Origin of the sequence: Microcystis sp. BLCC-F209 (assembly GCF_041928595.1) — a bacterium.
In the GTDB taxonomy this organism is placed as follows: Bacteria; Cyanobacteriota; Cyanobacteriia; order Cyanobacteriales; family Microcystaceae; genus Microcystis.
Window position 1 is genome coordinate 1 of the sequence record NZ_JBHFLL010000294.1, and the last position, 43,908, is coordinate 43,908.

Consider the following 43,908-nt stretch of genomic DNA (forward strand, 5'->3'; position numbering starts at 1 on the left):
GCTCTTTTGGATTTGGTGGGTAAAATGTATTCTGAGATACAGTCCTGCTGGCGAGGGAGTGGAGGGAACCACTCCAGACACAGAGGACACAAAGATCGATCCTATGTAAGTTAAACTTATCACACAGAACCTAGAAGAGCCACCCGCTTTCTTATCAACTCAGAAACCCGTTTTCTGAGAATATAATGTGCTTAAATTAGATAATTTCTAAGCCATGAGAACGAAACCAGATAAAGATTTACCCCAAGGGACTAAAATCGGCAACAATGCGCGGTTAGAGGCTTGCATAACAGCAGAGCAAAAGCAACTGATGGAGATGGCTGCCTTTTTACGGGGACAGAACTTGACTGAGTTTATGGTGTCAGTTTTGGCTGAGGCAGCTATGCAAACGATCAAAGATAGCCAATTGGTAGAATTAACCGAACGCGATCAATTCACTTTTGTCGAGGCCTTGTTAAATCCCCCCGCTCCCTCCGAGCAAGCTCAAGCAGACGCTCAATGGTACGAGCAAATGATGAATAAATAGTTGCTAGATTTGTGTTAAATTCGGAATCTGTTGATTTTTGTCTAGAAACTCTCGAAAGCCATCACAATCGGGCAGCTTTTAGCTGTGGTAACGAACAACTGGATCGCTACTTGCACGATCTCGCTACCCAAGATAAGAAGCGAAATATTGCCATTCCCTACGTTCTCGTTGACCGAGAACGCGAAAAAATCATGGGCTACTATACTTTATCCATGAGTAGCATCAATCTCGAATCGCTACCCCAAAGTCTTGGTAAAAAGTCGCCTAAATATCCGCTAGTTGGCGTGACTTTAATTGGTAGATTAGCAGTGGATCTTGATTGTCGGGGATCTGGTTGGGGGAAATTGTTGATTATGGATGCTTTATATAGAAGTCTGAGAGTCAGTCAAACAACGGGGTGTTTTGCGGTAGTGGTAGAGGCGGTTGACGATCAAGCAGTGAGATTTTACCAAAGGTTTGACTTTCAAACTTTTCCTGACCAGTCTTATAAGCTGTTCCGTACCATGAAAAACCTTGCTCAGACTTTTAGTTTACCCTGAGATATTGACCAGAAACCCGCTTTCTTAAAGAAAGCGGGTTTCTTAGAAAACGGGTTTCTTTAAGAAACCCGTTTTCTAATCTCTTAAGCCGCTAAACTGAGAATAGCTGCTTGTCTTGACTCTCATTTCTCAGCAAGCTAAAATTGATCAGCCCCCAGGTAACCCGCCCAAGGCTGGTTCTAATCTTAAACTGCGGCTAAATCAGGACAAGGAGAAAAAATCAAAATTCTTAGGTGGGAAATGTGGCCGCATCTGATAACCCAGTGATTATCTATTCCCTCTTTTGCCTCTTCCCTGTTCTAACTGATAACTGGTAACTGAATATGGCTTATTCTCGCATTAAAAAACTAGCAAATTATCTACGTCCCCATTGGCAAATGGTAACTGGGGGGGTAGTTGCTTTGCTTATTGTTAATCTTTTGGGTGTTTACATACCGCTTTTAATCCGGGATAGCATCGATGATTTGAGTAAATCCTTTGACTTCCAAAAAATCATTTATTATGTGATTTTAATTGTCGCTTTAGCCTCGATTATGTGGTTTATCCGCATGATTTCCAGAGTGTTATTATTCGGGATCGGTCGTCAGGTAGAGTTCGATCTTAAACAAAAAATCTTTCAGCATTTATTAACCCTTGAACCAGCCTACTTTTCTCGGCAAACTTCAGGAGATTTAATCAACCGTGCCACTAGCGATGTAGATAATGTGCGTCGTCTGCTGGGTTTTGCTTTGCTCAGTTTGGCTAATACTTTTTTTGCCTATGGGTTAACTTTGCCCGTAATGTTAGCGATTCATATTCCCCTTTCAGTCGCCGCTATTTCTGTCTATCCTTTGATGTTAATTGCCGTGCAGTTATTTAGTGGTCGTCTGCAGCAGCAACAGCAAAAAGTACAGGAAAAACTCTCGCATCTGAGCGATTTAATTCAAGAGGATATGAGTGGTATTACTCTAATTAAAATCTATGCCCAAGAAGCTAACGAGCGCCTAGCATTTAAACAAAGAAATGGCGAATTATTAAAGGCTAATTTAGATTTAGCCCAGACTCGTAATTTTCTTTTTCCCCTGGTCGAAGCTTTAGCCTATGTGAGTTTGTTGGCCTTGCTTTCCCTCGGTACTAGACAAATTATAGCGGGCAATATCACGATTGGGGACTTTATTGCTCTGTTAATTTTGGCCGAAAGATTAGTTTTTCCTACTACTTTATTAGGTTTCACTATTACGGCCTACCAACAGGGAGAAGTGAGTATCGATCGCCTAGAAACTATCCTGTTAGCTGAGGCTAAAATTAAAGACAATGCCGATTGTATTCACTTAAAAAATATTCAAGGAAAAATTACCGCCAAAGCCTTGACTTTTTTCTATCCTGATGCTAAGGAACCCGCATTAAAATCTCTTTCTTTTACCATTAATCCGGGGGAAACGGTAGCGGTCGTCGGTGCGATCGGATCGGGAAAATCTACCCTTGCTAACGCTATTCCCCGTCTTTTAGATATTGCCGAGGGACAGTTATTTATTGATCATCAAGATGTCACTCAAATTGCCCTGGAAGAGCTGCGAAAAGCGATCGCTTATGTTCCCCAAGAAAGTTTTTTATTTAGTACCAGCATCGAAGATAATATCCGTTACGGCGATCCGCTGCTGAATTTTCTGGCAGTGAAATCGGCAGCCAAACAAGCGAGAATTGAGGAGGAAATCGAGAATTTCCCGCAAAAATACAGCACTTTAGTGGGAGAACGTGGGATTACTCTTTCCGGGGGTCAACGTCAACGGGTCTCTTTAGCGCGTGCTTTAGCCATCCAAGCGCCAATTTTAATCCTCGATGATGCTCTATCTAGCGTCGATAATCAAACGGCCACGGCTATTTTGGAAAATCTCAGCCAAGAAAGCCAAAAAACCGTGATTTTTATCTCCCATCAATTATCGGCCGCTGCCACTGCCGATCGCATTTTTGTCATGGATCGCGGAGAAATTGTCCAGATGGGAACCCACGAGGAGTTAATCGCAGTCCCCGGAGTCTATCAAAATCTCTGGCAACAGCAGCAGTTAGAGTCTAAGGTTTTACATTAGCCGATAAAATAGGGAATCTGCTAATTATTACCAGTTAAGTTCTGGACTATCTCAATTACTCCTTAGAACTGTTTAAATGCAGTACAGCAGTTATCTTTTAGCGACAATGAACAAGGATCAACTTTTAACCGAACCTTTTTTACAATTACCCACCGAAACATCAATACAAGTGATTTGGTTTACGGAATTTTTTGGCACTGGTCATCAGGTGCGCTACGGGGAAAAACTAGAGAAAATGTCCCTCGCTCGTACTAGCAAATTAACTAGAGTTAGAGAAGATGCCAAATCGAGAACCCTTGAAGCTTATCAATCTTTAAGCGAGCGAGAAATCTGGCGACATCAGGCCGAAATTACTGATTTAAATCCAGGGGAAAGGATTCCCTATCAAGTCACCAGTTTTCAGGAAAATACAGCGATTAGAAGTGATATTTATACCCTTACCCCAAGACCCAAAAAAGGAACTAATCTCAAAATTCTGCTCACTTCCGATCATCAATTAATGCCCATGACTGCCGCTAATTTACAAAAAGTTAGCGAAACTATTGGACAGGTAGATGCAGTTTTTTTAGCGGGAGATTTAGTTAATATACCCGATCGAGCTTCCGAATGGTTTGATGATAGTCGCGGTGGGGCATTCTTTCCCTGTTTACAAGGTCGTGCTAATTATACTCTTACCAAGAATGGTATTCAGACTCTTTATAAAGGGGGAGAAATTATTCAAAATGCCCCCTTATTTCCTGCTATTGGTAATCATGAAGTTATGGGCAGAATTTCTAATTCCAGAGGTTTAAATGAACAGTTTGAAGATGCTATTCCTCAGTTTATTGCTAAACAACTAGCAGAGGACACAGCAGCAATTAATGAAAAATGGTTAAAAAATAATGCTTTTAACACAGAAACCTACGAAGAAATTTTTTCTTTGCCTCAAAATAAATATTATTCTCTGACCTTTGGTGATATTCGTTTAGTGGTTTTATATGTTACTAATATCTGGAGAAATCCCAATTTAGAACCCAGTACAAGGGGAAGATATTACGAAAATCAAAGAGATTTAGATAGACCAGAACTCTGGGGTTACGGTCAGCATATTTTTGAGCCAATTGCTCAGGGTAGTCCTCAATATCAATGGTTAGAAAAAGAGTTAAATAGTCGAGAATTTCAAGAGGCTAAATATAAGGTAGTTATGTTTCATCATCCTCCCCATACCCTAGGAGGAAATATCGTGCCACCCTACACCGATCCCGTGCCGACCATTGAACAGGATGCCACGGGAAAAGTTAGATCAGTACGTTATGATTATCCCCAAGAAAATGATTATATTATTCGTGATCTAATTCCTTTATTAGAATCAGCCAAGGTTAATTTGGTTTTTTATGGTCATTCTCATTTATGGAATCGTTTTCTTAGTCCTAACGGGATGAATTTTCTCGAATCTTCTAACGTTGGTAATAGTTATGGTGCTTATTTAGGTGATAAAAAACGTCCTGTACCTCTCGATAGAAATTATGCGGCTATCGGTAATCCCAATGGATTACCACCAATTATCCCGAATATTGCCCCTCTAGTGGATTGGGTTAATCAACCTTTACCCTATATTGCCAGTAATGATGTAACGGTTTTTAGCATTTTAGATACAGAAAAAGGAACCGTGAGCAGTTATCGTTTTGATACTCGTTATCCTGACTCCGAGGTAATTAAATTTGATGAATTTGACCTTTTTAGCGTAGGTGAAATATAATAAAATCAAAGAGTGCCGGTTAAATAGATTCTCTTGGGGTTAATTCTATGACTACTGTTACTAGCAATGATATTCAAGAATTGAAAGACTTACTCTCGGCAATGCGACAGGAAAACCGCGAGCAGATGATTTCCCTGCGAGAGGAAAACCGCGAGCAAATAACTTCCCTGCGAGAAGAAACTCGCGAGCAAATAACTTCCCTGCGAGAAGAAAACCGCGAGCAAATAAGTTCCCTGCGAGAAGAAACCTGCGAGCAAATTGATACGCTAAAGGAAGATAATCGCCAACAAATAGAAACCCTGAGAGAAGAAAATAACAAGCAATTTATTAATCTACACAAAGAAATCACGGAAGTGAAAATTATCACGGCTAAAATTGAAGGAACAATTCAATCCCAAGCAGTATTAACCCAAAAAATTCCCGATTTAATCGAGAAAGTTGGGGAATTTAAAAACTGGAAACAAATAGCTATTGTCGCTATCACTGCTTTTACCAGTGCCACAATTACTTGGTTTATTCGAGAAGGAAATTTAAAACCTTAAAGTCTGGTATTTTTCTCAATTCCTAATTGGTGCGGCGCATTTGCAGAATAATCGGTTTCAGGCTTTCTCCGAAAGCGGTTAAAGAATATGCAACTTTAGCAGGCATTTCTGGATAAACTTTTCGGTGAATCAGTCCATCTAATCCTAAATCCGGTTATTAAAGACTGATTATCTATTGCCGCTTTTGCCTCTCCTGATATGTAGCCTATACTCAACAGATTAATTTTAGACGGTGAACGATAAGGGCGCAAACCTTACGCCCTTTACAGAATGATTTTAAACCGATTCCTCTAGCAAAATTGTCTGTTTACCCGACGTTAATAATAACTGGGTTTGCTTAATTTCTCCCTTGTGGTTACGCCATTGAATGTCAACGGGTAAAGCGGTATTAGGGTCAATTTTGCCTAAACCAAAGTGTAATACTGGACTTCTCACACCAGAATGACCATTGCCCCCATCTACCTGCGCCACCAGGTGATTGCCATCAGGTAGAGACACCTTAACCGCTGCGCCAATTGCGGGGATACCCATTTTCCCTTTTTCTGAAGAAGCATTAGGGGAGAGCGCAGGGGTTAAAAGCTCTAATTCCAGAGATTGACTGATATTTGGACTATCATTACGATAAAAATAAGAGGTTTCCCACTGATTTGCTACTACAAAGTCTAAATCCCCATCTCCATCCACATCGGCGGTGGCAATTCCTCTGGTGACAGAGGGATCATCTAAGCTTAATTGCGATGCCAAATCATAGTAACGTCCATCTTTACCCCGCACAAAAAAGGGATTATGTTGATGACCACTTAAATCGTCTCCATCTTGGAAATGAAACCAACTATTGGGGATTTTCAGGACTTGATCATTACTCATGGCTAACTCATGTAATTCCGGCCAACGATTGATGTCACCCTTACGAAATCCCGTAGCTTGCAACGCTTCTAACTCCCCATCATTATCAAAATCGCCGAATTTTGTTTCCCAACTCCAGCCACTACGAGAGACTCCCAAGGGTTCGCTTTTATCGACATAAGGGGCGATTCCTCGGGACATTTTCTCCGTTTCTCCCGTACTGGTAAAGAGAAAATGACTTTCCTCTAGGGCGTATTCCGAAGCAATATTACTCACATAGATGTCTAAGAGTCCATCATGGTTAATATCCCCGAAATCTACCCCCATTCCCTTAAAGCCATCATGACCGAGTACCTTAGAATTAGGTGTCGTTAACCCTTTTTGCCCTTCCAGTAAGGCAAATTGGAGATGTCCTCTGGTAGAACGATTATGTAAGAGGCGATCGGGTCCGAAATCATTGGCAAAATAAATCTCTGGCAATAAATCCCCGTCTAAATCGGCTGTTCCGACGGCCAATGTCCAACCATGAGCAATTTTCTCCTCAAAAGCATCTTGGACTTCCTGATAAGTCACTCCAGTGGTAGAGGCATCGGACCACAAGAAAACTCGATTTTTACCGCCATTATAAGCACGGGTCATCGAATCTTGCATTTTTTCGATTTTCTGAGAATTTATATCCAAAATCTCGGCATTATCTGGGAAGTAATTGCCAATGATTAAGTCTGGGTGTCCGTCCCCATCTAAATCCGAGAAGGTTGCCGCATTGGTGTACCATTTTTCCCTTTTTTGGCTGATTTGCTGCTGGAGATAACCTTGATCTTGCTTGATAAAAGCGATCGGTGTTCGTCCCCAATAATACACCAATAAATCCCTGAGTCCATCTTCATTGAGATCACTGGGAATACATCCCATCGGGGCCATGGTTTGGTCGTTATAGTCAAAATCGGTGACATTCAGGGTGAAGGGCTGATAACGATTGCCCGTACCCGGAACAGGGGAGATAATCACCTGATTGCTTTGGGTTTCTACATGACAGAGATCATTATCCAAGCCATCTCCATCGAGATCCCCCAGGGCAACTGCCGCCCCAACTGCCGAAATCCAGGCCGAATGACGGCTTAAACTGGGATTTGTCGGTCTTTCTACTTGATAGGGTTGATTTTCTAATTCGGGTAAGGGAAAACGAGTAAAGGCAAAGCGAGAAGCGATCGCATCTCTTTCGGCCATTGATAGGGCGGGGAGACGGGAAACAAAGAATAAGACTAAAATTAGCCCCAATGCCAAGATAGACTTGCTATGGCGTCGGATGAATTTTTCCAAACGATTCATGGTTTCAAAGAAGTAACTACATTCAATCTAAGCTTAAGACAGTTTAGGGGATTAAGTGCGAAAATGACTTTGGATGGCTTGTCGCCATTGTTCATAGGCAGGGATTTGGTCGTGGTAATCTAAGCCAATGAGGGTATCATCAGTGATCTTGGCTGTTTCAGTAATAGCCATTCCACACAAAATTTGACAGGCTATTTCGGTATTTTCCGAACAGTTTTCGGCTAGTAAACGTGCTTTTGCCGCAAAAGCTGCTCCCTGGGCTAATTCTGCCCTATAAGGTTCAGCCAGCTGTTTTAGATGTTGAATTTCTTCGGGAGAAACTCCCCCCGCGTAAGTGCAAGCCAAGCCGATCCCACTCCATAAATGGGGTTGAAGCAGCGGGTCGAATTTTTGGATCTGATCGGCAATTTCGGGAATATTTGCCCCTTTCACAAACCAAAGACTGCGCCCTAACCCTTGAGCAAAGACAAGACGCGCATAACCCGATAATTCTTGAGGAGACTTTCTCTCTCGGATATACTTAGGCCAGGCAAAGTATCCCTGATGAAATCCATAGCCGTCAAGGGCTAACCAACCTAATAGAGAATCTGGAAAATGTTGGGCAGAATCTGCTAATTTTTGGAGATAAAAGCGCAAAGAAAAGGGAATACGGGCTAATTGCCATCCTTTCCCTACATAGGCCATGTAAATATGCTTTTTCCCCTCGTTTGCTAAAAAATGCTCAAAGCGATTGCGCTTCCTCAGGGTTAAACAATCTAGCAAAGATAAAGCCATCGCTGCCCCTTCATAAGCAAATCCTCTCAGATTGAGCGTGACACCTTCAAGAAGAGGAAACAAGTCCGTGAGAGAATGAGCCATAATTGCTGCATTATAGCCATAGATAAAAGTTTGCCCGATCGTTTCCAAATATATCTGTTTTTGAGGCTGAACAGCCAGGCCGCCGCTTTGCGGATCACAGATGAATCCACGCTGATTAAAGGTTGCCGCTTGGGGTGAAAGGAGCAACAATCGTTGTGGAAAACGATTTACCTGCCTAGGAGAAAATTTGTGATCAAAATTGACAGCAGGATGCTCGAAGGGTGTGCCTGAGAAATTAGATGCCATTGTTAAAAAAAGTTGACAAAGTTGACAAAGTTGACAACCCTTGATGGGAGGTCTAAGATATGACCTCATGTTACCTTAAACAAAATTGATTTGATATTATAGCAGTTATCTTAATAATGAGGTACGAAGTGGTCGTTTTGGCGAGCCAGTCGATAAAATTAGGTTACACTTCATCCTGAGCAGAAACACTGTAATCTTAAGAATTAATCAATTTTAGGCCGATGAATCCTTATCCCTGTCAACAACCATGGCTAACTTTCGCCTTCAAAATTCCCATTCTTTAAAATATTGGTTTTGGGGTCTTTTAGGAGCTTTTATGGGATTTAGCTTGGGAACAACCGTTATTATCGTCTATTTTAGACCAGAATCATCCTTGAAAGCTTCCCAGTTATCGATTTCCCCGACGGTTTCTCCTGATACTCCCGAAGCTGTTGCTGCCCTTGGTTATCTTGAACCCCAAGGTGGAATTACTCAAATATCAGCCACTGCCTTTTTGGAAGGAAGTAGAGTGGATAAAATACTGGTAAAACAGGGAGAAAAAGTTGAAAAAGGCGAAATTATTGCTATTTTAGATAATAATGCCCGTTTGCGAGCAGCCCTGAAACAAGCTCAAGCAAATCTGGGTTTAGCAGCATCTAAACTCGAAAAAGTGAGAGAAGGGGCAAAAAAAGGCGAAATTATGGCTCAAGATTCCCGTATGCGTCAAAGCAAAGCGGAATTAGAGGGACAAATAATGAGGCAAAAAGCAGCGATCTCTAGTTTGGAATCGGAACTTGAAGGGGAAAAACTAGGACAAAAAGCTACCGTTGAAAGAATTAAAGCAGAATTGAATAATTCTCTCACAGATTGTCAACGTTATCAATCTTTATACCGTAATGGTGCAGTTTCTCAAGGGGAAAAAGAGCGATTTTGTTTAGAGGCGACAACTACAGAAAAAAGACTCCAAGAAGCTGAGGCTAACTTGCAACGCATTACGAATACTTTAGAACAAAAAATTCAGGAAGCTAGAGCCAATCTACAACGAACTCTTAAGACTTTAGAACAACAAATTCAAGAAAACCAAGCTATGCTAAGTGCAGTGACGGAAATTCGTCCTGTTGATCTTCAAATTGCTCAAGATGAAGTAATGACAGCTAAGGCTAATGTAGAACGCGCTCAGGCAGAATTAGAATTATCCTATGTGCGTGCGCCCCATGCAGGAAGAATTTTAAAAATTCATACTTTCCCTGGAGAATTAGTGAAAAATGAAGGGATTTTAGATTTGGGAAACATTCAAAAAATGTATGTGACATCAGAAGTGTATGAAACCGATATTAGTCGAGTTAAATTAGGTCAATCTGTAACGATAAAAACTGATAAAATGCTCGGAGATTTAAAGGGAACCGTGGAAGAAATAGGTTGGAAAGTGGGACGACAAGATGTTTTAGGAACCGATCCTGTTGTCGATACAGATGCTAGAGTCGTAGAGGTAAAAATTAGCTTAGATCATCTCTCTAGTGCTAAAGTTAATCGGTTAACTAACTTAAAAGTTAATGTTATCATTCACCCTAACTAAATAAGTCATTCATAAGATGAATATTCCCACCGCTTGGTTACAATTAGCTCATAAAAAAACTCGTTTAATTGTTGCACTGTCTGGTATTATTTTTTCGACTGTAATTATTTTTATGCAGTTGGGAATTCGAGATGCTTTATTTGAGAGTGCTGTTCATTTACATAATAGTTTAGAAGGTGATGCTTTCCTGATTAGTCCTCGTTCTACATCCTTAATTGCCATGGAAAGTTTTAGTGAGCGAAGACTATTACAAACCTTATCCTTTAATGAAGTGGAATTAGTCAGTCCAATCTATGTAGGCTATGCTCAATGGAAAAATCCTGATACAAAAAACTATTGGCGTAATATTTTTGTAATTGGAATTGATTTAAGATATCAAGCATTTAAGGCAGTGGGAATCAAAGAAAATTGGCAAAAATTAAAGCTAAAATATACCACCTTATTTGACCAAAATTCTCGTAGTGAGTTTGGAAATATTGCCGAAGATTTCCAGAAGGGTAAAACTATTATTACCGAGGTGGGAAATTCTGGTAATAATCGAAAAATAGAAGTGGTTGGTCTCTTTGAATTAGGTACATCTTTTGGTTCAGATGGTAACTTATTAATGAGCTACCCTAACTTTTTAAGAATATTTCAGAATCGTTCATCTCGGTTCATTGATATTGGCTTAATTAAGTTTCAACCAGATATTGATCGGCAATCCTTACTCAAAAAGTTAAAGAAATATTTGCCGAAAGATGTCAAAATATTAAGCAAGCAAGAGTTTATTAACTTTGAAAAAAATTATTGGGCAACCAGTACAGCTATTGGTTTTATTTTTAATTTGGGGGTATTTTTAGGATTAGTGGTGGGGATTGTGGTTGTTTATCAAATTCTTTATACCAATGTTACAGAACACTTAGCAGAATATGCAACTCTAAAAGCAATGGGATATCACAATCGTTATCTTCTGTGGCTTGTCTTGCAGCAAGCTCTGATTATTGCAGTATTGGGTTATATTCCTGGCTTTTTATTAGGGATGATTCAGTATTATTTTACCCAAAAATCTACTTTACTTCCCATTGAAATGACCCCTACTAGAGCAATATTCGTCTTTGGCTTAACCTTGCTCATGTCCTTGATTGCTGGAGCCACGGCTATTAATAAGCTCCAATATGCCGATCCTGCCGATATTTTTTAGAGGATGTTTGAAAAGGTTTACGGGTACTGTGGTCATCTAGGCAAGCCGCCTCAACAGGAGTCGGCTCATACTGGGATAAATGAAAGCTACGGAAGTTTCGGGTTAAGCTCATTTAAACCACTAATTGTCTATAACCAGTCTAGGAGAGTCATTTTTTATCGGTTATTTTTATCTCACATTCCTAGAATTATCCTTTAGCTCGCGATGTGATATTTCTCTAAAGCTAATTTCAGTTGAGCGGGAATTGGAGTGGGTCTGGTTTCACCATCCTCTCGTCGCATACAGGCCGTCTGTTGTTCCCCTTTTGCCACTAATTCTTCACCTTCATCAGTCACTCGCCAATATTCAAATAACATGGTAATTCGGTTTTGTTTAATCTCTCCTAAACGCATCCGAATAATAACATGATCAAAGGCAAATAATTCGGACAGATACTCACAGGATACTCGAACCGTTACTAAGGCTAATCCTTGGCATAATTCTGTGATAATATCTGGGGCATTATCTTTGAGAAACATTTCTCGACAACGACCTTGCCATTGCACATAATTGGCATAATAAACATTACCGACTAAGTTAGTTTCTTGAAAACTGACAATGTGATGATATTCGTAGGCTTTCATCATGATTATTTAGCGATTTTTCGAGATTAACAACGGTTTTAAAAGAACGCTATTGACAATTGACCAATTTTGTCAGCTGCTTGTCCTCTACACATTTGCAATCATACCAGTCAATCAGAATAGTTATGCTCTCAACTGCGATGGCAAATTCTACTCAAATATGTCTGAACCGCGCTCTGGGTAGGCAAACCATATAAAGTTCATTTTGTCAAGGATTGTTAAGATGCGCTTACCCTGAGGGGCATAAAGTAGGAATTTTAAGATGATCATAGGTTATCCTGATAATGGTAAACTAAACACAAGTTTTTTATTTTCTGATTATACCTCATGAATCAACCGTTAACTCGTTTTTCTCAAGAATGGTGGTCTGCCTATCAAACGACATGGAACGAACAAGAAAACTTAGGTAAAAAGTTCACTAAATTGGGAAAAGTAATTCTTTGGTTTAGTGATCATCAGGGAGTTTCTGTTTGTTCAGAATGGGATGATCAGGGTCAGATTGTTAGTTTAGAACTGATTGAGGAAATGGATGAATCTTTACCGATTTTTTCAGCGACTAGAGAGAATTGGGAACGATTTGTTAATCAAGAAATTGGTGCAGTTAAAGCGGTAATGACAGGGTTAATTGATTATCGAGGATCGATGACGATTATTGTTAAATATGGTCGTCACTTTGATTGTTTAGCAGAAGTAGCTCAAAAAGTCAATTAATTATTTTATTTTGACTTTGTATTCCAGTCTGTATTATTTGCCAAAATCCTAGTCACTAATGAATGAAGAAAAGGTAAATCTTGCTTAACAGTATCCCAAACCACGTCTAATTTAACAGAAAAATATTGATGAGTTACTTTATCTCTCATTTTGGCGATATCTTGCCAAGGAACTTGAGGATATTGTTGTCTAATATCCTCAGGAATTTTCTTAACAGCTTCGCCGATAATTTGAATGGCTCTGGTAACGGCAAAAATCGTCTTTTTATCTTGACAAAAATCATCAAAATCCATTCCCTCTGTGAATGCAATCGCTAAACCAATTGCTTCTTCCATATCTCTTAAATAATCTTCACTATATCGCTCAATCATAAATAAATAACCTCTGAGAGAATTTGCTCGCCAATTTTCGGTTTAAGACTATCTTTCATGACTAAATCAACTTGAACGCCTAACAAATCACTAAGATAGTTTTCTAGGCGACAAAAGGTCAATAAACCAAAGTGATATCCTGATTCAAATTCCACTAATATATCAAGGTCGCTGTCTGGTGTTGCTTCTCCCCTAACATAAGAGCCAAAGATTCCTAGTGTTTGAATATGGTACTGTTTCTTTAAATAGGAATTTTGCTTTTTTAAGCAAGTTTTAATATTTTCTAGGTTAGTCATTTTAAGAATTAGGTAATTTTTAAGCACTCACTATTAGAATAACCTTTATTATACAAGAATTGTTGATATAATTAGTGAACTTCTGGCAGAACGTAGGTTGGGTTGAAGCATGAAACCCAACGCCTATTAAAATAACCTTTATTATACAAAAATTGTTGATATAATTAATGAACTTCTGGCAGTTTCGAGAGAAATTTTTTGATCAGTTTACCAAGTTTGGTCATGTTTCGATTATAGCCATCCCTTAAGGAAATAGGGTGAGCAGAACCCACCCTAAGTTAAGTTTATTGGCGTTTCCTGCAAAGTTGGGTTAATCCCAGTCCACCAATAGCAAAAAGTCCTAAGGAAGAAGTATCACTATTTTCGCAGGGGATAGGAGTAGGGTTAGAATTGTCCATTGTTTTTAAAAGATTAGGATATTATTTATTATATAGCAATTAGGTGGGAAAGGCATGGCTGAGGTGACAGCTAATTACGACAAAACATGGAAAGAAGCGATTAGCACTTATTTGGCAGAGTTTTTAAGCTTCTTTTATCCCAATATTTATCAAGAAATTGACTGGAATCAAACCCCTATTTCCCTTGATAAAGAATTAGAACAAATTACGGCAGCTGCGGAAACTGAGCAACGCTATGCTGATAAATTATTGAAAGTTTGGTTATTAGATAATCAGGAAATCTGGCTTTTAATTCATATTGAAGTCCAAAGTCAATATGATCTAAAATTCCCTCAACGAATGTTTATTTATAATTATCGAGCCTTTGATTTGTACCATAAACCTGTTATTAGTTTAGCTATTTTAGGGGATGAAAGTAGGTCTTGGCGACCTGATTTTTATCAATATGGGTTAGGGGGAAGTCAAGTGAGAGTCGATTTTTTAATGGTCAAATTATTGGATTATCAATGGGAAGACTTAGAACAAAGTGAGAATATTTGGGCTATAATAGTCATGGCACACCTAAAAACTAAGGCTACGACTAATAATCTCAGGGAGCGTGAACAATGGAAGTGGAACTTAGTCAGAGGTTTATATCAAAGGGGATTAACCAAGTTTGAGATTATCAATCTAGGGAAATTCATTGATAAAATGATGACCTTACCCCCGCAACTTCAACTTAACTTTAAAACAAAACTCAGTCAATACGAGGAGGAAAACAAAATGCCTTTTTTAAGCACCATAGAAGAAATGGCTCTCGAAGAAGGAGCTAAATTAACTAACCAAAAACATATCATTTTGGTTTTACAAAGTCGTTTTGGGGAGATTCCTAATTCCCTGATTGAAACGATTAACCAAATTGAGGATGTGTCTGTCTTAGAGGGTCTTTTTGTCCCCAGTATTACTATTAATTCATTGGAGGAATTTCAACATTTAGTTAATGACTCTTTATCTTAATTAATACGAGGAGGAGAGCAATCATGCCTTTTTTAAGGACTAGAGACAACTTTTCAGCACAATTAACTAGAAGAATAGGGTAAATACTCATTTACCCCCATTTTCTTAATACTTTCTTTGACTTGGACTCAAATTTAAACTAATCTCCCCTCATTCATAGGTGGAAAACGATGATAATACATGGCAATCATCATGGGAATTAGAACCATTAAGTTATAGAAAAGATGTAGTTCTAACCGAGGAAACCAAATTTGTCCAATACTAATAGGAACGCGAGAATCCCATAAGTTTTGACCAATAATTGCCTGTCCTAAGAGTAAAGCGTGTTCAAAATGATGATAGAATTGTAATCCTAAAGCCAAATCCCACCAAAGACGAGCTTTTCCATGAAAAGAAGGACGAAAAATAGCTAACCCTAATAACATAAAAAGAGCGTGTCCATAGTGTAGCCATTCCGAGCGCATTAACCAAGGTTTCCAGAGTCCTAATAACCCTAAACATTCTGGTCTCGGCCATCCTAAACCCCACAATTGATAAGCTTGAATAATATGTTCTGAGATGTGGGCAATAGTCACTATCATAAAGATTTGCATCCCCAATTTATGCCAGCGTCCATTCATCGTATAAACGAAAGAACGGATGATATTTGAAATCAGTTGAATAGGGTTTCTTTGGTTGGGAATTTGTCGAACTGTAGTCATGATTTGGTTCTCCTGTGGTTTAAAAAAGGGTAAAACTGGATAAGTTTTATCAGAAAACCTTTGCTGGTTCTGTCTGAAGTAAGTCCGATTTTTTCTGAACTGTTTGGACAAATATTGCCAAGATGAAAGCTGTCTTGATTTCTCGGAAAGAAACAGGTAAAGTGATGATTAAATCCTTTCCTGAAGATAACCACAAAATAGGGGATAAAGGGGTTAATTGTTGAGAGAAAGACGATAAAGTTAACGGGATATCGAGACTCAAACCCGCTTTCTTAATACTTTCTTTAGCAGACCAAATGCGAGTCGCTGCCATATTAAAATCCTCATGATTCTCTTGACTAATTACCTCCGCTAAATTAAAGGAATTTTCCCCCAATAAATCGCGCCACATCTGCACATCACGGGGGATAATCGGTTCCAGATCGCATCCTGACGCACCCTTAAGCACAAGGGTTAAATCTTCCGCATGAGACACCGAAACCGCCTCGTTATCGCTTAATTCGGGCTTGCCATCCCCCCGACGCTGAATTACACTAGGGGATGAGGTTAACATCCCTAAACTGCGATCGCTTCTGACTCGTCTTTCTACCGTTGCATCCCGATCGAGAATTAAAGTTAAATCGACATTAGGCATCACCTCCTTAATCTTTCGTTCTAAATAACAGGGTAAAAGGGCTGGAATCCAGGGATCTTGAGGATTTCTGTGTTTAATCACCTTTAATTCCAATCCTTGCCACACTTCTAAGAGATTGCCATCGTCATCCAATACCTCAAGATCATAGACAAAGGTATCTCCTTGATGCAGTCTTTCTTTGGCTGAAACAAACTGATTTTCGCCTAAATTGACAGAATATACCGTTAAGCGTTCTATGCCAGTGGGTAAAATAGTGGCATGGGGAACACAAGCTTGTAAAGCATGGATAACGGCATCTCTTGCCCCTGCATCGCCTAAAATCAGGGATTGAGGTAAATAACGACTAAACCAAGCAGTTTTTGGCTCAATCTTAATTTCTGCAATACATTCGGTTGCTTTGAGATGAGAATAACCCTTAATTCGTTGAAATCTTGCTTTATGGAACAATAAATGACCATATAAGTCCTTATCTGGATTAATTTGAGGGTTATTTTTTCCTTCTTTAAGGGGGACAGGGGGAATCAATGGGCGACAGTCTGGCGCCCCCACAGAAGAATGGCTGATGATGGCTTCAAAATGATCGATACTAAACCCTGTATTGGCACAGCGAATAACGGCCTTAACCTTTCCAGAATCGGTGATTAAGGTAGCAATTTGTATCTTTAAGGGTTGATCGGCAGAAACCACGATCGGACGGTTAAATTTAACCGATTCAAACCTTAATCCTCCAGTTTCCCCCTTGTTAAGGGGGACGGAAGGGGTATCTTGGTTTTCCCCCTTGTTAAGGGTTTGATCCTCCTTCCTTGCTAAGGTGGGGAGTAATGCAGTGGCTACTTGCGCGATCGCTTCTAACCCCAGGACACCGGGGAAAATGTATTCTCCTTGATAAACATGATCTTGTAAATAAGGATCATTGTCTAAGGATAATTCTGCTTCAGTAATCAGTTCAATTCCCGTGTAATGAACTTTCTTTGTCTCTAAAAAGCGTAAAAAAGATAATTCTTGCGGTTTTAAGCTTAAAGTCGGCGGTTCACCAAAACGCCCGGCGATGATGACAGAGGCAGTGGGTAGGGATTGATTTAAAAGTAAATGTAAGTATTTAATGCCAATATCGGGAGAAATAGGGGTAATACCTTCATTTCTTAGCTTTTCAACTGTTCCTAAACGTTCTCCCATGCCAATACCGGACCAAACCGACCATTCTAGGTTTAAACAGCGACAATTAGGGTATTTTCGACTAAATTCCCCTACAATATTCCCTAACCATTCATTGGCTAACCCATAGTCTGCTTCTCCTTTCAATCCAGTTTCGGCAATAATTGAACCGAAGGTGATTAAATAGTTGAGAGAATCGGGGTTAATTCCCGTTAAGATATGTTGCAAACCCTTGACTTTTGGGGCTAAAGTTGCTATAAAATCTTCTGGTTCGAGATGTTGAATTAATTTCGGTGTATTAACCCCTGCACCGTGTAAAATTCCCGTAATTTCTCCTAAATTTGTCTTAATTTCGGCGATAGTTTGCTGAACTGACTCAGCATCACTGACATCACAAGAATAATAATGAACTTGGATGTTTGCAGACTTCATTCTTGCTAAATTTTCGGCTAATTCTCGGTTATCTTCAGGTTGAGAACGTCCTAAAATCGCTAAGGTGGCTTTATTTTCTTTAGCTAAGGATAAGGCACATTCTGAGGCAATACCTCTCCCTCCCCCCGTCACCAAAAGAAGCTCCTTGATTTTGCTTTTATTTGACCTTTTTAGGGCTTTTTTCTGCTTAGGGTTATCGGTATCTTTTTCTAACCCTAACAAGTTTAATTGACGAACAAACCGTTTTCCGTTTTCATCATAATAAACTTCTGTATAGCTATCGGTTGCAGTGATTTCTGAGAGAATGATATTAACTGCATTGGGATGATGAAAAGGAATATCAATCACACAGGTGGGAATTTGACGATTTTCTAGATAAAAAGTTCTCGCAAAGGACGCATATCCTCCTCCTTGTTGAATCAAAATCAAGGGTTTTTTCTCTTTTATAGATAATTTTGCTCCTTTTAAAAGCAAACCAATTTCTGATTCATCAGGATAGGGTTTTAAACAAATAATGATCCCTTTTTCCTGCTCATGCTTTAAGGTGGGTTGTAAAACAGATAAGTTAGGCAATAAAGGATGATCAGCATGGGCGATAATATGCCAATTTCCTGCTTTTTCTCGATTTATTTGCTTTTTATCTGATTTAATTAACGGTTTTTCGATTAATTCAACCGTAAACGCACGCACCCAATTATCAACACCCATCGGGATTGATTCTTGAGGAATTTGGGGATTATTTTTGCCTAATTCTTCTAAAGCTGCTGCTAGATCCTGAATAGTTGCATTGGCATAATCTGTCGGTGAATGGGGAGGAGATAAGTCTAACTGACGCGCTGCTTCGATCACTAATTGACTGACACTGATAGAATTAAGGTGCAGATCCGCCAACAAGCGATGATGATTTTCAATGGTTTCTAGGGGTAATTCTGTTTTTTGTGCCAGCAATTGACGAATAACTTCAATTTTTGAGGTTTCAGGTTTGAGGTTTGAGGTTTCAGGTTTGAGTTTTTGGCTATGATTAGGTAATAAAAGATCAATATTCTCTACTTTTGCCTGTTGACTTTTGCCTTTTGCCTTAATCTCACATGGATTGGCAATAAAATGGGGTTGATAGTCTAAATTAAAGGGACGACTAAATCTATCTTCAAATAACCCTTGATAGTTAACCTTGACACCATTAACAAACATCACTGCAACCGTTTTCAATAACCCTTGTAAAGACTCACTGCTGCTATCGAGAGAAATTACGGGAATATCCGTTATATCTGCCACTAAACGGCTTAATATCGAACCGGAACCCACTTCAATGAATAAATCAACCTCTTTCTCTGCTGACTTGACTGCATCGATGAAGCGCACCGGTGAGGTGATTTGTTCTAACAAAAGCGAGCGCCAGTCGGTATTTAATGGCAATTTTTCGCCCGTTACGGTAGAAATAACCGTTTTTTCCAGGGAATTTAAGGGATAAGTTTGTAAATAATCTTCTAAGGGTTGCACGGCCGGGGCCACTAGGGGAGAATGGAAAGCGTGGGAGACAGGCAAATAAACGGTTTTAATGCCTTTATTTTGGGCTTTTTCAACAACATCTTTAATCCCTAAGGCCTCTCCTGAGATTATTGTCTGATAGGGTGAATTTAATCCCGCAATCTCAACGATACGTCCATTTAATAAACTTTTAACCGTTTCTGCATCGGCGTTAATGCTGGCCATTCTACCTGTTGGGTGGCCCAGTTGTGCCATTGCTTGACCGCGAATTTTAGCTAGATTAATTAATTGAGTCTTATCATAGGCATTTGCCCAAAATAAAGCGCATAATTCCCCTAAACTGTGTCCTATGGCTAAATCTGCTTTAATATTTAAGTTTTCTAAGAGTTGTAACCCCCCTAGGCAAGCCGTAATGATCGCCGGTTGAGCAATATTCGTGACCGTGTTATCCTTACCCTTGGCTAACTGAGCCTTGTTATATAATTGTTTAATCACAGGAAAACGTCTTTCCCAGAGTCCCCCATGAAGATAAACTGGTGCGGATTGCCCCGGAAAGAGAAAACCTATTTTATTGATCTGTTTTTCGTTATTGGTAAAGATATTATCTAAATTTTGACCGGGGGGGATCAACGAGTGCAAGCCTTGCGCTCCTACAAGGTGATTGGTTAAGCTATCGGGGGAAGATGCAATAATGGCCAGACGATAGGGTAAATGAGGATTTACCTTTTTCGCTAATTCAACGGCAAGATCCGTCATTTCTGACTGGGATATGCGAGGAACAATATTTAATAACCGATTAACCTGTGCTTGTAAGTCTTCTTGACTATTTGCACTCAATAGGAATAACTCCACATCTTGGGGAGAATGGATTAATTTTTGTTCCTGTGGCGTTAAAGTGTGACGACGAATCTGACTTAATCCCTCGATGATAATATGACTGTTAATGCCCCCAAAACCCATGGCACTCACTGCTGCCCGTAAAGGTAAGGAATTTGGCCAGATTTGCCCCTCTTTTAATACCTGTAACCTTGCCTTGTCTTCGGTTAACCGAGCCTGAGGGCGATCGCATCCCGTCACCGGTGGTAAAATTTGACGATGAACCGCCATAGTCGCCTTAATTAACCCTGCTATCCCTGCCGCCGCCTTAGTATGGCCAATATTCGCTTTAATTGAACCAATAACGGCTTTATTTACCGTATCTGGATGAATACGAGATAAGACTTCTAATTCGGTTCCATCACCCACCGCCGTTCCCGTACCATGGCCTTCAAAATAAGCTATAGTATCTCCCGTAAATTCAGCCCGTTTATAGGCGCGATTTAAAGCCAATAACTGTCCTTCCACTTCTGGGCGAGTAATTCCCCCTTTGCCATCGGAAGAAATCCCCCAACCCTGAATAACAGCATAAATCCGTTTATTTTGGGCTAGGGCATCCTCATGACGCATTAACACCAGAAAACCGCATCCTTCCCCCGGAATAAACCCATTAGACCCTTGATCATACACTTTCATCTCCCCAGAGGCTAAGGCCCCCGTTTTGGCAAAACCCACCAACTCAAAAGGGTCCATACTAATATCCACACCCCCGACTAAAGCGATATCTAAATCTTCAGCTACTAAAGCCGAACAACCATTCGCTACTGCCAGTAAAGAGGAACTACAAGCCCCATCGACGATATATCCGCCCCCTTTTAAGTCAAAATAATTACAAATTCTCCCCGCTATCGTATTCGCAAGATTTCCCGCTAAAGACTCCTCTCCAATCGGTTCAAAGGGTTCTTTAAAGCGATTTTCTAATTCATTTAAGAAAATTTGCCGTTCTTTGTCCGATAATCCTTGTTTTAATAATTGTTCTTCTACCCTATGACGCACATAGGGCCAACGCAATCTTAGGGTATTAGCCCGCGATAACTCGCCTGTGAGGGTATTTCCCAGTAAAACCCCGGTTGTTTCTTTATTTAACCCCTTTCCGCCGGGAAATCCCGCATCATTCAACGCCTGAGACGCAATATCTAACGCTAACCAGTGGGCTAAATCAGCCGAACGAAAGGTACTCCCCACCACTTTATAAGCAATGCGATCGAATTCATAGCCCTCAATAACGGCAGCTTGAGTCGAATAAATGACATCGGGGGCGCTTTTATCGGGAGAATAGTAGTCACTTAACGATAATCGCTCTGAGGGAAAGCGACGAAATGCCCGACGCTGAGACAGGACATTTTCCCATAATTCCTGTGGAGAATCGGCATCAGGATAAAGACAAGCCATGCCAACAATAGCAATTTGAGGAGAAGCTTTCATAGTCAATGACCAGGAGAATGTTACTGTAGGGGCGTAAGACTTACGCCCTTTTCATTTGTAGTTTGTAGCTAAAAGCTGTAGGGTGGGCTTTGCCCACAAAAACCGCATGATATATTGGTTAGGGACTTGATAAAATGCCGGAAGCCTGTACTAGGGGTAATTTTGCTTTCAGGGGTTCAACCGCTAATATCAACCCTCTGAAACAACACACCAGCGTCAATCCGAAAAACATCCCAAAAACAACATGAAAGGACATCAAAATGCCATAAGCAACGGCTACAGATGCCCCGAAAATTATCTGCTCACGGGGGTTAATTGGTGTTGTTCCCGGATCCGTTACCATATAGAAGGTAAAGAGGACAAAAGCCACCCCTGTCATGGGTAATAGGGCGGGGATTAACGGTGTCTGAAAGATAGCACTTCTAAGGATTGCTTGTAAGATAAAAGCCCCTAACCATCCCGCAATTAAAGGCAATTTACGAGTAAAACGGGCATTTAAAAACGTTCCCGTACAAACAATTAAGACGGGTAAAATCCAATCTGCCCAACCGCTTAAATTCTCGGTAAACTGATAGGGGGGCGCGATGCCAATCCAGGGAAATAAGAGTAAGGTAACGCTAATACCAAAATTAGAAGGATTGAGAAAATGACGGGTTTTATCTGCCACTTGTAACCGAAAAATTGCTTTAGATCCGATAGCTACCGCTACTGCAAACATAATCGGAAATAAACGCTCATTAGCATAGAGTAACATAGCGATCGCTAATGAGGTAATATGGGCAGAAAGCAGAAAATCGACAAACTGACCGATACTTCCTAAATATCTAGGTTTAAAGCCATTTACCCTAGCATCAACGCTTTCTAATAATAATTCTACGCTGTAACCTGTTGCTAAAGCCACCAGAGGTTGCGCCCAAGATTGTTCAAATCCGAGGACAGTATGACCTAAAATATTGAGAAAGGTAATCGCTATGGCAAAGCGTCGTAATCCTGCTAAACGGTTGGGTTGATAGGAAACAGTAGAACGCTCTACTGAAGAGCTAAAATAGGGAAGATTAAATAATTGAGTGGTTGTCATGGTTATTGTTGAAGATGCGTTAAAGGAAATTATCTTTCCCAAAAGTGATTTACTGAGTGATGAACCCCCTATGGAAACAGAGTTACATCTGCGTCAATTGATGCTTTTGATCCAATCACTAGAGTTATTATGGAAAGACCGCCAAGATTTCTATGCTTTTGGTAATCTGACTATTTATTACAGCCCTAATCAACGTAAATCAGAATATTTTAGGGGTCCTGATTTTTTTGTGGTTTTGGGAGTAGCAAGAAAACCGCGTAAAAGTTGGGTAGTGTGGGAAGAAGAGGGGAAATATCCCCATGTCATCATCGAGATTTTGTCTGATTCAACGGCAGAAACTGATCGAGGTCTCAAGAAAGAAATTTATCAGGAAACTTTCCGGACTCCTAACTATTTTTGGTTTGATCCCAATAGTTTAGAATTTAAGGGTTTTCAGTTGATGGTAGGAAAATACGAAGAAATTGCAGCGAATGAACAGGGCTGGTTATGGAGTCAACAGTTAGAATTATTTTTAGGGATTCATGACAGCCAATTACGCTTTTTTACCCCTGAAGGTAAACTTGTTCCCACCCCTGAAGAAGTGGCAGAAAAGATGGCTCGGAAGTTACAAGATTTAGGGATAGATTGGCGAGATTTGACTTAAGTTTGACCTGAAATCTCGCTCAAGCCAGCTGAACTGCAACTTATGAAGTAATCTGCCCAAATGCTACAGTTAGGCGTTTTTACCGCAACAATAAACAAAAATCGAGCTATATTTGCCAATTCTCGACATGATTTGCTATACTCCAACAAGTAACTACATTCTTCCTCAGCCCCCAATTGGGGGCTTTTTCTTGGTAAAAAAGAAGCGATCGAAGGCTTATTTTTGCTCTTTTTTGCCTTTAAATCCGACTATTGAGCTTAAACCTACCGCAATTAAGCCTAATACAGTTGAAGGTTCAGGTACAGTGGTAATAATTGTTCCATGTCCATTAGGATATAGTGGACTACCCTTTTGATGAAGAACAAGGTCTGGCTCGTCGGGAAGGGACAGGTCGCTTGGGAAGAAATCATCATCAGCACAATCTCCTTTTAAAGTGTGACAATTCGCACTTTGAGAAGCAGCATCGCTCCGAACAAGTAGAGCATTAGGTGGGGGTGTATGACTCCAAGGCGCAGGAGCGAGTCCCTGACCTGGTTGTGTAAGTAGCAAATTATCGAAGAAATTACCGATAGCGGGACCTCCATTTATAGGAGTAAACTCAACTTGGTAATGAACGTCTAGGAAAGAGGTAAAAGTCCCCTGAGAAGTTCCACTATCGTCAAAAGGTTGACCTACTTGGCCCTGATGAGTAATTGTCATCTCTCCCAGGGTTGGGGTATTAGGATCGAGAGTAGCCAGTAAATTGTACTGAAACCCATTAATATTTACGGGAGCTACATTTATTAAGGAAAGAGCGACCATCTCAATAGGGATGGTGACAGTAGCTATATCTAAGATGCCATCATCATCAGTATCGAAAATGGCATCCTGTTGGCGTTCCACAATGGTATCAGTTGCTCCCGGTCCAACTGGTAGCCCTTTGAGAGCAATTGGAAGTTCCAGTCCTGGAGGAAGACCTAGACCTAATTGTGTATTTAGTTCATCAGTATTAAAAACAAAGGTAGAGAATCCTGCCGGGGATATAAAATAGTCAGATCCAGCCTGAATATTTGAAGCTTTCACCGCTTCTGGCATCCCTAATAAAGCAACCCCCAAACCTACAGCACCAATGAGACCCGTAGTGACGGGTTTTAACCGAGTATTAATCATTTGACTGAAACTCCTTCGAGTAACTACATTCTTTCCTGCAATTTTACAGTAATAATTTTTCTTGTCAAGTCATCAATCAGGATAATTTATTAAGTTTTATTACACTATTTACCTGGGTAAGCGCAGCTCAAACGCTGTCGATAATTGGCTAATTTTGTCAGCCGCTTGCTGTCTAGGCATTTCAAATGATAGCAGTCAATCAGAATAGTTACAAACTTGACCTATTTGGTCGATTGTTGCTTAACAATTGAGAGGGCAAATTCTACCCAAATATACCCAAATCGCCCTCTAGGTTGATTTTGTCAAAAATTGTTAAGATGCGCTTACCTTGACTATCTACACTTTCTATCCCTACTCTGACAGAAAAGGGATAACAAAACCCATCAGCTATCCTTAGTTGATCTAGCAAAAAGCCTTGAGAATATAATAGAGATAAAAAAGAGGAAAACTGATGATTACTATACGCAAAGCGGAGGAAAGAGGCCACGCTAACTATGGTTGGTTGGATACCTATCATACTTTTTCTTTTGCCCAATATTATGATCCCCAACAGATTAATTTTAGGAGTCTCAGAGTTATTAACGAGGATAAAGTCCTTGGAGGAAAAGGATTTCACACCCACGGACACCAGGATATGGAGATTTTAACCTATGTTTTGGCGGGAGAACTAGAACACCAAGACAGTCTCGGCACGGGTTCCCTGATTCGACACGGTGAAATTCAACGGATGAGCGCAGGAACAGGGATAAAGCACAGTGAATTTAATCATTCTGCCACTAATCCCCTCCATCTTCTGCAAATTTGGATTATTCCTGATCAAAAAAATCTAGAACCCAGTTATCAACAAAAAGCGATCGAATTTTCTCCCCATACCTTACAGTTAATCGCCTCTCCCACCGGTGCCGGCAACGCGGTTAAAGTCCATCAAGACGTTAATCTCTACGCGGGAATTTTGCCCCCAGGCCAGTCCCTCACCCATTCCTTAGCTCCCAGTCGTTATGGCTGGTTACAGGTGGCTAGAGGGCAAATAACCGTGAATGGCGTGCATTTACGAGCGGGGGATGGAGCGGCAATTAGCGACGAAACCTCTTTGGCTATTCAATCCCTAGAAGACTCGGAAATTTTGCTTTTTGACCTAGGGTAGTGGGGTTGAGTGTTAGGAACCCTAGGGGCTAAGTTTTGCCGCCAATTCCCCGGCCGACTTTCAGCCATCAATACTGTCCACCACGCTGAGAAAATCGTTGTGGATTAGCTCGGCGATAAAATTCTCCGGATCGGTGATAGGAACGGTAACGCCTTGGCTGGCCACCATCTTCTTGGCCATCCGAGTCATGAAGTCCTGTCTTGTTTCCGTCATTGTACCCTGACATTGTTGTAATTTTTCCACCAATTCCAGTGGGGAATCGGCCACCAGTTTATATCCCTCGCGGGTGACATAAATTGTCATCTTTCCTACCTCCTAAATGATCGGGAACGAGAATTCGGCACTACTAAACTACTTCTTTTCTCGCTATCATTATTGCCAGTTAGTTAGTCCCAGCCTCGTCCGTCTTTCCCTATTTCCATTATTTTTTCGGGCTTGTCGCCGGGTAATTATTATTATCGCCAAAATAAAAGCATAAATTTGTCAATCTTTGTAACGAAAAATCAAGAAAAACTGTTCTCACCGTATCGCCCTGAACCTTTGCGGAGAAATTTGTTACAATAAATACAAAGGGACTCCCTGCGCTGGCTTCCATACCTAGTAAAAAATTGGCCAGGTGGAGAGCGGAAGCCAATAGTTCCGATCGGGACGGCATTTGTCAGAGTTTCCCGCTTCCTTTAGTTTTAGGGGGAAAAGCCATGAAATCTGGAATATTATTATCGCCCGATCGACCGCTGCCAGAATTTCTCCGGTCAGCTATCCAAGACCGCTTTCCGGGGAAAGTGATCGACGATCTCAGCATCCGCTACTATGAAAGCGTCGAGGATGTGGGGTGGGAGTATTTTAACGATCGGGTATTGCCAGCCTGTAGTGATGAGCCTGTTGTCCGCTATCTTGGCCCATTTATATCCTACGTCCGTCTAGGAGAGGCCTTGGTTTTGGATCGGCAAGATGGTCTTGTGGTTTACGACACCGATCGAGATGTTCCCTGCACGGAAACTGGACCTTTCTGGTTGGTGACTCCTAAATCACGCTGAAAAAGCCCAACCTAGGTAAGATTTGACGGGTGGAGTCGGTAAGCGACAAAACCCGTCGCGTTTTTATAACGCTTGCGATCGCAACCAAGCCACGGGTAGATAGAGTATTTTCTTGGGTAAAGGCACGAAGGCACGACGGGCGAAGACATCATAATTATTTGCTTCAATTACGTCTAAAATGCCTTGATAAAGCAGTAAAGCCGCCCAAACCGGCCAACGGGAATCGGGATTAAGGGCGCGGATCCCCCTTTCGGCGGAATCGTAGTAATAACGGGCCCGCTCAATTTGGAAGCGCATTAACGCCTTCCAACGGTCATCATTAACCCCTTTGAGTAAATCGTCTTCGCTGTAGTGAAAACGCTCTAAATCCTCTAAAGGTAGATAAATCCGGCCACGATGGACATCTTCCCCCACATCCCGCAAAATATTGGTTAATTGATTGGCAATACCGAGATCGATCGCTTCTTCTTGGGGAATATAGACGCTTTGATGGCGTCGCCAAGGAGCAGAGCGATCGCCATCCTCCAATCCTAAGACTGCGCTGGACATTAACCCCACCGTTCCCGCCACCCGATAGCAGTACAGTTTTAGTTCATCAAAGGTTTGATAACGACTGCGATAGAGATCCATCTGTTGCCCGGCGATCATATCCCGAAAGGGTTGGATATCCATGGGGAACTTTTCTAGAGTATCCACGAGAGCAACATCGGCATCCTCAAGGGCAACCCCAGAAAAGACGGTTTCTAGCTGTTTTTCCCATAAATCAAGGGTTTCAGGGGTAGTTAACCGGGCTTGGGGTCCATCGACCAGTTCATCGGTACGACGACACCAGACATAAATTGCCCAGATCGCTTGACGTTTTGCTTTCGGCATCAGGAGAGTACCGAGATAAAACGTTTTGGAATACTTCTCTGTAATCCGGCGACAGAGTTCGTAGGACTCCGCAAGGGAGACGAGGGGTTTGGTGGGGTGGGTCGGTTTTGGCAATTGGAGCATTCTGCTGGGGCGGAATGATTGACTTAGATTAACGGCGAACTGTGGCTAATGATATAGCATTGTCTCACTCAAGGCCATTTTCGTCATTAGTCCCTAGCCAGAGAATTAACGAGCGCTGGACACTGGTGTGGATTGGGTTTTATTCGGGTTTAGCGGTGCTGCGGGGTGATCTTTGCTGATCACTGCTGCCGCTAATTTTCCTGATAAAACCGCTCCTTCCATGCTTCCTAAATATTTTTGCATGGTATAGTCACCGGCGAGATAAAAATTCTCGATCGGAGTTTTCTGGGAAGGTCGATAAGCTTGTCGGCCAGGGGTGGCTTTATAAACTGATCGAGGAGTTTTCACCAGATGATATTTTAACAATTGACTGGGATTATCGCCAGTAAAATGTTGGGGAAAGAGTTTTTCTAATTCTTTCATCGTCGCGGCGATAATTTCTTGATCGGATTTAGTAATCCAATCCTGAGCGGGAGCGAGAACTAATTCTAACATCGAGCGATCGGGGTTAGCGTATTCTTTACAGGTGTTGCTCATGTCAGCATAAACACTGAGTAAAGGCGAACGGGAGAATAATAAATGATCGATGTCGGTTAGTTTGCGATCAAACCAGAGGTGTAAATTGATGACGGGAACTCCTTCTAATCCTTCTAATTTTTGAAAGAATTTATCTTCTTGCCATCGCTTAGGCATCAAAACTTTTAAAGGATCTACAGGCATCGCCGAAACGTAAAGATCGGCGGCAAAAAGATAATCTTCCCCACCGTCTAAACCGCGCATTAAGAAGGCTTTAACTGTGCCATCTTCATTTAACAGAATTTCTTTTAAAGGGGCATTCAAGCGCACTTCGCCACCTCTAGCGGTGATGTAATCGACTAAAGGTTGGCAGAGTCTTTCCGGGGGTGAACCGTCGAGAAAAGCCATTTTTGAGCCGTTTTTCTCCTGTAAAAAGCGGTTGAGGGCTGTTAGTAGAATCGTGGCGGAAATCTCGTTAGGATCGATAAAGTTTAGGGCTTTCGACATAGCGATAAACACTTCTTTTTCTACCCTAGGGGGGATGTTTTGTTTCTCTAACCATTCCGACCAAGAATATTTATCCATCTCCTCAACGTAACTTTGGCCTTTAACAATGGCAGGGATTAAACCGAGTCCAAATTTAATTTTTTCCTCCCAAGTTAACATATCGTTATTGCGGAGAATGGCAACAATACCGTTAATTGGGGCGGGAATATCAGGGAAGTCAAACCGCGAATAGGTCCCCGGTTTTTCCGGCTGATTGAAGATCATCGAGTGTTCTTTCCACTGTAGGCGATCTTCTATGCCCAATTCTTTGAATAATTGCAGCATATTGGGATAAGCACCAAAGAAGATATGTAAACCGGTTTCGTACCAGTCCCCATCGGCATCTTTCCAAGCGGCAATTTTTCCCCCTAATACATCGCGACGTTCCAGTACGATGGGCGTATGTCCCGCATCGACCAGGTATTTCGCACAAGATAATCCGGCTAGTCCCGCACCAGCGATCGCAACTCGCATCGTTTCCTATCTACTCTCTAATGTCTTGTCTTTATCACATTCGCTATTATACTTCACATTTCGTTACATTTTTTTTCAGATTGTCGAGAAGGCAGGGGGCAGGAGGCAAAAGGTAGGAGACAGGAGATTATTTTTATTTATTCTCCCCATTTCCCCACACCCGTTCGGACCTCGGCCTGAGTTCAGCGTTCGACAAAAGCTCACGGGCGAAGCCCACACCCCACTTCATAATTCATAATTCATAATTCATAATTACCCCTCCCCACTTCCTTGATAACTGCTGACTGCTTACTGGTCACTGATAACTGATAACTGGTCACTGATAACTGATAACTGGTCACTGATAACTGATAACTGATATTGTGATATGTAATTAGCTTAATTCGCTTACCTTTTTAGTTCACGCGTACACCCTCTTCAATCGATCGCTATGACTTTTCCCACTACGTCACCTCAAGTCTCGGAAATAGAGAATAATCGTGCTTGGCATAATTTAACTGGGGAACAAACCCTAGAAATACTGAGAACCAATGGGGAAACCGGCTTAATCGAGGCGGAAATTGTTAAAAGAAAAGATATTTACGGGTTAAATGAACTAAAAGAAACGGGGGGACGTAGCCCGTTAATGATTTTATGGGAACAGTTTACTAACATTATGTTAGTGATGCTGATTGGCGTGGCGGTGGTTTCAGCAGTTTTGGACCTGAAAAAAGGGGAATTTCCCAAAGACGCAATCGCTATTTTTACAATTGTTATTTTAAACGGTATTTTAGGATATTTACAGGAAAGTCGGGCAGAAAAGGCATTAGCGGCCCTTAAGCAGTTATCCTCGCCGAAAGTCCGGGTTATTCGTAATGGTAGCACCTTTGAAGTGGCGGCCAAGGAACTTGTCCCCGGGGATATCATGTTACTGGAAGCGGGGGTACAAATTGCCGCCGATGGCAGATTATTAGAAGCACAAAACCTGCAAATCCGCGAAGCTGCCCTCACGGGGGAAGCGGAATCGGTGAATAAACAAGCACAGAAGGTTTTACCAGAAGATGCCTCTTTGGGCGATCGCATTAACCTCGTCTATCAGGGTACGGAAGTAGTACAGGGGCGCGGGAAAGTGGCGATTACCAAGACGGGAATGGATACGGAAATCGGTAAAATCGCCGCCATGTTGCAAGGAGTAGAAAGTGAACCAACTCCCCTACAACAGCGAATGTCGCAGTTAGGTAACGTTTTAGTGAGTGGTTCCCTAGCTTTAGTGGCTGTAGTCGTGCTTGGGGGCGTAATTCGCTTCGGTTGGCAGTTTTTTGAATCATTCCTCGAAACCTCCCTCAGTATGGCTGTGGCTGTTGTCCCCGAAGGTTTACCGGCAGTGGTAACGGTGACATTGGCAATTGGAACCCAAAGAATGGTGAGAAGACAAGCTTTAATCCGTAAATTGCCGGCAGTGGAAACCTTAGGCTCGGTAACGACGATTTGCTCCGATAAAACTGGAACTTTAACTCAAAATAAAATGGTGGTGCAGAAAGTCAATACCTCCGAGCAGACAATTACTGTCACGGGGGAAGGTTACGCGCCCATCGGTGAGTTTAATGGTGCTAGTGAAAGTGATCCCGAACTACAGGCAATTTTAACGGCTTGTGTGCTGTGTAATGATGCACTTTTGCAAAATAAAGAGCAAGAATGGTTAATTTTAGGCGATCCCACCGAGGGAGCTTTACTGACGTTAGCGGGTAAAGGAGGACTATATCGGGAAGCATTGGCACCAAAAAGCCCTCGTTTAGGCGAATTTCCCTTTTCTTCCGAACGAAAGAGAATGTCAGTAATCTGTGAGAATGCCCAGTTAGGTTTGGGGGATTCTGCCTATTTAATGTTTACCAAAGGATCACCGGAATTAATTCTCGAACGTTGTTCTCTGATCCAAGTTGGGGCGGAAAGTCAACCCTTAACATCTGAACAAAGAAGCCGTATTTTGGCACAAAATGACGAAATGGCGGGTAATGGCCTACGAGTCTTAGGTTTTTCCTATAAACCGATGACAGAAGTGCCAGAAGCGGAAAGAGAAGATAGTGAGGAACAATCCCTGGTTTGGTTGGGATTGGTGGGAATGCTCGATGCACCCCGCAAAGAAGTTAAAGAAGCGGTTGCTCTCTGTCGTCAAGCGGGAATTCGTCCGATTATGATTACTGGAGATCACCAATTAACGGCTAAGGCGATCGCCAGTGAATTGGGCATTGCTGCTGCCGGGGAGCGAGTAATCACGGGGAAAGAATTAGAAAAAATGTCTCAGAATGACCTAGAGGGAGAGGTAGATGGTGTGAGCGTCTATGCTCGCGTTTCTCCTGAACATAAGCTGAGAATCGTACAAGCCCTGCAAAAACAGGGTAAATTCGTCGCCATGACGGGGGACGGAGTCAATGATGCTCCGGCACTAAAACAAGCGGATATCGGCATCGCCATGGGCATTACCGGAACCGATGTCAGCAAAGAAGCCAGCGATATGATTTTGCTGGATGATAATTTTGCCACCATCGTCGCCGCCACCGAAGAGGGGCGCGTGGTTTACAGTAACATTCGGCGCTTTATCAAATACATTCTCGGCAGTAATATTGGCGAGGTTTTAACGATTGCTGCGGCTCCTTTAATCGGTATGGGCGGTGTACCCCTTTCTCCCTTGCAAATCCTCTGGATGAACCTTGTTACTGACGGTTTACCGGCTCTGGCTCTGGCAATGGAACCCGCTGAACCTAATGTGATGAAACGTCCACCTTTTAGCCCCCGGGAAAGCATTTTCGCTCGCGGTTTGGGTTGGTATATGATTCGCATCGGTGTGGTGTTTGCGATTCTGACCATTATTATGATGGCTTGGGCTTACCAATATACTCAGGCAACCCCCGAAATCGGAGATCCTGGACGCTGGAAAACCATGGTATTTACTACCCTCTGTTTAGCACAAATGGGTCATGCTTTAGCGGTGCGTTCCCATACCCAGTTAGCTGTGCAAATGAATCCCTTCTCTAATCCTTACATTATTGCCGCCGTGGGCTTGACAACGATCCTACAATTGTTGTTAATTTATGCTCCTCCTCTACAAAGCTTCTTCGGTACTCAATGGATTAGTGGCACGGAATTGTTAATCTGTTTTGGATTTAGTGCCTTAATGTTTGTTTGGATCGAGTTGGAGAAGTTATTTATTCGCTGGTTCATGACGAAAAAATAAATCAATGCCAACACCAATTATTCTGACTTTAACGGTTTTAGTCGTTGCTTTAGTCGCTTTCGTGGCGGAATGGCTACCGGTAGATTTAACCGCTTTATGCGTGGCGATTGTCCTGATTCTTTTGGGTTTAGTTACTCCCGAAGAAGGTATCGCCGGATTTAGTAATTCTGCCACGGTGACAGTGATGGCGATGTTTGTGCTTAGTGCCGGAATTACCCGCACGGGAGTGATTCAAGTAATTCGCGATCGCTTGCTGGTTTGGGGGGGCAAAAGTCCCCACCAACAGGTATTTGTCCTAGGGGCATTAGTGGGGCCGATTAGTGCTTTTATTAATAACACGGCAGTGGTGGCGATCTTTTTACCTATCGTTGAAGATTGGTGTAAAAAACAAAAAATTTCCCCTTCTAAGTTATTAATTCCCCTTTCCTACGCCACGGTTTTAGCGGGGATGATTACCGTGGTGGGAACTTCGACTAACATTCTCGCTAGTGGTATTTCTGCCAAGCTGGGTTATGGGGAATTTAGTTTATTTCAGTTCACTGCTTTAGGATTAGTAACTTTTTTAGCAGGTTTGATTTATCTAACAATTTTTGCCCCGAAATTATTACCAGATCGCAAATCTTCCACGGGGGAATTTTTAGACGATGATTACGGTTCTAAAGTATATCTGAGTGAGGTAATTATTAGCCCTCGTTCTAATCTTATCGGTCAAACTTTATCCGAAAGTGGACTACAAAGAAAGTTTGATTTTGATGTGTTGGAATTAATCAGAAATAAGGTACATTTACCCCAACCTTTAGCCGATAAAGTTCTCAATGCTGGCGATATTTTAATCGTTCACAGTAGTCGGGAAGAACTATTAAAAATCAAAGATGAACGGGGCTTAGAAATCTTTGCCGATGTCAAATTTCACCAAGGAGATATTGAATCGGTAATTACTACAGGTGAGGAAAAATTAGCGGAGGTTTTGATTCTCTCTAATTCCCGTTTAATTGGGACAACTTTAAAAGATTTAAAATTCCGTCAGCGTTATAACGCAACGGTTTTGGCGATTCGGCGTGGTTCGGAATTACTGCAAGGAAGATTAGGTAAAATTCCTTTAAAGTTTGGCGATTTGCTCTTAGTTCAGGGACCAAAACAGAGTTTTATTGGTTTACAGACCACGCGAGAATTATTAGTCTTAGAAGAAAAAGATATCGAATCCCTGCGAAAGGATAAGGGGATTATTGCAATAATAATTACTTTGTTAGTGATTATTATTGCCGCTTTTGATATTCAACCAATTCTCGTCACCAGTTTAGTTGGGGTGGTTTTAATGGTAATTACTGGCTGTCTAAAACCCGGGGAAGTCTATGGTTCCATTCGTTGGGATATTATCTTTTTATTAGCGGGTTTGATTCCCCTGGGTACTGCCATGGATAACTCGGGAACGACTAAATGGTTGGCAGATAATTTAGTGGCTATCGGCGGTCATCTTTCCGGGTTTTGGATCTTAGTTTTCTTCTATCTAATTACCTCAGTTTTAACTGAAATTCTCTCTAATAACGCCGCCGTGGTGTTAATGATTCCCGTCGCAGTGGAAGTGGCGAAAACTTTGGGTTTAAATCCTTTGGCTTTTATGTATGCTGTCACCTTTGCCGCTTCTAATAGTTATCTAACACCAATTGGCTATCAAACTAATACCATGGTTTATGCTCCCGGCGGCTATAAATTCCTCGATTTTACCCGTTTGGGTGCGCCCCTAAATTTAATTTTGACGATTTTAACCCCAGTTTTAATCGTGGTGTTTTATGGCTTGAAATAAAGAAAGAGATCGAAGATTCTTCGATCTCTAAAAAGAATTTGATAGTAGTCAAAACTATTTCGATTCGGCGAAGCGTTTACGCAGGGATTCGGCTCGCTTTTTCGCTACGGTATTATTAGGATCAAATTTGAGAGTTTCTTCGTAGGTTTCGAGAGCTTTCTTAGCCATTTGTTTCTTTTCGTAAACATTGCCAAGATTATTGAGGGCGATCGAGTATTGAGGATAAAGTTTAATGGCTTCTTTGTAGTTACGAATCGCTAATTCTAATTGTTCTTGGGCAAAATAGGAAAAACCGATCGCATTGTAGATTAGGGCTTGATTTTCTGGTTCGATGCTTTCTTCCTCGGAGATTTTTAAAGCCTTTTGTAGTAAACTCAAGGCTTGAACATAGAGTTTTTTATCGAGATACAGACTTCCTAATTCATAGTATTCTTTAGCTGTACCTTTTTCTTTTTGCAATTTCTTTTGTAGCTTGTTAAAGGTTCCTTCCACTCGACGGGTTTTAACGATTTGCACGATGACAAAAATTCCTAAACCAATCACGAAAATTAGCAATCCAGAAACGTAAATAAGCGGCAGGGTATCTTCCATAATTAGCGATCGATCAATTAATATTTTTATACTTATTCCATCAGATTATAGCAGGATTTAGTCAGTGATCAGTAATCAGTGATCAGATGTGAGTTTTCAGTTCACTGTTCACTGTTCACAGCAAAAAACTCCCTTCTCCCCACCCCCCCACTCCCCACTCCCCACTTCATAATTCATAATTCATAATTCCCACTCCCTGCTCCCCACTCCCCACTTCATAATTCATAATTCATAATTCCCACTCCCATCACCCTATCTCCCCATTTCCCGAATTCTCCGGGGTAAGCCCCAATAGTTCACCCGTTCTAATAACCAGCCGGTGGATTCTAGTCGCTCGATCGCTTGGTTGACGCGTTCTCGGAGACTTTGGTACTGTAAACCTTTAGGGAGAACCACTCCTAGAGCGATCGCCCCCAACTGGATCGGTAATTGACGATAATTGGGGAATTGCTGCACCCAACCAGTTAAAAGGCTATTATCAGCCGCAAAAGCGTCTATTTCCCCCGTTTCCAGTAAATTTAAAGCTTCTTGATAGGAAGCAACCCCGCGCAGGATAGCGTTAGGTAAATTGGAACGCACAAGGGCGATTGTTGTCGAGCCGTTGAGTACCGCAATTCTAGAGTTAGCTAGGTCTTCTAAACGCTGAAATTGCGGGTTTTTCGTCACAAAACCGCTGCTATCGAGGTAATAAAAGGGGCTAAAATCCACGAGACGCTGACGTGCGGCAGTAATCGCCACACGAGCGATCGCCAAATCCACCCGATCATCAATAACCACCTGTAAACGTTCTTGATTACTAACGGGCTTAAGAATAATAGCACTGTCAGAACCGAGAATTTCTTTAGCTAGACGTTTAGCGATGTCGATTTCCAATCCTTGCAGATTACCCTGAGCATCAAGGAAAGCGAGGGGAGGGAGATTATTTTTGACAGCAACAATTAATTTTCCCCGACGTATAATCGTATCGAGATCGGCGCTCAAACTTGGGGCTACACCCAAGAGCAAAAAACCAAGAATAAATAACAAATTTTTCATACTGTTTTAGCGACAATAACCCGATTTCTACCTTGATTTTTAGCGGCGAACATGGCACGATCTGCCCGCTCGATCACCGCTGCTAGATTATTATCTTCAGGGCTAAATGTGGCCACACCAATACTAGCAGTAACTCGTACTTTTTGTCGATCAATTTCAATATTTAGCTGGTTAATTACTTGACAAATGCGCCGGGCTGTGGTAGCAGCATCTTCAAGATTAGTTTCTGGGAGAATAGCGACAAATTCCTCGCCCCCAATGCGTCCAAAACTATCCACTTGACGCAGACAGTTTTTAATTGCCCCAGCGACAGTAATTAAAGTTTTGTCCCCTAGGAGATGACCAAAGGTATCGTTAATATGTTTAAAATGGTCGATATCGATGAGTAAAAGCGAAAAATAACGATGATAACGACCACATCTTTGCCATTCTTTCTCGCCCAAGGCGAGGATCTCTCGACGATTATTTACCCCAGTTAGGCTATCAGTTCTAACTAGCTTTTCTAGTTGAGAATTGATATTTTTCAGATCTTCTTGCGTTTTTCTCAGTTCTAAATGAATTTTAACTCTGGCTAACAGTTCCCAACTATGAAAGGGTTTATTTACATAGTCCACAGCCCCAAAATCAAAAGCATTGAGAATATCTTTTTTTTCGTTACTAGCTGTCATAAAGATAATCGGTATATGAGCGTACAAAGTGTCACTTTTTAGCCTTTGACAAACTTCTATACCCCCCATCTCTGGCATCATTAAGTCAAGAAGAATTAGGTCAGGATTAGCAGTTTTTACTCGTTCTATTGCCTGTTTAACAGTACTAGCACAAATGGTGGCATAACCAGCAGAATCAAGAATATCCAGCGCTAATTGCCGATTTTTACTGACATCATCAACAACTACAACTAGATAGTCTTCAGCAGCAAATTTAATCATCATCGATAAGTAGTAAGTAGGGAGGCACAATTATTTTTAGGATGGGTTAGCGGTAGGGTAAACTATGCAGGCGTTGGGTTTCATGCTTCAACCCAACCCACGTTCATCTTATATTTAATTCCACCCACCCACTTAATTCCTAATTCATAATTCCCTGAAGACAAAAAGGGTACGAAACTCGCACCCCACCGGATTCATCTTCATTTAACTTACTTTTTCTTTTTGCCTTTAGCGGGCGGATTATCCTTCGCTGCCGGTTCCGGGGCTTTTTCCTCCACTTGCGGGGCTGCTGCTACGGGTTCCGGGGCTTTTTGTCCCATTTGGGCGGCTACTTCGGCGGCGAAATCCGTTTCTTCTTTTTCGATCCCTTCACCCAGTACAAAGCGTTGGAAACGACGCACCTGAATATTTTCTCCCAAAGTTGCGATCGCTTGTTTAAGCAATTCGTCAATACTGATGTTCTGATCGCGGATAAAGGGTTGATCGAGCAAGGAAAGTTCTTTCAAACGTTTTTCAATGCGGCCAGCTACGATTTTTTCTTTGATATTATCGGGTTTATTGGCTAAATCGTCCCGTCCCATCTCAATTTCTTTTTCTTTGGCGGAGATTTCGGCGGGAATATCGGCTACTTTCACATATTCGACGTTAGGACAAGCGGCAATCTGCATGGCCACGTCATTAACCAATTTTTTGAACTCCTCGCGACGGGCAACAAAATCGGTTTCACAGTTCACTTCTACTAAAACACCGATGCGGCTGCCGGTGTGGATGTAACTGCCGATCATCCCTTCTGCCGCTACCCGACTGGCTTTTTTCTCGGCGGAAGTAATCCCTTTTTGACGCAACCATTCGATCGCTTTGGTTATATCCCCCGCGTTTTCCGTCAGCGCCCTCTTGCAATCCATCATGCCGGCGCCGGTCTTTTCCCTAAGTTCTTTAACCTGTTGTGCTGTAATTTCTGCCATAAAATTCCTAACCTACTGCTTATAATTGATCATGCCACGAGAGGGGCAGGTTTGACCGCTCGCTAAGTCCGGAAAGTTTCCCCCCGAACCTAGCGGCGATCAATAGCTAATTTTCCCTAGTTATCCTCGTCTCCACTGGCAAATTCGGCGGCGTATTGGGAATAATCACCTTCTTCCTCGTACTCGGTTTCATCCTCGTAGTCTTCCTCGTATTCTTCCACCGCCGCTTGACCACCGCGACGACCTTCGATGATCGCATCGCCAATTTTGCCTAAAATTAGTTTGACTGAGCGAATCGCGTCATCGTTAGCGGGAATCGGCACATCTACCAAGTCGGGATCACAGTTAGTATCCAAGAGGGAGATGATGGGAATGCCCAATTTTTGGCATTCTTGGATAGCGTTGTATTCCCGACGCTGATCGACTACGACGACTAAGTCCGGCAGCCGGCGCATGGTTTTAATACCACCGAGGTATTTTTCTAGTTTGCCCAATTCCCGACGCAGTACCGATGCTTCTTTTTTCGGTCGTCTATCGAGGGCGCCGCTACTTTCTAATTCTTCTAATTCTTTGAGTCTTTCTACCCGGCCGCGAATGGTTTCCCAGTTGGTTAACATTCCCCCTAACCAGCGTTGGTTAACGAAGTGGCTACCGCTGCGTAAAGCTTCCTGTTTGATGATTCCTGCCGCTTGCCGTTTCGTACCGATGAATAAAAAGCGTTTACCGCGATCGGCTTCTCCTCGGACAAATTCGTAAGCTTCTTCGATTAATTGGGCAGTTTGCACCAAATCAATGATATGAACCCCATTTCGGGCAGTGTAGATGTACTGAGACATTTTCGGGTTCCAACGGCGCGTTTGATGGCCGAAGTGAACCCCAGACTCTAGCAATTCTGCGAGAGAGACAACGGGCATATTTTTCTCCTTTTCGGGTTTATCCTCCATCTAGGGCTGGATTTCTAGATTCCTAGAAACACCCGATCGCCTAGATGTGCGATTTTTGACAACTTTTCTAGTCTAACACGAAAGGGCGCGATTGCCTACCCGTAAATATTCGGTACTGAGGGCTTGCTACTGCAATTCCTCAAGTTTTTTCAAAACCGCTTCTGCGTGGGCTTTTACCTTGACATTTGACCAAATATAGGCAATATTTCCCCGGGGGTCGATCAGGAAAGTGGAGCGTCGAATCCCCATATATTCCTTACCCATAAATTTTTTTAATCCCCAGACTTGGTAAATTTCCGCCAGTTGATGTTCGGTATCGCTCAATAATTGAATGGTTAAATTGTGTTTTTCAATAAAACGACAGTGGGACTTGGCTGAATCGGGACTAACTCCTAGAATTACCGCGTTTAATTGCTGAAATTGCGGCGACAAAGCGGTAAAATTGATCGCTTCTGCGGTGCAGCCCGGGGTGTTATCTTTGGGATAAAAATATAAGACCAACCACTGACCGGCAAAATCTGCTAAATTGCTAATTTCGCCCCTTTGGTTGGGGGTGGCAAATTCGGGGGCTTTTTGTCCAATTTCTAGGGTCATTTTTAGGAGTGCAAAGGCAACAGTAAGAAAGGAGCGAGGGAGAGGGAAAGCAATAGCCAGACTTGATAGTTAAATCTGGGAAGTTCGGGTTTTTCTGAATCGACTAAAGCTTCAATTCTCTCTAATAAACGATTATTTAAGGAATTATCATTGAGAGCGACACAGCAACTATCGGAAAAACTTATTTCCGCTACTTGATTAACTTTTTCTGCCACTAAAAGCAGGGACTCAGCTAATAGTAAATAATCCACTTGTCTGGAGGCGTACTTATCGGCGCGTAATTCCCGCAAGAAGACCAATTCTGACCATAAATTCTCACTATTGGGCAGCCAAGAAGACATGGAGCGCAGCCAACCTAACCAGAAAAACCAGAAAGTGTCATGATATTCTTGGTGAGCTTGTTCGTGGGCTAAAACTGCTTGTAAATGTTCTTGATCCAAGAGATTTAATAATCCTTGCGTTACAATTAATTCCGAATTCCAAAAGCCAACTCTGGCACTGTAGGGAAAATTCACTGCTAAAACTCTCGCCTTCTGATCGGTGATTTTTTTGAGGGGATAACTGCTAAAATCCCGATGGGTTTGCCAAGTTTGATAGGAGAGTTTTATCAAACAAAATAGAGCAAAAACTAGCCAAATTATAGCACTAAAGTAACTTATTAAACTGGAGTTATAGCCCAACATTTGCCCCCGATAGCCCATACAAACCACCGATATAACTGTCATTAACAGCAGCAAAGGCGGAAAGAGGAAGAAAAATAGCGTTGTCTGCCAACGACGCTGATAGCTGGGCAGAAACCAACGTAAACCAATGGCGATAGTTAATGCTAGTAATAACATTAAACTGTGCATTAGCGTTCTCCCCGTTGTTGACGAAGGGTATCTAAACGAGCGGCGATTGCTTTTAATTGTTCCACACTAGCAGTATCGAGACTATCGGCAAAAGAAGCCACCACATCCGCATTACCAATAGCCAAAAAACGATGTAATTGTTCGTAGGCTTTAATTGCCTGTGCTTGTTCCTTAGAAACCATCGGTTTCCAGTAGAAAATCCGACCCTGTTTATAACAACTTAACCAGCCTTTATTAGTTAAACGACGCAGTACCGTAGTCACAGAAGTATAGGCCAGCTCCCGTTCTGGATCGGCTAAAATGCGATCGTGGACATCCTTAACGCTGACGGTTTCCAATTCCCAGACAATATTGAGGATTTCCGCTTCTAGGGGGCCTAGGGATAACTGTTTTGGTTGATAGGTGGGCAATTGAGCCATAGTTACACAGAAATGAAGATTACTTTCCTGATCATAGCGGCGGATATCGATCGCCTGATAAAATAGCAACGATCTTTTATATTATCTTTATGTCCATCGAAACTAATTTAACCACGACTACGGGTGCTGATGCCATCGATGTGGCGATCGCTAATGGCATTGATTTTGATGGTTCCCCAATTCCCCAGGCAAAATTGGAACTTTATCACCGGGTCATGGGTTTGGAAGCAGGACGACAAAGAAGCGGAGTATCTAACACGATGAGATCGCGAATTGTCCGCATCGGGGCCAAACATATCCCCCAAGAGGAATTAAATCAGCTGTTGTTAGCCGCCGATTTTGCCCCTCTCAAGGAGAAAGAAATCGCTTTTTACTATCTCAAGTAGTCAAATTTTTGCTCGCCATTTTTCGCCTAGACTGCTTGCGGTTAACCGGATTGTTGGAAAAATTAGGCAAGGAGTCTAGGTTGATCTAATGGTCAAGAGGATCGATAACCACTGATTCCGAGCCGGTAATGATACACTAGGCATGATTTAACTACAAACCTCGATCGCAAAAGGAAATAAACATCGATGAAAGCCATGATTTTGGCGGCAGGCAAAGGAACTCGCGTCCGTCCGATTACCCATACGATCCCCAAACCGCTGATCCCGATTTTACAAAAGCCGGTGATGGAGTTTTTGTTGGAACTGTTGCGACAGCATGGCTTCGATCAGATCATGGTCAATGTCAGTCATTTAGCCGAAGAAATTGAGAGTTATTTCCGTGATGGTCAGCGTTTTGGGGTGCATATCGGCTATTCTTTCGAGGGTAGAATCGAAGAGGGCAAGTTAATCGGTGATGCCCTCGGATCGGCGGGCGGTTTACGACGAATTCAAGATTTTAATCCCTTTTTTGACGATACCTTTGTGGTTCTCTGTGGTGATGCGCTGATCGATCTCGATTTAACCGCAGCCGTTAAATGGCATCGAGAAAAAGGAGCGCTCGCCACTATTGTCACCAAAACCGTCCCCAGAGAGGAAGTATCCAGTTATGGGGTGGTAGTTAGCGACGAGGAGGGAAAGATTCTCAGTTTCCAAGAAAAACCGGCCATCGATGAAGCTTTGAGTACCTGCATTAACACGGGTATCTATATTTTTGAGCCAGAAATCATTGATTTTATTCCCCCTAATAGTAAATACGACATCGGGGGCGAGTTATTCCCCCAATTAGTCGCTAAAGGTGCGCCTTTCTACGCTTTAAACATGGATTTTGAATGGGTGGATATCGGTAAAGTCCCCGACTACTGGCAGGCAATTCGCGGGGTGTTATCCAGGAAAATTAAAAATGTTGCTATCCCCGGCATCGAAGTTAAACCTGGCATCTACACGGGCTTAAATGTGGGGGTAAACTGGGATCGAGTCGATATCACCGGACCTGTGTACATTGGGGCAATGACGCGCATTGAGGACGGAGCGAAAATTGTCGGTCCGAGTATGATTGGCCCGAATTGTTGGATTTGTGGCGGCGCGACGGTGGATAATAGCGTTATTTTTGAATATTCTCGCCTCGGTTCAGGGGCGCGTTTGGTGGATAAGTTGGTCTTTGGGCGCTACTGTGTTGATAAAACCGGCGCGGCGATCGATGTGGAAGCGGCAGCCTTGGATTGGTTGATTACCGATACCCGCAAGGTTCCCCCAGAATTTGATCACCCTAAACATCAGGCGATTCGTTCTTTATTCCATGGCAACTAGGCAACACCCCAACAGGGAAAACCACTTCCTGTGCGTTGTGGGGAATGATCAATTATGAATGATGAATGATGAATTGGGGAGACGGGGAGAATAAATAAAAGCACATCTCCTATCTCCTGACTCCTGAATACTAACTCGCCAAAAGGAAAACTTCCTACCTCACCACTTATCATGTTTGATTCTCCTGTTGATCTTCTCATTCTCTCTAATGGTCCGGGAGAAATATCTACATGGGTGCGTCCAGTTGTCAAGAGATTGCGACAAAACTTAACAGAAGATCGATCGCGGTTGCGGATTTCGGTGATTCTTTCCCCTTGTACCCATTCTATGGGGGCGGAAACGGAAGTGGTTAGGAAATATCCAGAGGTCGATCGAGTCCAGTCGCCAGAAAACTTCTTTAATTTTCTTTTCTGGGGAAAAACCGCCGATAATTGGGATTGGCATCCCAAGGGCATCGTTTTATTTTTAGGGGGCGATCAATTTTTTGCCCTCACCATCGGTAAACGTTTGGGTTATCGCAGCGTTATCTATGGGGAATGGGAAGCGCGTTGGTATCGGGGGATCGATCGCTTTGCCGTAATGAATACAAGTGTATTAAATAATATTCCCCAACAATATCAGCATAAATTTACTGTTATCGGCGATTTAATGGTGGATTTGCCCACTGCTATCACCCCCGATGACGATCCCTTAATTGCACTTCTCCCGGGTTCCAAACCCTCGAAATTAGCTCAGGGTGTACCCCTAACCCTAGCCATTGCCGAAAAGATACACGCGCAGGCTCCCCGGACTAAATTCTTAATTCCCGTCGCTCCTACCCTAAATTTAGCTTATTTGGCGAAATTTGCCGATCCTAGCTATAATCCGATGATTACTAAAACCGGTTGGAGTGCTGCCCAATTAAAAAACGGAGAAAAACCCTATTTAGAAACAGCTAAGGGGGTAAAAGTTGACCTAATTACCGATTTTCCCGCCCATAACCAGCTTTCTCGCTGTCATTTAGCTTTAACGACGGTGGGTGCTAATACTGCCGAATTAGGGGCGCTGGCAATCCCGATGATTATTTTACTACCGACTCAGCAACTAGATGCGATGAGAACTTGGGACGGTTTACCCGGTTTATTAGCCCAACTGCCGGGGGTGGGTTCTTTATTTGCTAAGATAATTAATCTCTATATGTTGCGAAAAAAACGTTTATATGCTTGGCCAAATATTTGGGCTGGTGCCGAAATTGTTCCAGAATTATTGGGGGAATTACAACCAGAAGAAGTGGCAAATATGGCTAGATCTTGGTTAGAAAATCCCGAACAATTAGAGGCTATCCGGCAAAAATTGCGGGCAGTGCGTGGGCAAGCAGGAGCAGTGGATAAGTTAGTATCTATTATTGCCGAACAACTGTCTAGTTTTTAAGCAATCAGATAATTAGGGTTTGCTGAATAAATCTAAAAACCTTGTTGGGTAAGACTTTTAGACTTTTTGTCAATCAAAAAGTACCAGGTATGGGAGTGATCAGGGGGAAAATTCCGGGACTTTTTCCCTAAAAATTAGGTAAGTAGGTGGGTGTAATTAAATATAAAATGAACGTAGCGACTGTCTTGATTGTCAAGGGGTAACTCAAAAAACAATCAAGGAGTTGCTGTCGAACCTAAAATCTCAAGCCAGAAAAAAGCGCAGCAAAAACTAAGTCGCTCAGGTTAAACCAAAGCAAGCGCAACCCT

37 protein-coding genes and 1 pseudogene are annotated in these 43,908 nt (G+C 42.1%); 17 read left to right on the forward strand and 21 right to left on the reverse strand.

Annotation, left to right across the window (positions count from 1 at the left end; all coding sequences use genetic code 11):
• Nucleotides 1-214: 214 nt before the first annotated feature.
• The 5 genes from ACE1AQ_RS18805 to ACE1AQ_RS18825 all read left to right on the forward strand — a co-directional run bounded on the left by ACE1AQ_RS18805 (nt 215) and on the right by ACE1AQ_RS18825 (nt 5,411).
• On the forward strand, nt 215-526 hold the full coding sequence (locus ACE1AQ_RS18805) for a DUF1778 domain-containing protein (RefSeq protein ID WP_002790954.1): 312 nt from the start codon (nt 215-217) through the stop codon (nt 524-526).
• A gap of 11 nt (nt 527-537) precedes the next feature.
• Nucleotides 538-1,065 carry a GNAT family N-acetyltransferase gene (locus tag ACE1AQ_RS18810; RefSeq protein ID WP_106909056.1) on the forward strand — a complete coding sequence of 176 codons (528 nt, stop codon included), beginning with the start codon at nt 538-540 and terminating at the stop codon, nt 1,063-1,065.
• Nucleotides 1,066-1,388: 323 nt separating this feature from the next.
• Nucleotides 1,389-3,131 carry an ABC transporter ATP-binding protein gene (locus ACE1AQ_RS18815; RefSeq protein ID WP_106909055.1) on the forward strand — a complete coding sequence of 581 codons (1,743 nt, stop codon included), beginning with the start codon at nt 1,389-1,391 and terminating at the stop codon, nt 3,129-3,131.
• 76 nt (nt 3,132-3,207) lie between these two features.
• Entirely contained in the window at nt 3,208-4,869 is a 1,662-nt protein-coding gene (locus tag ACE1AQ_RS18820; RefSeq protein WP_149978039.1) for a metallophosphoesterase family protein, read from the forward strand.
• A 47-nt stretch (nt 4,870-4,916) separates the two neighbouring features.
• Nucleotides 4,917-5,411 carry a hypothetical protein gene (locus tag ACE1AQ_RS18825; protein WP_008205958.1) on the forward strand — a complete coding sequence of 165 codons (495 nt, stop codon included), beginning with the start codon at nt 4,917-4,919 and terminating at the stop codon, nt 5,409-5,411.
• Between the two features lie 22 nt (nt 5,412-5,433).
• Here the strand turns inward: ACE1AQ_RS18825 and ACE1AQ_RS18830 are convergent.
• The 3 genes and pseudogenes from ACE1AQ_RS18830 to ACE1AQ_RS18840 all read right to left on the reverse strand — a co-directional run.
• Nucleotides 5,434-5,547 (reverse strand): annotated as a pseudogene (locus ACE1AQ_RS18830) (winged helix-turn-helix transcriptional regulator); the annotation flags it as partial.
• A 140-nt stretch (nt 5,548-5,687) separates the two neighbouring features.
• Nucleotides 5,688-7,586 (reverse strand): CRTAC1 family protein, encoded by a 1,899-nt coding sequence (locus ACE1AQ_RS18835; protein WP_008205961.1) that lies wholly within the window; start codon nt 7,584-7,586, stop codon nt 5,688-5,690.
• Between the two features lie 51 nt (nt 7,587-7,637).
• Nucleotides 7,638-8,690 carry a DUF1702 family protein gene (locus tag ACE1AQ_RS18840; RefSeq protein WP_039900514.1) on the reverse strand — a complete coding sequence of 351 codons (1,053 nt, stop codon included), beginning with the start codon at nt 8,688-8,690 and terminating at the stop codon, nt 7,638-7,640.
• A 247-nt stretch (nt 8,691-8,937) separates the two neighbouring features.
• On the opposite strand from ACE1AQ_RS18840, the gene ACE1AQ_RS18845 reads away from it, so the two are divergent.
• Both ACE1AQ_RS18845 and devC read left to right on the forward strand, forming a co-directional pair.
• Nucleotides 8,938-10,245, forward strand: coding sequence for an ABC exporter membrane fusion protein (locus ACE1AQ_RS18845; protein ID WP_008205965.1), 1,308 nt, complete (start codon nt 8,938-8,940; stop codon nt 10,243-10,245).
• Between the two features lie 16 nt (nt 10,246-10,261).
• The gene (gene devC, locus ACE1AQ_RS18850; protein WP_008205967.1) at nt 10,262-11,425 is read left to right on the forward strand and encodes an ABC transporter permease DevC; all 1,164 of its coding nucleotides are present in this window, start codon (nt 10,262-10,264) and stop codon (nt 11,423-11,425) included.
• Between the two features lie 194 nt (nt 11,426-11,619).
• Here devC and ACE1AQ_RS18855 read toward each other — a convergent pair whose 3' ends face one another.
• Nucleotides 11,620-12,051: a thioesterase family protein gene (locus ACE1AQ_RS18855; protein WP_008205969.1), complete on the reverse strand. Its 432-nt coding sequence runs from the start codon at nt 12,049-12,051 to the stop codon at nt 11,620-11,622.
• A gap of 324 nt (nt 12,052-12,375) precedes the next feature.
• Here ACE1AQ_RS18855 and ACE1AQ_RS18860 point away from each other — a divergent pair, with 324 nt between their 5' ends.
• Nucleotides 12,376-12,759: a hypothetical protein gene (locus ACE1AQ_RS18860; protein WP_002762579.1), complete on the forward strand. Its 384-nt coding sequence runs from the start codon at nt 12,376-12,378 to the stop codon at nt 12,757-12,759.
• A 5-nt stretch (nt 12,760-12,764) separates the two neighbouring features.
• On the opposite strand, the gene ACE1AQ_RS18865 is transcribed toward ACE1AQ_RS18860, so the two are convergent.
• Nucleotides 12,765-13,130 carry a DUF86 domain-containing protein gene (locus tag ACE1AQ_RS18865; RefSeq protein WP_149985832.1) on the reverse strand — a complete coding sequence of 122 codons (366 nt, stop codon included), beginning with the start codon at nt 13,128-13,130 and terminating at the stop codon, nt 12,765-12,767.
• On the reverse strand, nt 13,127-13,426 hold the full coding sequence (locus ACE1AQ_RS18870; protein WP_149985833.1) for a nucleotidyltransferase family protein: 300 nt from the start codon (nt 13,424-13,426) through the stop codon (nt 13,127-13,129). Before ACE1AQ_RS18870 ends, ACE1AQ_RS18865 begins: the two co-directional genes overlap by 4 nt.
• A gap of 452 nt (nt 13,427-13,878) precedes the next feature.
• Here ACE1AQ_RS18870 and ACE1AQ_RS18875 point away from each other — a divergent pair, with 452 nt between their 5' ends.
• Entirely contained in the window at nt 13,879-14,820 is a 942-nt protein-coding gene (locus ACE1AQ_RS18875; RefSeq protein ID WP_374809001.1) for a hypothetical protein, read from the forward strand.
• A 134-nt stretch (nt 14,821-14,954) separates the two neighbouring features.
• Here ACE1AQ_RS18875 and ACE1AQ_RS18880 read toward each other — a convergent pair whose 3' ends face one another.
• From ACE1AQ_RS18880 to ACE1AQ_RS18890, 3 genes are all read right to left on the reverse strand, one after another.
• Complete coding sequence (locus tag ACE1AQ_RS18880; protein WP_374809003.1) at nt 14,955-15,521, reverse strand: hypothetical protein; 567 nt, start codon at nt 15,519-15,521, stop codon at nt 14,955-14,957.
• Between the two features lie 49 nt (nt 15,522-15,570).
• Nucleotides 15,571-21,531, reverse strand: a complete 5,961-nt coding sequence (locus ACE1AQ_RS18885; protein WP_374809004.1) for an SDR family NAD(P)-dependent oxidoreductase — start codon at nt 21,529-21,531, stop codon at nt 15,571-15,573.
• A 118-nt stretch (nt 21,532-21,649) separates the two neighbouring features.
• Nucleotides 21,650-22,609 carry an enediyne biosynthesis protein UnbU gene (locus ACE1AQ_RS18890; protein ID WP_110544702.1) on the reverse strand — a complete coding sequence of 320 codons (960 nt, stop codon included), beginning with the start codon at nt 22,607-22,609 and terminating at the stop codon, nt 21,650-21,652.
• Here ACE1AQ_RS18890 and ACE1AQ_RS18895 point away from each other — a divergent pair.
• Nucleotides 22,608-23,252, forward strand: coding sequence for a Uma2 family endonuclease (locus ACE1AQ_RS18895; protein ID WP_110544700.1), 645 nt, complete (start codon nt 22,608-22,610; stop codon nt 23,250-23,252). The genes ACE1AQ_RS18890 and ACE1AQ_RS18895 overlap by 2 nt on opposite strands.
• A gap of 216 nt (nt 23,253-23,468) precedes the next feature.
• Here ACE1AQ_RS18895 and ACE1AQ_RS18900 read toward each other — a convergent pair whose 3' ends face one another.
• Complete coding sequence (locus ACE1AQ_RS18900; RefSeq protein ID WP_110544698.1) at nt 23,469-24,401, reverse strand: PEP-CTERM sorting domain-containing protein; 933 nt, start codon at nt 24,399-24,401, stop codon at nt 23,469-23,471.
• 451 nt (nt 24,402-24,852) lie between these two features.
• Here ACE1AQ_RS18900 and ACE1AQ_RS18905 point away from each other — a divergent pair, with 451 nt between their 5' ends.
• The gene (locus ACE1AQ_RS18905; RefSeq protein WP_008206003.1) at nt 24,853-25,545 is read left to right on the forward strand and encodes a pirin family protein; all 693 of its coding nucleotides are present in this window, start codon (nt 24,853-24,855) and stop codon (nt 25,543-25,545) included.
• A gap of 60 nt (nt 25,546-25,605) precedes the next feature.
• Here the strand turns inward: ACE1AQ_RS18905 and ACE1AQ_RS18910 are convergent, their stop codons facing one another.
• Nucleotides 25,606-25,848 carry a hypothetical protein gene (locus ACE1AQ_RS18910; RefSeq protein WP_110544695.1) on the reverse strand — a complete coding sequence of 81 codons (243 nt, stop codon included), beginning with the start codon at nt 25,846-25,848 and terminating at the stop codon, nt 25,606-25,608.
• Nucleotides 25,849-26,105: 257 nt separating this feature from the next.
• On the opposite strand from ACE1AQ_RS18910, the gene ACE1AQ_RS18915 reads away from it, so the two are divergent.
• Nucleotides 26,106-26,582 carry a hypothetical protein gene (locus tag ACE1AQ_RS18915; RefSeq protein ID WP_039900523.1) on the forward strand — a complete coding sequence of 159 codons (477 nt, stop codon included), beginning with the start codon at nt 26,106-26,108 and terminating at the stop codon, nt 26,580-26,582.
• A gap of 63 nt (nt 26,583-26,645) precedes the next feature.
• Here ACE1AQ_RS18915 and crtB read toward each other — a convergent pair whose 3' ends face one another.
• Together crtB and pds are read right to left on the reverse strand one after the other, a co-directional pair.
• Nucleotides 26,646-27,578 carry a 15-cis-phytoene synthase CrtB gene (gene crtB / locus ACE1AQ_RS18920; RefSeq protein WP_106909045.1) on the reverse strand — a complete coding sequence of 311 codons (933 nt, stop codon included), beginning with the start codon at nt 27,576-27,578 and terminating at the stop codon, nt 26,646-26,648.
• 105 nt (nt 27,579-27,683) lie between these two features.
• Nucleotides 27,684-29,114 (reverse strand): 15-cis-phytoene desaturase, encoded by a 1,431-nt coding sequence (gene pds, locus ACE1AQ_RS18925; protein ID WP_008206009.1) that lies wholly within the window; start codon nt 29,112-29,114, stop codon nt 27,684-27,686.
• Between the two features lie 430 nt (nt 29,115-29,544).
• On the opposite strand from pds, the gene ACE1AQ_RS18930 reads away from it, so the two are divergent.
• Both ACE1AQ_RS18930 and ACE1AQ_RS18935 read left to right on the forward strand, forming a co-directional pair.
• Complete coding sequence (locus ACE1AQ_RS18930; protein ID WP_110544693.1) at nt 29,545-32,325, forward strand: cation-translocating P-type ATPase; 2,781 nt, start codon at nt 29,545-29,547, stop codon at nt 32,323-32,325.
• A 4-nt stretch (nt 32,326-32,329) separates the two neighbouring features.
• Nucleotides 32,330-34,129 (forward strand): SLC13 family permease, encoded by a 1,800-nt coding sequence (locus tag ACE1AQ_RS18935; RefSeq protein WP_008206011.1) that lies wholly within the window; start codon nt 32,330-32,332, stop codon nt 34,127-34,129.
• A 54-nt stretch (nt 34,130-34,183) separates the two neighbouring features.
• On the opposite strand, the gene ACE1AQ_RS18940 is transcribed toward ACE1AQ_RS18935, so the two are convergent.
• From ACE1AQ_RS18940 to ACE1AQ_RS18975, 8 genes are all read right to left on the reverse strand, one after another.
• Nucleotides 34,184-34,720: a tetratricopeptide repeat protein gene (locus ACE1AQ_RS18940; RefSeq protein WP_008206012.1), complete on the reverse strand. Its 537-nt coding sequence runs from the start codon at nt 34,718-34,720 to the stop codon at nt 34,184-34,186.
• A gap of 252 nt (nt 34,721-34,972) precedes the next feature.
• Nucleotides 34,973-35,755, reverse strand: a complete 783-nt coding sequence (locus tag ACE1AQ_RS18945) for a transporter substrate-binding domain-containing protein (protein ID WP_008206013.1) — start codon at nt 35,753-35,755, stop codon at nt 34,973-34,975.
• Nucleotides 35,752-36,684, reverse strand: coding sequence for a diguanylate cyclase (locus tag ACE1AQ_RS18950; RefSeq protein WP_039900524.1), 933 nt, complete (start codon nt 36,682-36,684; stop codon nt 35,752-35,754). Before ACE1AQ_RS18950 ends, ACE1AQ_RS18945 begins: the two co-directional genes overlap by 4 nt.
• Nucleotides 36,685-36,893: 209 nt before the next feature.
• Nucleotides 36,894-37,649 (reverse strand): translation elongation factor Ts, encoded by a 756-nt coding sequence (tsf, locus tag ACE1AQ_RS18955; RefSeq protein WP_106909040.1) that lies wholly within the window; start codon nt 37,647-37,649, stop codon nt 36,894-36,896.
• A 116-nt stretch (nt 37,650-37,765) separates the two neighbouring features.
• Nucleotides 37,766-38,563 (reverse strand): 30S ribosomal protein S2, encoded by a 798-nt coding sequence (gene rpsB, locus ACE1AQ_RS18960; RefSeq protein ID WP_039900525.1) that lies wholly within the window; start codon nt 38,561-38,563, stop codon nt 37,766-37,768.
• 156 nt (nt 38,564-38,719) lie between these two features.
• Complete coding sequence (bcp, locus tag ACE1AQ_RS18965; RefSeq protein ID WP_008206017.1) at nt 38,720-39,187, reverse strand: thioredoxin-dependent thiol peroxidase; 468 nt, start codon at nt 39,185-39,187, stop codon at nt 38,720-38,722.
• Nucleotides 39,188-39,189: 2 nt separating this feature from the next.
• On the reverse strand, nt 39,190-40,038 hold the full coding sequence (locus tag ACE1AQ_RS18970; RefSeq protein ID WP_110544691.1) for a M56 family metallopeptidase: 849 nt from the start codon (nt 40,036-40,038) through the stop codon (nt 39,190-39,192).
• Nucleotides 40,038-40,526 (reverse strand): BlaI/MecI/CopY family transcriptional regulator, encoded by a 489-nt coding sequence (locus ACE1AQ_RS18975; protein WP_110544688.1) that lies wholly within the window; start codon nt 40,524-40,526, stop codon nt 40,038-40,040. The genes ACE1AQ_RS18970 and ACE1AQ_RS18975 overlap by 1 nt, the downstream gene beginning before the upstream one ends.
• A 20-nt stretch (nt 40,527-40,546) precedes the next feature.
• On the opposite strand from ACE1AQ_RS18975, the gene ACE1AQ_RS18980 reads away from it, so the two are divergent.
• The 3 genes from ACE1AQ_RS18980 to ACE1AQ_RS18990 all read left to right on the forward strand — a co-directional run bounded on the left by ACE1AQ_RS18980 (nt 40,547) and on the right by ACE1AQ_RS18990 (nt 43,600).
• Nucleotides 40,547-40,843 carry a DUF4090 family protein gene (locus ACE1AQ_RS18980; RefSeq protein ID WP_008206020.1) on the forward strand — a complete coding sequence of 99 codons (297 nt, stop codon included), beginning with the start codon at nt 40,547-40,549 and terminating at the stop codon, nt 40,841-40,843.
• Between the two features lie 186 nt (nt 40,844-41,029).
• A complete protein-coding gene (locus ACE1AQ_RS18985; RefSeq protein WP_008206021.1) occupies nt 41,030-42,190 on the forward strand; it encodes a sugar phosphate nucleotidyltransferase in 1,161 nt (386 codons plus the stop codon).
• Nucleotides 42,191-42,361: 171 nt separating this feature from the next.
• On the forward strand, nt 42,362-43,600 hold the full coding sequence (locus ACE1AQ_RS18990; RefSeq protein ID WP_008206022.1) for a hypothetical protein: 1,239 nt from the start codon (nt 42,362-42,364) through the stop codon (nt 43,598-43,600).
• The last annotated feature ends 308 nt before the right edge of the window (nt 43,601-43,908 follow it).

Coding starts and splice junctions, on each gene's coding strand:
- ACE1AQ_RS18805 (WP_002790954.1), top strand. CDS start 215: ATGAGAACGAAACCAGATAAAGATTTACCCCAAGGGACTAAAATCGGC.
- ACE1AQ_RS18815 (WP_106909055.1), top strand. CDS start 1,389: ATGGCTTATTCTCGCATTAAAAAACTAGCAAATTATCTACGTCCCCAT.
- ACE1AQ_RS18820 (WP_149978039.1), top strand. CDS start 3,208: ATGCAGTACAGCAGTTATCTTTTAGCGACAATGAACAAGGATCAACTT.
- ACE1AQ_RS18825 (WP_008205958.1), top strand. CDS start 4,917: ATGACTACTGTTACTAGCAATGATATTCAAGAATTGAAAGACTTACTC.
- ACE1AQ_RS18835 (WP_008205961.1), bottom strand. CDS start 7,586: ATGAATCGTTTGGAAAAATTCATCCGACGCCATAGCAAGTCTATCTTG.
- ACE1AQ_RS18840 (WP_039900514.1), bottom strand. CDS start 8,690: ATGGCATCTAATTTCTCAGGCACACCCTTCGAGCATCCTGCTGTCAAT.
- ACE1AQ_RS18845 (WP_008205965.1), top strand. CDS start 8,938: ATGGCTAACTTTCGCCTTCAAAATTCCCATTCTTTAAAATATTGGTTT.
- devC (WP_008205967.1), top strand. CDS start 10,262: ATGAATATTCCCACCGCTTGGTTACAATTAGCTCATAAAAAAACTCGT.
- ACE1AQ_RS18855 (WP_008205969.1), bottom strand. CDS start 12,051: ATGATGAAAGCCTACGAATATCATCACATTGTCAGTTTTCAAGAAACT.
- ACE1AQ_RS18860 (WP_002762579.1), top strand. CDS start 12,376: ATGAATCAACCGTTAACTCGTTTTTCTCAAGAATGGTGGTCTGCCTAT.
- ACE1AQ_RS18865 (WP_149985832.1), bottom strand. CDS start 13,130: ATGATTGAGCGATATAGTGAAGATTATTTAAGAGATATGGAAGAAGCA.
- ACE1AQ_RS18870 (WP_149985833.1), bottom strand. CDS start 13,426: ATGACTAACCTAGAAAATATTAAAACTTGCTTAAAAAAGCAAAATTCC.
- ACE1AQ_RS18875 (WP_374809001.1), top strand. CDS start 13,879: ATGGCTGAGGTGACAGCTAATTACGACAAAACATGGAAAGAAGCGATT.
- ACE1AQ_RS18880 (WP_374809003.1), bottom strand. CDS start 15,521: ATGACTACAGTTCGACAAATTCCCAACCAAAGAAACCCTATTCAACTG.
- ACE1AQ_RS18885 (WP_374809004.1), bottom strand. CDS start 21,531: ATGAAAGCTTCTCCTCAAATTGCTATTGTTGGCATGGCTTGTCTTTAT.
- ACE1AQ_RS18895 (WP_110544700.1), top strand. CDS start 22,608: ATGGTTATTGTTGAAGATGCGTTAAAGGAAATTATCTTTCCCAAAAGT.
- ACE1AQ_RS18890 (WP_110544702.1), bottom strand. CDS start 22,609: ATGACAACCACTCAATTATTTAATCTTCCCTATTTTAGCTCTTCAGTA.
- ACE1AQ_RS18900 (WP_110544698.1), bottom strand. CDS start 24,401: ATGATTAATACTCGGTTAAAACCCGTCACTACGGGTCTCATTGGTGCT.
- ACE1AQ_RS18905 (WP_008206003.1), top strand. CDS start 24,853: ATGATTACTATACGCAAAGCGGAGGAAAGAGGCCACGCTAACTATGGT.
- ACE1AQ_RS18910 (WP_110544695.1), bottom strand. CDS start 25,848: ATGACAATTTATGTCACCCGCGAGGGATATAAACTGGTGGCCGATTCC.
- crtB (WP_106909045.1), bottom strand. CDS start 27,578: ATGCTCCAATTGCCAAAACCGACCCACCCCACCAAACCCCTCGTCTCC.
- pds (WP_008206009.1), bottom strand. CDS start 29,114: ATGCGAGTTGCGATCGCTGGTGCGGGACTAGCCGGATTATCTTGTGCG.
- ACE1AQ_RS18930 (WP_110544693.1), top strand. CDS start 29,545: ATGACTTTTCCCACTACGTCACCTCAAGTCTCGGAAATAGAGAATAAT.
- ACE1AQ_RS18935 (WP_008206011.1), top strand. CDS start 32,330: ATGCCAACACCAATTATTCTGACTTTAACGGTTTTAGTCGTTGCTTTA.
- ACE1AQ_RS18940 (WP_008206012.1), bottom strand. CDS start 34,720: ATGGAAGATACCCTGCCGCTTATTTACGTTTCTGGATTGCTAATTTTC.
- ACE1AQ_RS18945 (WP_008206013.1), bottom strand. CDS start 35,755: ATGAAAAATTTGTTATTTATTCTTGGTTTTTTGCTCTTGGGTGTAGCC.
- ACE1AQ_RS18950 (WP_039900524.1), bottom strand. CDS start 36,684: ATGATTAAATTTGCTGCTGAAGACTATCTAGTTGTAGTTGTTGATGAT.
- tsf (WP_106909040.1), bottom strand. CDS start 37,649: ATGGCAGAAATTACAGCACAACAGGTTAAAGAACTTAGGGAAAAGACC.
- rpsB (WP_039900525.1), bottom strand. CDS start 38,563: ATGCCCGTTGTCTCTCTCGCAGAATTGCTAGAGTCTGGGGTTCACTTC.
- bcp (WP_008206017.1), bottom strand. CDS start 39,187: ATGACCCTAGAAATTGGACAAAAAGCCCCCGAATTTGCCACCCCCAAC.
- ACE1AQ_RS18970 (WP_110544691.1), bottom strand. CDS start 40,038: ATGCACAGTTTAATGTTATTACTAGCATTAACTATCGCCATTGGTTTA.
- ACE1AQ_RS18980 (WP_008206020.1), top strand. CDS start 40,547: ATGTCCATCGAAACTAATTTAACCACGACTACGGGTGCTGATGCCATC.
- ACE1AQ_RS18985 (WP_008206021.1), top strand. CDS start 41,030: ATGAAAGCCATGATTTTGGCGGCAGGCAAAGGAACTCGCGTCCGTCCG.
- ACE1AQ_RS18990 (WP_008206022.1), top strand. CDS start 42,362: ATGTTTGATTCTCCTGTTGATCTTCTCATTCTCTCTAATGGTCCGGGA.